The sequence below is a fragment of the Ruegeria sp. CH5 genome, from assembly GCF_056537025.1.
In genome coordinates this window covers 111,384-169,054 of the sequence record NZ_JBQFQT010000003.1, presented here as the reverse complement: position 1 = coordinate 169,054, position 57,671 = coordinate 111,384, and the positions used below count along the sequence as shown (strand labels likewise).

The 57,671-nt window shown below is 57.8% G+C and carries 49 protein-coding genes and 1 tRNA gene (2 of these 50 cut by a window edge); 26 read left to right on the top strand and 24 right to left on the bottom strand.

The window, feature by feature from the left end:
* From urtA to urtE, 5 genes are all read left to right on the top strand, one after another.
* On the top strand, positions 1-74 hold the end of the coding sequence (urtA, locus tag ACR0JC_RS11120; RefSeq protein ID WP_170342811.1) for an urea ABC transporter substrate-binding protein. Its footprint begins 1,201 nt before the window's first position; 74 of the gene's 1,275 nt are visible here — the last part of the coding sequence; its start codon lies off the left edge, out of view; its stop codon occupies positions 72-74.
* A 67-nt stretch (positions 75-141) separates the two neighbouring features.
* Complete coding sequence (gene urtB, locus ACR0JC_RS11115) at positions 142-2,097, top strand: urea ABC transporter permease subunit UrtB (protein ID WP_170342809.1); 1,956 nt, start codon at positions 142-144, stop codon at positions 2,095-2,097.
* 31 nt (positions 2,098-2,128) lie between these two features.
* A complete protein-coding gene (urtC, locus tag ACR0JC_RS11110; protein ID WP_170342911.1) occupies positions 2,129-3,361 on the top strand; it encodes an urea ABC transporter permease subunit UrtC in 1,233 nt (410 codons plus the stop codon).
* The gene (urtD, locus tag ACR0JC_RS11105) at positions 3,358-4,098 is read left to right on the top strand and encodes an urea ABC transporter ATP-binding protein UrtD (RefSeq protein ID WP_170342806.1); all 741 of its coding nucleotides are present in this window, start codon (positions 3,358-3,360) and stop codon (positions 4,096-4,098) included. The genes urtC and urtD overlap by 4 nt, the downstream gene beginning before the upstream one ends.
* Positions 4,088-4,795 carry an urea ABC transporter ATP-binding subunit UrtE gene (gene urtE, locus ACR0JC_RS11100; protein WP_170342804.1) on the top strand — a complete coding sequence of 236 codons (708 nt, stop codon included), beginning with the start codon at positions 4,088-4,090 and terminating at the stop codon, positions 4,793-4,795. The genes urtD and urtE overlap by 11 nt, the downstream gene beginning before the upstream one ends.
* Before the next feature lie 2 nt (positions 4,796-4,797).
* Here urtE and ACR0JC_RS11095 read toward each other — a convergent pair whose 3' ends face one another.
* Positions 4,798-5,643 carry a LysR family transcriptional regulator gene (locus ACR0JC_RS11095; RefSeq protein WP_170342802.1) on the bottom strand — a complete coding sequence of 282 codons (846 nt, stop codon included), beginning with the start codon at positions 5,641-5,643 and terminating at the stop codon, positions 4,798-4,800.
* A gap of 86 nt (positions 5,644-5,729) precedes the next feature.
* On the opposite strand from ACR0JC_RS11095, the gene ACR0JC_RS11090 reads away from it, so the two are divergent.
* The 3 genes from ACR0JC_RS11090 to ACR0JC_RS11080 all read left to right on the top strand — a co-directional run bounded on the left by ACR0JC_RS11090 (position 5,730) and on the right by ACR0JC_RS11080 (position 8,040).
* Complete coding sequence (locus ACR0JC_RS11090; protein ID WP_170342800.1) at positions 5,730-6,197, top strand: c-type cytochrome; 468 nt, start codon at positions 5,730-5,732, stop codon at positions 6,195-6,197.
* Between the two features lie 13 nt (positions 6,198-6,210).
* Positions 6,211-7,119, top strand: coding sequence for a c-type cytochrome (locus ACR0JC_RS11085; protein ID WP_170342798.1), 909 nt, complete (start codon positions 6,211-6,213; stop codon positions 7,117-7,119).
* A gap of 201 nt (positions 7,120-7,320) precedes the next feature.
* Complete coding sequence (locus ACR0JC_RS11080; protein WP_174822102.1) at positions 7,321-8,040, top strand: hypothetical protein; 720 nt, start codon at positions 7,321-7,323, stop codon at positions 8,038-8,040.
* 54 nt (positions 8,041-8,094) lie between these two features.
* On the opposite strand, the gene ACR0JC_RS11075 is transcribed toward ACR0JC_RS11080, so the two are convergent.
* The gene (locus tag ACR0JC_RS11075; RefSeq protein ID WP_170342795.1) at positions 8,095-8,757 is read right to left on the bottom strand and encodes a response regulator; all 663 of its coding nucleotides are present in this window, start codon (positions 8,755-8,757) and stop codon (positions 8,095-8,097) included.
* The gene (locus tag ACR0JC_RS11070) at positions 8,754-10,079 is read right to left on the bottom strand and encodes a sensor histidine kinase (protein WP_170340815.1); all 1,326 of its coding nucleotides are present in this window, start codon (positions 10,077-10,079) and stop codon (positions 8,754-8,756) included. The genes ACR0JC_RS11075 and ACR0JC_RS11070 overlap by 4 nt, the downstream gene beginning before the upstream one ends.
* A gap of 317 nt (positions 10,080-10,396) precedes the next feature.
* Between ACR0JC_RS11070 and ACR0JC_RS11065 the strand changes: the two genes are divergently transcribed.
* From ACR0JC_RS11065 to ACR0JC_RS11050, 4 genes are all read left to right on the top strand, one after another.
* Positions 10,397-11,686, top strand: coding sequence for a M16 family metallopeptidase (locus ACR0JC_RS11065; protein WP_170342792.1), 1,290 nt, complete (start codon positions 10,397-10,399; stop codon positions 11,684-11,686).
* 1 nt (position 11,687) lies between these two features.
* A complete protein-coding gene (locus tag ACR0JC_RS11060) occupies positions 11,688-13,073 on the top strand; it encodes a peptidase M16 family protein (RefSeq protein ID WP_170342790.1) in 1,386 nt (461 codons plus the stop codon).
* 998 nt (positions 13,074-14,071) lie between these two features.
* Positions 14,072-15,502 carry a S1C family serine protease gene (locus ACR0JC_RS11055; protein ID WP_170342788.1) on the top strand — a complete coding sequence of 477 codons (1,431 nt, stop codon included), beginning with the start codon at positions 14,072-14,074 and terminating at the stop codon, positions 15,500-15,502.
* A 1,053-nt stretch (positions 15,503-16,555) separates the two neighbouring features.
* Positions 16,556-17,941, top strand: coding sequence for a hypothetical protein (locus ACR0JC_RS11050; RefSeq protein WP_170342787.1), 1,386 nt, complete (start codon positions 16,556-16,558; stop codon positions 17,939-17,941).
* Between the two features lie 231 nt (positions 17,942-18,172).
* Here the strand turns inward: ACR0JC_RS11050 and ACR0JC_RS11045 are convergent, their stop codons facing one another.
* Together ACR0JC_RS11045 and ACR0JC_RS11040 are read right to left on the bottom strand one after the other, a co-directional pair.
* Positions 18,173-20,254, bottom strand: coding sequence for a DEAD/DEAH box helicase (locus ACR0JC_RS11045; protein ID WP_170342785.1), 2,082 nt, complete (start codon positions 20,252-20,254; stop codon positions 18,173-18,175).
* Between the two features lie 10 nt (positions 20,255-20,264).
* Positions 20,265-21,119 carry a HamA C-terminal domain-containing protein gene (locus ACR0JC_RS11040; RefSeq protein ID WP_170342783.1) on the bottom strand — a complete coding sequence of 285 codons (855 nt, stop codon included), beginning with the start codon at positions 21,117-21,119 and terminating at the stop codon, positions 20,265-20,267.
* 709 nt (positions 21,120-21,828) lie between these two features.
* Between ACR0JC_RS11040 and ACR0JC_RS11035 the strand changes: the two genes are divergently transcribed.
* A complete protein-coding gene (locus tag ACR0JC_RS11035; RefSeq protein WP_170342780.1) occupies positions 21,829-22,380 on the top strand; it encodes a recombinase family protein in 552 nt (183 codons plus the stop codon).
* Between the two features lie 226 nt (positions 22,381-22,606).
* Here ACR0JC_RS11035 and ACR0JC_RS11030 read toward each other — a convergent pair whose 3' ends face one another.
* Both ACR0JC_RS11030 and ACR0JC_RS11025 read right to left on the bottom strand, forming a co-directional pair.
* A complete protein-coding gene (locus tag ACR0JC_RS11030) occupies positions 22,607-23,977 on the bottom strand; it encodes a tyrosine-type recombinase/integrase (protein ID WP_170342778.1) in 1,371 nt (456 codons plus the stop codon).
* A gap of 113 nt (positions 23,978-24,090) precedes the next feature.
* Positions 24,091-24,167, bottom strand: a tRNA-Arg gene (locus ACR0JC_RS11025).
* A gap of 242 nt (positions 24,168-24,409) precedes the next feature.
* Here ACR0JC_RS11025 and ACR0JC_RS11020 point away from each other — a divergent pair.
* Both ACR0JC_RS11020 and ACR0JC_RS11015 read left to right on the top strand, forming a co-directional pair.
* Positions 24,410-24,571: a ribbon-helix-helix protein, CopG family gene (locus ACR0JC_RS11020; protein WP_480763944.1), complete on the top strand. Its 162-nt coding sequence runs from the start codon at positions 24,410-24,412 to the stop codon at positions 24,569-24,571.
* Between the two features lie 56 nt (positions 24,572-24,627).
* The gene (locus ACR0JC_RS11015; protein WP_480763943.1) at positions 24,628-25,290 is read left to right on the top strand and encodes a hypothetical protein; all 663 of its coding nucleotides are present in this window, start codon (positions 24,628-24,630) and stop codon (positions 25,288-25,290) included.
* Here ACR0JC_RS11015 and ACR0JC_RS11010 read toward each other — a convergent pair.
* From ACR0JC_RS11010 to ACR0JC_RS10965, 10 genes are all read right to left on the bottom strand, one after another.
* Positions 25,279-26,229 (bottom strand): DNA-methyltransferase, encoded by a 951-nt coding sequence (locus ACR0JC_RS11010; protein ID WP_480763942.1) that lies wholly within the window; start codon positions 26,227-26,229, stop codon positions 25,279-25,281. The genes ACR0JC_RS11015 and ACR0JC_RS11010 overlap by 12 nt on opposite strands.
* A gap of 955 nt (positions 26,230-27,184) precedes the next feature.
* A complete protein-coding gene (locus ACR0JC_RS11005; RefSeq protein ID WP_480763941.1) occupies positions 27,185-28,777 on the bottom strand; it encodes a terminase TerL endonuclease subunit in 1,593 nt (530 codons plus the stop codon).
* Between the two features lie 86 nt (positions 28,778-28,863).
* Positions 28,864-29,271, bottom strand: coding sequence for a hypothetical protein (locus ACR0JC_RS11000; RefSeq protein WP_480763940.1), 408 nt, complete (start codon positions 29,269-29,271; stop codon positions 28,864-28,866).
* Between the two features lie 594 nt (positions 29,272-29,865).
* Positions 29,866-30,159 carry a hypothetical protein gene (locus ACR0JC_RS10995; protein WP_480763939.1) on the bottom strand — a complete coding sequence of 98 codons (294 nt, stop codon included), beginning with the start codon at positions 30,157-30,159 and terminating at the stop codon, positions 29,866-29,868.
* 255 nt (positions 30,160-30,414) lie between these two features.
* Positions 30,415-33,576 carry a hypothetical protein gene (locus tag ACR0JC_RS10990; protein WP_480763938.1) on the bottom strand — a complete coding sequence of 1,054 codons (3,162 nt, stop codon included), beginning with the start codon at positions 33,574-33,576 and terminating at the stop codon, positions 30,415-30,417.
* Between the two features lie 59 nt (positions 33,577-33,635).
* Positions 33,636-34,145, bottom strand: coding sequence for a hypothetical protein (locus ACR0JC_RS10985; RefSeq protein WP_480763937.1), 510 nt, complete (start codon positions 34,143-34,145; stop codon positions 33,636-33,638).
* A complete protein-coding gene (locus tag ACR0JC_RS10980) occupies positions 34,142-34,741 on the bottom strand; it encodes a hypothetical protein (protein ID WP_480763936.1) in 600 nt (199 codons plus the stop codon). Before ACR0JC_RS10980 ends, ACR0JC_RS10985 begins: the two co-directional genes overlap by 4 nt.
* A 130-nt stretch (positions 34,742-34,871) precedes the next feature.
* Positions 34,872-35,165, bottom strand: a complete 294-nt coding sequence (locus tag ACR0JC_RS10975; RefSeq protein ID WP_480763935.1) for a hypothetical protein — start codon at positions 35,163-35,165, stop codon at positions 34,872-34,874.
* 73 nt (positions 35,166-35,238) lie between these two features.
* Positions 35,239-35,682 carry a hypothetical protein gene (locus ACR0JC_RS10970; RefSeq protein WP_480763934.1) on the bottom strand — a complete coding sequence of 148 codons (444 nt, stop codon included), beginning with the start codon at positions 35,680-35,682 and terminating at the stop codon, positions 35,239-35,241.
* Complete coding sequence (locus tag ACR0JC_RS10965; RefSeq protein ID WP_480763933.1) at positions 35,675-36,826, bottom strand: tyrosine-type recombinase/integrase; 1,152 nt, start codon at positions 36,824-36,826, stop codon at positions 35,675-35,677. The genes ACR0JC_RS10970 and ACR0JC_RS10965 overlap by 8 nt, the downstream gene beginning before the upstream one ends.
* A 311-nt stretch (positions 36,827-37,137) precedes the next feature.
* Between ACR0JC_RS10965 and ACR0JC_RS10960 the strand changes: the two genes are divergently transcribed.
* Positions 37,138-38,163, top strand: coding sequence for a LacI family DNA-binding transcriptional regulator (locus ACR0JC_RS10960; RefSeq protein ID WP_170342776.1), 1,026 nt, complete (start codon positions 37,138-37,140; stop codon positions 38,161-38,163).
* Positions 38,138-39,382, top strand: a complete 1,245-nt coding sequence (locus ACR0JC_RS10955; protein ID WP_170342775.1) for a winged helix-turn-helix domain-containing protein — start codon at positions 38,138-38,140, stop codon at positions 39,380-39,382. Before ACR0JC_RS10960 ends, ACR0JC_RS10955 begins: the two co-directional genes overlap by 26 nt.
* Positions 39,383-39,407: 25 nt before the next feature.
* On the opposite strand, the gene ACR0JC_RS10950 is transcribed toward ACR0JC_RS10955, so the two are convergent.
* Positions 39,408-40,106, bottom strand: coding sequence for a fumarylacetoacetate hydrolase family protein (locus tag ACR0JC_RS10950; RefSeq protein WP_170342772.1), 699 nt, complete (start codon positions 40,104-40,106; stop codon positions 39,408-39,410).
* A 776-nt stretch (positions 40,107-40,882) separates the two neighbouring features.
* Here ACR0JC_RS10950 and ACR0JC_RS10945 point away from each other — a divergent pair.
* Both ACR0JC_RS10945 and ACR0JC_RS10940 read left to right on the top strand, forming a co-directional pair.
* Positions 40,883-42,316 carry a pyridoxal phosphate-dependent decarboxylase family protein gene (locus ACR0JC_RS10945; RefSeq protein WP_170342770.1) on the top strand — a complete coding sequence of 478 codons (1,434 nt, stop codon included), beginning with the start codon at positions 40,883-40,885 and terminating at the stop codon, positions 42,314-42,316.
* Positions 42,316-43,083 carry an HpcH/HpaI aldolase family protein gene (locus tag ACR0JC_RS10940; RefSeq protein ID WP_170342768.1) on the top strand — a complete coding sequence of 256 codons (768 nt, stop codon included), beginning with the start codon at positions 42,316-42,318 and terminating at the stop codon, positions 43,081-43,083. The genes ACR0JC_RS10945 and ACR0JC_RS10940 overlap by 1 nt, the downstream gene beginning before the upstream one ends.
* Positions 43,084-43,090: 7 nt before the next feature.
* On the opposite strand, the gene ACR0JC_RS10935 is transcribed toward ACR0JC_RS10940, so the two are convergent.
* Complete coding sequence (locus tag ACR0JC_RS10935; RefSeq protein WP_170342765.1) at positions 43,091-44,233, bottom strand: DUF3095 domain-containing protein; 1,143 nt, start codon at positions 44,231-44,233, stop codon at positions 43,091-43,093.
* Between the two features lie 136 nt (positions 44,234-44,369).
* Here ACR0JC_RS10935 and ACR0JC_RS10930 point away from each other — a divergent pair, with 136 nt between their 5' ends.
* The 4 genes from ACR0JC_RS10930 (at position 44,370) to ACR0JC_RS10915 (ending at position 48,631) form a co-directional block, all read left to right on the top strand.
* Positions 44,370-45,542, top strand: coding sequence for an MFS transporter (locus tag ACR0JC_RS10930; protein ID WP_170342907.1), 1,173 nt, complete (start codon positions 44,370-44,372; stop codon positions 45,540-45,542).
* A gap of 20 nt (positions 45,543-45,562) precedes the next feature.
* Positions 45,563-46,594, top strand: coding sequence for a glycosyltransferase family 4 protein (locus ACR0JC_RS10925; RefSeq protein WP_170342763.1), 1,032 nt, complete (start codon positions 45,563-45,565; stop codon positions 46,592-46,594).
* A gap of 103 nt (positions 46,595-46,697) precedes the next feature.
* Positions 46,698-47,720: an aspartate-semialdehyde dehydrogenase gene (locus ACR0JC_RS10920; protein ID WP_170340798.1), complete on the top strand. Its 1,023-nt coding sequence runs from the start codon at positions 46,698-46,700 to the stop codon at positions 47,718-47,720.
* A gap of 488 nt (positions 47,721-48,208) precedes the next feature.
* Positions 48,209-48,631 carry a hypothetical protein gene (locus tag ACR0JC_RS10915; RefSeq protein ID WP_170342760.1) on the top strand — a complete coding sequence of 141 codons (423 nt, stop codon included), beginning with the start codon at positions 48,209-48,211 and terminating at the stop codon, positions 48,629-48,631.
* Positions 48,632-48,683: 52 nt separating this feature from the next.
* Here ACR0JC_RS10915 and ACR0JC_RS10910 read toward each other — a convergent pair whose 3' ends face one another.
* The 5 genes from ACR0JC_RS10910 to ACR0JC_RS10890 form a co-directional block, all read right to left on the bottom strand.
* Positions 48,684-50,603 carry a DUF3604 domain-containing protein gene (locus ACR0JC_RS10910; protein ID WP_170342758.1) on the bottom strand — a complete coding sequence of 640 codons (1,920 nt, stop codon included), beginning with the start codon at positions 50,601-50,603 and terminating at the stop codon, positions 48,684-48,686.
* A gap of 164 nt (positions 50,604-50,767) precedes the next feature.
* Positions 50,768-52,807 (bottom strand): acyltransferase family protein, encoded by a 2,040-nt coding sequence (locus ACR0JC_RS10905; protein WP_217361085.1) that lies wholly within the window; start codon positions 52,805-52,807, stop codon positions 50,768-50,770.
* Between the two features lie 198 nt (positions 52,808-53,005).
* Complete coding sequence (locus tag ACR0JC_RS10900) at positions 53,006-53,317, bottom strand: P-II family nitrogen regulator (protein WP_093963956.1); 312 nt, start codon at positions 53,315-53,317, stop codon at positions 53,006-53,008.
* A 4-nt stretch (positions 53,318-53,321) separates the two neighbouring features.
* Entirely contained in the window at positions 53,322-54,299 is a 978-nt protein-coding gene (locus ACR0JC_RS10895; protein WP_170342751.1) for a sodium-dependent bicarbonate transport family permease, read from the bottom strand.
* A 61-nt stretch (positions 54,300-54,360) separates the two neighbouring features.
* Positions 54,361-55,011 carry a carbonic anhydrase gene (locus tag ACR0JC_RS10890; RefSeq protein WP_093963954.1) on the bottom strand — a complete coding sequence of 217 codons (651 nt, stop codon included), beginning with the start codon at positions 55,009-55,011 and terminating at the stop codon, positions 54,361-54,363.
* A 142-nt stretch (positions 55,012-55,153) separates the two neighbouring features.
* Here ACR0JC_RS10890 and ACR0JC_RS10885 point away from each other — a divergent pair, with 142 nt between their 5' ends.
* The 3 genes from ACR0JC_RS10885 to ACR0JC_RS10875 all read left to right on the top strand — a co-directional run.
* On the top strand, positions 55,154-55,543 hold the full coding sequence (locus ACR0JC_RS10885) for a hypothetical protein (RefSeq protein WP_170340773.1): 390 nt from the start codon (positions 55,154-55,156) through the stop codon (positions 55,541-55,543).
* Positions 55,544-55,604: 61 nt separating this feature from the next.
* Positions 55,605-56,987, top strand: coding sequence for a leucyl aminopeptidase family protein (locus ACR0JC_RS10880; protein WP_170342748.1), 1,383 nt, complete (start codon positions 55,605-55,607; stop codon positions 56,985-56,987).
* A protein-coding gene (locus tag ACR0JC_RS10875) for a C40 family peptidase (RefSeq protein WP_170342746.1) crosses the window boundary here: on the top strand, positions 56,984-57,671 show its 5' portion. It continues 50 nt past the right edge of the window; the window shows 688 of its 738 coding nt (coding positions 1-688); its start codon is at positions 56,984-56,986; the stop codon falls past the right edge of the window. Before ACR0JC_RS10880 ends, ACR0JC_RS10875 begins: the two co-directional genes overlap by 4 nt.

Here is a 57,671-nt window from a genome sequence, read left to right as displayed (position 1 = left end):
ATTGGAAAGAGCTGGGTTGCGGTATGTACAACACCGAAACGAAAAGCTGCGTACAGATCAAATCGAACTACTAAGATCTGAACCGGAATACCTCGGGGCGCATCACATGTGCCCCGGGGCCCAATGCCGAGGTCTCCCCAAATGACGCTTTCGATTTGCCGGGCTTTGCTTGCCCTGCTGCTGTTCGTGGCCCCTGGTCTGTTGCAAGCCCAATCCTCCGACGCGCCGGTCCAGAAGCTTTTGCAGGCCCATGCGGAGGTCATTCAAAAATCCTCTCGCAAGACGATCGGCCCTGCGATTGACGCCCTGGCGCAGAGTGGATTGCCCGAGGCACAAACCGTCCTGGAGCGGTGGCAGGCCAAGGACATGTGGTTCAACCGGGATACGGGCCTTTTCGTTTTTGCGTCCAAAGCCGATGGCGGTTTGCGGGTTTTCGACATCTCGGATGGGGCCGAGATCGGTGTCGTCGACAAGAAAAACTACAAACAACTCAAGCCGAACTCGGGCATTCGCGGGTTGATCGCTTCGGCGCTGGTGCAGTTTCAATTGAACGACCCCGACCCGCTGAACCGAAGCGCAGCGCTGACGGCGATCGAGCGGGACGCGGAACCCTCGCACCTATCCGCCCTGCGCGGCGCCATTGCCGGAGAGCAGGACGCGGATCTGCGGGCCCGCAAGGACCGGCTCGAGCGTCTGTTGACGATCCGGTTTGATGATGACGCGGTCGCAAGGCTGGCTGCAATCGACAGCTTCGCCGGCGATCTGGGCGTTGACGTGCGCGCAACGCTCAATCCCCTTGTTGCATCTGAAATCAAGGTGTCCGACACGGTTCCGGATGGCGCTGTGACCATCGAGGCCGGGTCGGACGAACTGACACAGAAACAGGCCTATGACCTGTTGGTCGAAAACGGGTTGGCACCGGCCCTGGTAGACGACGGCACCATCAAAGAGACCCTGATTTCGAATATCGACGGTGACAGGGTCGCAGGCGTACAGGTGGCAAGTCTGGACGAAGATGCGGCACGACAAGCGGCATACCAGCTGCTGGCCGATCAGGGGCTCGCCGCTCCGCTAGTGACGCAGGACGACATCGCAGAGGCTGTGCAACAGTACAAGTTCTACCGAGTCTACACCTCGGCGCCGTTGCCGGTGGCGCTGGCCGCGCAGGCCGTGCTGGACAATATCGAGATGCAAGTCGCTCTCAACCAGACGGCGGATCTGGTTCTGGATGCGCTGTCTCTCGCCTCGATCTATTTCCTTGCCGCCATCGGCCTTGCCATCACTTTCGGCGTCATGGGCGTCATCAACATGGCGCATGGTGAGTTCATCATGATGGGCGCCTATACCGGATATGTGGTTCAACTGTTCATTCCGGACCTGACCCTGTCGATCATTGTCGCCATTCCCTGCGCATTCCTGGTGACCTTCGCCGCCGGTGTTCTGCTGGAACGTCTGGTCATTCGCTGGCTGTATCACCGTCCGCTGGAGACGCTGCTTGCGACCTTCGGGGTTTCCATCGCGCTGCAGCAACTGGCCAAGAACATCTTTGGAACCCAGGCGCGTCCCCTGACCGCCCCGGCCTGGCTGGACGGTTCGATGGTGCTGAACGATATCGTCTCCATCAGTTACATCCGCATCGCGATCTTTGTTCTGGCGCTGCTGTTCCTCGCGCTTTTCCTCATCGTCATGAACCGGACCCGGCTGGGGCTTGAGGTGCGCGCCGTGACGCAGAACCCGCGCATGGCTTCCTCGATGGGTATCAATCCCGACCGGATCAACATGCTGACCTTCGGCTTTGGCTCGGGCATCGCGGGCATTGCCGGCGTGGCAATCGGGCTTTACGCAAAGGTCACGTCCGAGATGGGTTCCGACTATATCGTGCAAAGCTTCATGACAGTGGTCGTGGGCGGTGTGGGCAACATCTGGGGGACGCTGCTGGGGGCCACGATGGTCGGCACGCTGCAGAAGGGGATCGAATGGTTCAACCCGTCCAATACCCTGGCGGCGCAGACCTACATGATCCTGTTCATCATCCTGTTCATTCAATTCCGGCCGCGCGGCATCATCGCGCTCAAGGGTCGGGCGGCGGAAGCGTGATATGGTTGACATGACATCCACAGCCAGCCCGATGCGAAAGCCATTTGTGCTGCGCTATCCCTCGGTCGCGATCTTTCTGATCGTCCTGGCGCTGTTCACGGCGACCATAACAGTGCTGGGCGAAGGGTTCGGGATCGGCCTGATATCCACCAGCTTCGTCAAGACATTGGGCAAGACCCTCTGCCTGTGCCTTGCGGCCCTGGCGATGGACCTGGTGTGGGGCTACACGGGCATCCTGTCCCTGGGGCATATGGCCTTCTTCGGTATCGGCGGATACGCCATCGGCATGTGGCTGATGTATGCGCGGACCGAGATCATCGTGATCGAAAGCCTCGCGTCCTCGGCCCTGCCACCAACGGCCCAGGAAGTCTCCGACGGCATCGCCACCCAGATCTTCGGAGTCGTCGGCGCATCCGAGTTCCCACCGATCTGGGCTGTTGCGCATTCGCTGCCCTTGCAACTGGCTGCGGTCGTACTGGTGCCCGGCTTGCTGGCCCTTGTGTTCGGGTGGCTGGCCTTCCGCAGCCGCGTGACCGGGGTCTACCTGTCGATCCTGACACAGGCGATGACGCTGGCGCTGTCTCTGTACCTGTTTCAGAACGACAGCGGGCTGCGCGGGAACAACGGCCTGTCGGGTCTGCAGAATCTGCCGGGTCTGGATTCGGTGCCGCAATCGACGGTTTCGATCCTGTTCTTCTGGGCGTCGGCCCTGGCGCTGGGGCTGGGCTATCTGGTCTGCGCCTGGATGGTGTCCGGCAAGTTCGGATCGGTCATTCGCGCCATCCGGGACGACGAAAGCCGGGTTCGGTTCCTTGGGTATTCGGTCGAAGCCTACAAGCTGTTCATCTTCACCTTCACCGCCGTGATCTGCGGCATCGCGGGTGCCCTGTACTACCCGCAAGCCGGCATCATCAATCCAGCCGAGATCGCGCCCATTGCATCAATCTACCTGGCCGTCTGGGTGGCGATCGGAGGACGGGGCCGTCTGTACGGAGCAGTGATCGGCGCGGCATTCGTTTCTCTGCTGTCCACCTGGTTCACGGGCGGTCAGGCCCCCGATATCTCGCTGGGGTTCTACACGATTCAATGGGTCGACTGGTGGACCATCCTGCTTGGGCTGTCATTTGTCGCGGTCACGCTGTTTGCGCCTCGGGGCATCGGCGGCCTGATCGACAGGTTTGCCGAGCGGCGCGCCCCGGACCGCCACGGCGCCGATCTGGGGCCGGACCTTGGGTCGCTGCGCGAAAAGGAGGCCGACGAATGAGCACGTTGCTTGAAGTCTCCGGCGTGTCCGTAACCTTCGACGGATTCAAAGCCATCAACAACCTGACATTCCAGATTGGCCCAGCCGAAATGCGCGCGGTCATCGGCCCGAACGGGGCGGGCAAGACGACGTTCATGGACATCATTACCGGCAAGACCAAACCGGATGACGGCCATGTCCTGTGGGGTGACAAATCCGTGTCGCTCCTGTCGATGAGCGAAAGCCAGATTGCTCAGGCCGGGATCGGCCGAAAGTTCCAGCGCCCCACCGTTTTTGAGGACCAGAGCGTTCGCGAGAACCTGATGCTGGCCCTCAGGAACAAACGCGGCCCGCTGGCGGTCCTGCGGTTTCGGGCCGGACAGGCGGATCATCAAAAGGTCGCCGACCTGGCCGAGGAAATCGGACTGCAGAATGCCTTGAACCGCAAGGCCGGTGAGCTGAGCCACGGGCAGAAGCAGTGGCTTGAGATCGGCATGCTGCTGGCGCAGGATCCGCAGTTGCTGCTGGTCGATGAGCCGGCCGCCGGAATGACCCCCGCCGAGCGCGAGCACACAACCGACATTCTTGTCGCCGCCGCCAAAACCCGCGCCGTGGTGGTGGTTGAACATGACATGGAGTTCGTCCGCCGCCTGAACTGCAAGGTCACGGTGCTGCACGAGGGGTCAGTTCTGGCCGAAGGGTCGCTGGACCACGTCACCAATAATGACAAAGTGATTGAGGTGTATCTTGGCCGCTGAGCTTCTGGAAATCTCGGACCTGTCCCTGCACTACGGCGGCAGCCAGATCCTGAACGGGATCGACATCACCGCACGTCAGGGTCAAGTCACCTGCGTGATGGGCACCAACGGCGTCGGCAAGACCAGCCTGTTGAAAGCCATCTCCGGAACGCACCCCCGCAGCGGCGGTGCATACCGGCTTGGCGACGAGGAGATCGGCAAGGCCACATCCTATGAGCTGGCTCGAAAAGGTGTGGCTTATGTTCCGCAAGGACGAGAAATCTTTCCGTTTCTGACGGTCCGCGAGAACCTGGAAACCGGTTTTGCCTGCCTGCCCCGCAGCGAACACAGGATACCTGATTACATCTTCGAACTGTTCCCGATTCTCAAAGAGTTCCTGTCGCGGCGCGGTGGTGATCTGTCAGGCGGTCAGCAGCAGCAGCTCGCAATTGCGCGGGCCTTGATCACGAAACCCAGGCTGCTTTTGCTGGATGAACCAACCGAGGGCATCCAGCCCAACATCATCAAGCAGATCGGCGAAGTCATCCGCCTGCTGCGCGATCAAGGTGAGATGGCGATCGTCTTGGTCGAACAGTATTTTGATTTCGCGTATTCTCTGGGCGACAGTTTTCTGGTGCTGGAACGCGGGTCGCCATTCCTGAAAGGATCAAAATCCGAACTTGGTCAGCAGCAGCTCAGGGCGGCCGTTTCGGTTTGACCTTACCGGCCCAGTGCTTGGGGCAAGTGTTCCACCAAGGCCCGCTGCACGACGGCAAACCGCGGCGTGCGCGCAATCTCTTCAAGTGTGGCCACCCACAGAGGAACCTCGATCTCCGGATTCATGTCCGGCGCCCGCCGCAACTGCGGGTCCGCATCACCGATGAACGTCGGCAAATACGCCTTGCCGACACCTGTCGCAGCCATCTGCTGGAGCACAAGGAAACTGTCCGCGCCGATGGTGGTGTCTTCATCCCGCACATGTTCGGCCATCCATCTGGCCGGGACCGAACCGCTCAGCGCCCCGTCCAAACGCATCCATTTTCGGTTGGGGGACCCATCGTCGTAGACCCCGAAGGCCAACGCGCCAGCCCGCTCGCCCACCAAGTCTTCGCCCAGGCGTATTGATGGACGCACGGCAATGTCCGCGGTCAGCCGCGACAAGTCATGGTGATTGTTCCCGCTCAGCAGACTCAGCTCCAGACCCGGATAAAGCGCAGAAATGCGGTTCAGTATCCCGGGCAGCACAAGCTGGCAAAGGCTGTCAGTCGAGGCAATCCGCACCCGCCCGGTCGGCGAACGGTCCGCGCCCACGATTGCCCGTTCAACCGAAAGCACCGCGTCCTCGACATTTTCCATGGCCGTAAGAATGGCCCGGGCCTCGGGCAGCGCGCTGTAGCCCGTCGGGTTCTTTTGAAAGATCACGCACCCATGGCGTCGTTCAAACGCGGCCACCCTGCGCAGCACCGTTGCATGGGTCACGCCCAGCGCTGTGGCCGCTGCGTTCAACGAACCGTGCCGGCTTACGGCGAGGACGTATCGGATGTCGTCCCAGTTTTGATTGTTCATAAGTTAACAATAAACGCAGAGAAATAAACAATTACAAGAAATTTCGATCAAGCTACCATTCGGCACATTCATGTGGGAGAGATACCATGATCAAGAAATTCTCAATCCTTGCGGCGAGTTTGATTTCAGTGGCCGTAATTGGCACGGCCGTAGCCCAGGAAAGCGAAAACCCGGCCGTCAAGGCGCGCAAGGCCGTCATGCAGCTGTATGCGTTCAATCTGGGCACGCTTGGCGGCATGGCCAAGGGCGAGTTGGAATACAACGCAGAGGCCGCGACGCGCGCGGCCAACAACCTGGTTGCCGTGACGCAGATCGATCAGTCGGCCATGTGGCCAGCCGGGTCCGACAATGTCTCCGACCCATCTTCCCGGGCGCTTCCGGCGATCTGGGAGAACTTCCCGGATGTCAGCGCCAAGGGCCAGGCAATGGCTGAAGCCGCGGTTGCGATGCAGGCCGCCGCCGGGCAAGATGTCGAAGCGCTGAAAGCAGCGATGGGACCATTGGGTGGAGCCTGTTCGGCATGTCACAAGGCATACAGAGCCCCAAAGAACTGACAAGGCCCTGACGGTGCGGCGGCTTCTGACGATTGCCGCGGGCGTCGCGGTCGTGGCCGGGCTGACCGGTCTGGTTCTGACCCGACCGCAACACGTCGATCCGGCCGAGTTGGACGGTATTGCCCCTGATCTTGTAAGGGGCGAGACCGTGTTCTTTGCGGCCGGATGCGCCTCGTGCCATTCAGCGCCGAACTCCGAGGGTGAAGATAAGCTGGTACTGGCGGGCGGACGCCGGTTCGAGACGGATTTCGGTACGTTCATAGCCCCGAACATATCCAGCGACCCAGAGGCCGGGATTGGGTCATGGTCAGCGCTGGAACTGGCGGATGCCCTGATCTACGGGACCGGGCCGGACGGGCAGCACTACTATCCGGCCTTCCCTTACACGACCTATACGAACATGACGCCGGAGGATGTCGTGTCGCTGCACGCATTCCTTGGCACCCTGCCGGCCGCCTCGCAGGAAAGCAGCGCGCATGAGGTCGGTTTCCCCTTCAACATCCGGCGAAGCTTGGGCGGCTGGAAGCTTCTCTACCTTGAACCAGGGTGGGTGGTGGACGGTGATCTCGATGCGCAGCAGCAGCGCGGGCGCTACCTGGTCGAAGCCTTGGGCCATTGCGCCGAGTGCCACACGCCCAGAGATGGCCTTGGCGGCTTGAACCGGGATCAATGGCTGGCGGGTGCGCCAAATCCCAGCGGAAAAGGGCGCATTCCCGGCCTGACCACCAACCACCTGGATTGGTCCGAAGCCGACATCGCCGAATACCTGAAGTCCGGTTTCACTCCGGACTATGACAGCGCCGGCGGAGAGATGGCCGAGGTCATCGAGAACACTTCCCGTCTGTCCGATGAGGACCGGTTGGCGATTGCCGCATATCTCAAGGTTGTTCCGGTACCGGCCAACGACGCCACAACAGACTGAGCCGACGCCTGCATTTCCCGGCTACCGATGAGCCATGGCGGTTCGCCGGGCGGCGGGATCTTGGCACCTTGGGCCTTTTTGCTTCCCCTTTCGGACGTTTGGTTGGAAATTCGTCGGACCTAAGCCCGATGTGGACTGATCCAACCCAGCTTAGCCTCCCTAAGACAAACAGATATTTGCCGAACAGCAAAGGAGGCTGAAATGATAGCAAACCGGAAACTGGGACAACTTCTCAGCACTGTGGCACTGGCGACGTTGATTTCGGCGGCGCCATACACTCCCAAGTTCAGCACCGAGGGCGGCTTGCAGCTTGAGCCCGCTTACGCGTTTGCCAAGAGCGGCAAAGGCAAGGGTGGCAACGGTCGGGACGACGATGATGACGATGACGATCGGGACGATGATGACGACGATCGGGATGACGACGACGATGATGATGACGACGACGATGACGACGATCGGTCAAGTCGCAGCGGCAGCAAAAAAGGATCGTCGCAATCCGGAAGCGCCCCGAGCGGGTCGGCCGGCATAACCAAGGTCGAGACAACTGCAAACGGGATCGAAGTTCGCTATGCCGACGGAACGAAGGAAGAAATCGAAAACGGCAGATACGAGAGAAAGAATGCTCAGAATCGGACCGTGGAGGAACGGCCAGCCACAGGTGCCGATATCTCGAGGCTTCGTTCTCTGGCGAACGGTATTTCGATCAAGAATGTAAGCGCATCAGGGCAAGGTGGCACGGCCGGAAGCCGCCCCACAAAGATCGAACGTCAGGGCAACAACATCGAAGTCAACTACGCCAACGGCTGGAAAGAAGAGATCGAGTTCGGGCGCTACGAGCTGAAAGACCCCTTCAACCGGACCGTTGTGGAAAGAACAGCCACGGCCGCGGACATCCGGAGGCTGCAATCGGTCGCGAACTGACGAACAGCGCGAATTTCCCGGACGGTCTCTCGGTCAGAGAGGCCGTTTCGGCGTTCACAGGCTATGCGGCTTGTTTTTCTTGCCCCACGCGTCGTGCGCGATAAGTGCGGCCTCGACCCGGTTCCGCGCGTGCAGCTTGGACAGGATCGCCGTCATATAGTGTTTCACCGTCTTTTCCTGAAGATCCAGTTCCACGGCGATCTCGCGATTGCTCAAACCCTTGGCCACGCGCCTGAGTATCTCCTCTTCGCGATGCGTGAGATCATCCAGAACATCGCTGCTGTTCGCGGGGCTCGCGTCGTTGTTGATCTGAAGCAGTACCCGCGAAGCCAGCCCCGGCGAAACGAACCCCTCCCCCGCGGCGATGCTGCGCAGGGAGGCGGTCAGTTCACTCGCGGTTTCGCCTTTGACAATATACCCAATCGCTCCGGCCTCGAGTGCATCGGCAACATCGCTGCTGTTCTCCGAAACCGTCAGAATCGCGATGCAGGGCGGTTTTTCCATTGCGGCGATCCGGCGTGTCGCGTTGATCCCACCTCCGGGCATCGAGAGATCGAGAATTGCGATGTCGGGCTGGTGCTGAGCGACAAGCGCAACCGCTTCGTCGGCGCTGGATCCGGCCGCGAGAACTTCGAACCCTTCTGCCTCATCCAAGGTCCGCCGCAGCCCATCCCGGAAAATCGGATGATCATCTGCTATGACAAGTGTCTTGGTCATGGTGAGCTCGTTTTGTTGGGAAACAGGGTCATTTCGACGGTGGTGCCCTGGCCGGGACTGGACGAGACCTGAAACCTGCCGCCGATGCTCTCGACGCGATCGCGCAGCCCCAGCAGCCCCTGGCCGCCATCATCGCGCAGAACAGTACCATCCAAAGGATCAAAGCCGGGTCCATCGTCCTTGACCTGAATGACAATGCAATCGTCACGAACATGGCAGGTGACGCTGCAGCGGGACTGCGGGGCATATCGCGCGGTATTCGAGAGTGTTTCCTGAAGAAAGCGGAAAACGCACAGTTTGTCAGACACCGACAAATTCGGCATGTCACTGCCATGAAACGAGATTTCAGGCCGCAACGGGCTGTGCTCCGCGTGGTCCTCGACCGCTCTTTTCACGACATCAATCAAGGTCAGGTTGTCGATATCGGGTGCGGACAGCCCCCGGGACAGCGCGCGGATTTCGGTCAAGGACTTCTGCAGCGACTGCTGGATTTCCTCGGCCTCCTTCGGTTTTGGGGATTTGTCCGAAAACGCGGCCTCCAACCGAAGGGCGGCAAGTGAAAGGTACTGCGCCGGGCCGTCATGAAGTTCGGCGCCGAGTTTCTTCAGAAACCGGTCCGTCTGCGCGGCATACCGCCCCGAGGCCTCGACCACCCGCGACCGCAGCATCGCATTCTGCGCCGCCATCCTTTCGCTTTCCGCCAGCCGTTTCTTCAATAGCCTCGCCTGCCGCCGGATGGTGTTGTCCCCGATCGCAACGATGCAAAAAAGGACAACCGTGCTTGCCAGAAAGGCGGAACCGACCACCAACCAGCTTGTGCGCCTGGCTTTTGCCAGATCCATCTCCAATTGATCGGCCCTTTCATAGAACTCGGCCACGGCAATGATTTCACCGGACCACAGTTCACGAATGGGGCTGTAGACCTCGAGCAGCGGTATCCCCAAGGCCGCTTCGGCAGCGCTTTCATCGTGATCCAGTTCCTCGAACGAGCCCGAGATTTCGCCGATCCAGGCGCGCTGAAGGTCACCCGTCGGCTCGAAACGGTTACCGATGATGCTTGTGTCCGAGGCGTGTACGACCACACCACCCTGCTTCCAGAACTTGTATGATACGATACGATCGCGCATCGGCTGGGTCATGAAAATCTCGTCCAGCGCCCGCCTCGCCTGCTCGGACAGGCGGTCACCCAACGCCAGTTCCTGGCTGAGAGGTGAGACGATGCTTTCCATATACAGCGCCGCCGAATTGGCCGAGTTCTGCACGACCGCATTCTGGATTCGATTTGAAACCCACACACCGACGATCGCGGTTGCAGATCCCATCACAAGGATGCTTGCCGCAAGAAAAACTCGCGACAACGACCAATTCCCAATCGTCAGCTCAGCAACTTTCGTCCTCATTGTGGTCCCGACTATGACCCACAATCGAAAACCGCACCACAGACCTTGGTCTGACGTGATCCAGTTGTTCGCCCCAGCAAGCCCCGCCCGCAGCCCCAGAAGCACACCCCGACTTGCGATGCCTATTACGACTTGAAAAACACTCCGCGCCCCGCAAGCATTGACGCAACCGTTACCCCTTTGGTTGAGCGTCGGTTGACCGGCGTTTCTGCGAAAATCTAATAGTTCAAAGGATTTTGATGCGCGCCGCCGTATTTTTCTTGTCGATCGTCTTTTTGGTTTTTTCCGGATCCGCTCAGGCACAGAGCGTCATTCCGCTTGCCCAGAAGGGCGGGCTGCACGCAGCATATGTGGTTCCGGTGGACACCTTCGACCGCGTGGATGTTCAGTTAATTGTTCTTTCGGGGTCTTATGACGACCCGGACCCGTCCGGCACAGCCCATCTGACCGAGCATCTCGCCGCGTTCTCGGCCGACGCCACCATTCTCAGAAAACCGCGCGAACGCGACATCTACGCCACCACGCACAATGTCGCGACCGTGTACACGAATTCCGGGCTGCCATCCGAGGCGGAGATGTTATTGCGGCTTTCCCGGGCCGTTCTGGACACGCCATCCGTATCCAGGCAATTTGCGGAGAGCGAAGTCGCTATCGTCCAGCGGGAAACCTTGCTGCGTGAACGGCAATATCCGTTTCGCTGGCTCAGCCGAATGGCACTTCAAAACCTCTACGGCACCTTGCGCGGCCGGGCAGACAACACCGTCGAGGATCTGCCCAAGCTGAGCCTTGAGAAGGCCTATCAGTTTCACAAGGAACACTATGTGCCGTCCAACGTGACGTTGATTGTCTCCGGAAACATTGAACCAGCCCGGGCCGAAGAACTGGTGGCGCGGGTGTTTGGCGATACCGAACCATCTGACGCTCCGAAAAAACCGTGGTTGGATCAAAAGCCGGATCCCGAGAAACAGTCCGTCGTGCGCCTGCAGTCGGATCGGTTGCAACGTGACACCGTGCTGTTCGCAAAATTCGTGGAATTCGAAGACCGCTCCACGAGCATCGACATGCAAGGCGCGTTCTTCATCGCAAGCGGGATCCTGAACGAACGGATCGCCAAGGTTCTACGCCACGAGGACACGCGGATACTCAACCATGGCGTCAACTGGTATTTTGCGAAGAATGCCGATGTTGAACTGGTGATCGACCTGCAACTCATGCCCGGCTTCAGCGTGGATGAAGCCAAGGATCTGCTGACCGAAACCTTGGCTGGCTTGCTGCACGAGCCGATCAGCAAATACGAAATTCATCAGCTCCGTCAAAAGGAAGTGGTCTGGTCCCAGAACATGGCCCGCCGTCCTTCGGCCTTTCTGTGGTTTCTGCAGAACGTCGCCGCCGACGGATTCCCGCCCATCAGCCCGTCGGTCTTTGCCGAAACGCTGAGCAACACCACAGATCAGGAAGTTATCGATTTTGCGGAAAAAATCTTGCAGCCCTCGGCGACATCTTTCGTTCTTGCAGAGAAAGCCGACTGACATGCGCGTTTTCAAGGGCCGGCTTCTCGCAGTTCTCTTTGCGGCGCTTACCTTGCTGCCGGGTGAGCGGGCACAGGCGGAACTGATTGCGACTGCAGGCGAAACGAAACTGGTCGAGCTCTCTCCGCTTGAGAACGGCACGTCCGCACTGACCATGGTGTGGACGATTGACCACCCGACGCTGGACCGCACTGCCGCCATGTCCGCCGCCATTGCGAGCGTGGTGACAGGTGGGACCTCGACCCGCTCATCCTACGAAGTCAGTTCGTTCCTGAAGCTGAAAGGTGTCGAACAGAAAATCGGCAGAAGCGGCAAGAACCTGACGCTCACCGTCTCGGCGCCAAGCGACGTCTTCCCGGAAGTCCTGGTACACCTCGAGAACGTATTGCTCGAACCCCGATACACACCAGACTGGTACGCACGAGAGCTTGAGGCGTTTCGCCCAGTTATCTCGACCAGAACCAGACAGCCGTCGGATGTGTTGAACGAGATTACCAATTATCTGGAATTCGACCCTGCCGCCACGGACGAAGAAGCACTTGAGCCCGACTTTCAGTTCGGGCGACCAGATCAGGTCGTCCTCAGATCAGAGGACGAAGAGGTAGCGCGCCGAACCGTCCGATTGATCAATTCGCTGCCGGGCGCGCGGTTCCGGCTGGGGCGCGCCCTGAGCAAATGGGCCGAAGGGTGGAGGGGCGCGAACGGGGCGCCCTTTGCCCTGCCCAAAGGTATCGTGCATCTCGCCGACCCCGACGCATCCGAAATGTTGGTCCTGCTTGCCAATGCAAAGGCGTTTTCGAACGCACGGGACCAGCTTGGCTCGAACCTTCTTGTTGACTATATCGGCGCCAATCAAGGCTCGGAGATGTTTCGGGTCATCCGCCAGTCCATGCGTGCATCCTACGATCCACGTTCGGACTTTGTGGTCGTGGGCAAGAACAAGGCCGTGATCGCGCTGAGCGCGACCGTCGAAGCCAGCGCATGGCCCGAGGTCCACGGCAAGATCATGGAAATCTATCAAGGCGTCCGCAACGGAGGCGTTGTCCCGGAAAGTCTGGAAATCCAGAAAGATCGGTTGGACCGCACCTACTATCACAGATTCTTCACAGACCCTGACTGGGGCGCGCGCCAGTTTCTGGACGAACATCCTGACGGCGTAGAAGGCGAAATCACCCTTCCACTGTTTGAGGCATTCCGGACAGTCTCGACCGAAGAGACGATTGAGAACGCCGATACGCTGTTGCCCCCGGTTGAGGAGTTCCTGGTGATCTTGATCGGAGGAGGTGTTTCCCCGTCGGCCGACATGCGGTCGGACGGGTATTGTGCCCTGCCCAAAGGCGCACCGATCAGGGATTGCCTTAACAAGCTGTCAAACGCGGAATACTGACTGTCCGCGGGCCAATGCTGCGGTGCTTCAAAGACCAGATGATCCCCGCGATACATCGTCTCGAAGGTACCGCGGGATTGACCCTTTGGGATTGTCTGTCGGTCACGTAAGCTTGGACTTGCCTGTCGCGCAGCAAGGAGAACGCAATGCGTGTTCTTGAAATACTACCTTTCGTTGGTCTGTGTTTGGTGTTGGTATCGCCACTTCCCGGAAGTGCGGCCCCAACGGCAGCAGAGTGCAATAGTGCGGGAGGAAAAACCGTCACGATCAAGGGAAAGACCGCTTGCGCGTTCGCGGGCGGAGCATGCCCAGAGGGGTGGCGCTCATACGATTCCTACCGAAAATGGCAGCCGAAAACCTGCGGTGGAGCGCAATGCACTGGGAATACCAAATGCACGACGAGCCGAGGCTGGTCCAAAACCGCACCAGAATGCAGATTTGAGAGAGGCAGAAACTCTCAGGGCGACTGCACCAAAAGAAGTGTATGCACGGCAAACAGGATCGCCAGAACTGCTTGTACGAAGTAAGCGCGCTATCGCGGTTGAGCGGTGAAACCGAACCCGAAACCCGACCAGCGCTGAGTTGCTGGCGACCCCGGCAGGATTGTTTACCGCGCATAGTACGGGCACTATTATTTATTTACAGCAACTTAGGTCAACGGGAAAAGTGTGGGCGTCACTCTTTGTGTCACCATTCTTTTTTGGGGCTTTGAAGTCTACTGCTGACACCTTCGGTAAAATTGACGCCTTCTTCAGACTACTCCTGGCCTCAAACACTAGCGCAAATTGTGAGTGATGATTGGGTATTTGCCCTGCAAGATGACACTATCCGTGACGCTTAAAATGCTCTGATGCGGGCACTGTTGGAATTTGGTCATAGCCTAGTGTAATAGCAAAAAGTCTTGCCAATAGGGGTGGTCAAGGAAGTATCTGTATCAGACTTTAGGGTTAACAAAACGCTAACATTCGTTCGAGGCTCCTACGTTGGCACGGCCCAGATTGAAGAACATAATTTACCTGATTTTGCCTTTGTTTCTCTGGCTGGAAACAGCGAATGAGGCGCTATCCCAAGATTTCGAGGTTCTCTTCAGGGATTTTGATGCGAGTAACCTAACTTACGAAGACAAGCGTTTTCTTCAGACGGCCTTAGCGTTTGAAGGGCACTATCACGGATTGTTAGACGGGGCATGGGGGCGAATTAGCGATCGAGCGCTAAACAGGTACTCACAAAGCGAATTTGAAACTGCACCCGCAGACTGGCACATGGCGATGCTTGCTTGGTCGCTATTCGAGCGACTGTCTAACGACGGTTGGGAGTTCAACTATTTTCCTGGTCTAGGTTTGTCGCTTCTGTGGCCCGAGAAAACCATAGTTCGCGATGCCGACACGGACTACTTTTTGAATTACAGCCATAAAAGTAGCACTCTTGCGATTTCCATGGGCGTACACAATCGAGAAACGACCCAAAAGCTACACGATTTCACATTGAGTACTCACGAGGGAGCGACGCAGCCATACTCTGTAAGAAAACAGAACTTGGCGGTTTCCTCCGCCACAGATCGAGACGGTTCAATTCTCTACACTCGTTCTGATTTCGTAAACGGATCATGGTCGACGGTAATGCTATCGTCCAGTGAACAAGATGCGGCTATCCTTGGGGCGGTATCGTCAAGCATTTCTGCAAAACGAGTACAGAAGCTTTCCTTCACCATTGGCGGTAAGCTTGATTATGTAGTCAAAACAACAATTGACGCATTAGAACAATCAGACGAAAGCCAAGCGAAAACAGCCGAAGTCCCACCTTCCAATAGGAAAAACGTATCAGGAAGCGCAGGTAGTGGATTCGTCGTGTCTGCGGCCGGGCACGTTTTGACGAATGCGCACGTGGTTGAAGGGTGTACAACCATTACTGTAGACGGGCGAAATGCTAAATTAGTCGCCTTTTCTCAAGAGTTTGATCTGGCGCTTCTAGTGTCTGAAGCGTTCGAAAACAAGGAAGTCGCAGTTTTCTCGGCTAGTTCCGCAAAACTGAACTCGGATGTTACCGCTGCTGGGTACCCGTATGCCGGTATGTTAGGTGGCCTAAATATTACAAGAGGTTCTGTATCATCCCTAAAAGGCTTGGGAGGAGACCCAGTTACGATGCAGATTACGAGTCCGATTCAAAGCGGAAACTCAGGTGGTCCACTCCTCGCGTCTGACGGTGAAGTCGTTGGAGTTGTGGTTTCAAAGTTGAATGAGCTCAAAGTAGCAGACGCGTTGGGTGACGTTCCCCAGAATGTCAATTTTGCCATTAGGGGTGAGGTAGCACTCCTTTTCCTCGCTCAAAATGGCGTTGAGGCTAAACTAAGCTTGGATGATAGGCGGTTAGAGCCAGAGGAGCTCGCTGAGTTGGCAACTAGCTTTACAACTTTCATTGAGTGTCGATGATTGCACTGCACATGCAGCAAGATACGCGCACTTAAACAACCAATTTCATGAGTTGCTTTTCCACGGGCAATAGATAGGTGTGCATTTCGGCAACATCTAAACAGTTGTTCAATTCACATATTTATACTGCCCTTAGCGACAAGTACCAATATGGCACTACTAGCAACTAAAAGACCAACGAGAAAAAAATGCGCCAAAACACAGTGAAGGGCATCGGGGTGCTGTGCCTTTTAGTACTGACTGCGTGTGAAGCTCCTACCGACCTCTACATCTATCAAGAAGGTGTTTCTGTATCTCGAGCGGATAACGACTACTTCGATTGCAGAGTGGCTGCGGCACAAGCTGTCCCTACAGATACAAGGGTTGGAACTACGCCAACGTACACGACTCCCGTCCAAACAAATTGCTACAATCTTGGTTATACCGTTCAGTGCAACACAACTGGCGGGCAGACTTACGGTGGGCAAACGTACACATATGACGCGAATTCAAAGCTGCGGGTTGGCTATTTGGCAAGGTGCTTAGCTTCCAGGGGATATTCAGCAGTCGAACTTCCAAAGTGTAACACTGAGAAACTGCCTCAGGGAGTTCTCACCAAGCTTAGAGGTGCTCAAAGACGACCTACTGAGGGGGCTTGCTACGTACCCGTAACCGAAAACGTTGGCAACGTGGTTTATGCTTCTGAAATAGGAGGATAACTAAGTTGATAGCGCAACAACTGAGATTCAGTATGCTTCCTATCTGTTGAGTTGTTGCGCATCGTCGGCGCCGCCTAAGCTTCACAAGTCTCCGATATGGATTTTCCCTACAAGATGCAGTAGCTTAGACGGCTCTTACTCTATTTAAAACAACGGGTTAGGTCTGCCCTAACTAGGGACTCCATTTAACTCAACTACATCTGGTACACACACTTTCCCACACATATTGATCGGAATAATCGTACTCCGGCGTTTGCCGTTTGTGGGTTGATCATCTCGACGAGATGCCGAAATTCCACACATCGGATTTGGAAAACAGAAAACGCAAATCGGCCAACCAGACACGAAAAAGCGAATGGAAAGCAACGATCAGGCTAAAGTCGTCGCTCAGCACCGAGACACACTGAATCAAGCGAAGTTTTCTACCTTAGACCGATCTGCGGCAACTGAAGCGGCTAAGAACTTCGTTTCTGAACTCACAGACCTGACCTTGGCACATGAGGCAAACTTTCATCCACGCAAACGCGCCAGAAGGCAGAAGGATGCAGAAAGCTTCACCTTGGCAATAGGTGCCTTGGCCGCCGACCTCATCAAGCACAGCGGAAATGCGGCTTCACAGGGCTTCATGTATCGGCCAGCCGACAAAGACGAACTGGCCAAGACTTTGGTCAGCGCCGACAACTTCGCCAAGCTTCGGAGCTACTGGATCGAAATGGAACTGATGGAGGAAACAGGGTTTGCTGATTTCCGGGCTTCCATGGACCCAGACGATCCTCAAAAGACGTACAGAAAGACCAGGCGGTTCAGAGCCAAGCCCAGGCTTCTGGAGTTAGCCCAGCGCTTTCAAATCACATCCAACAACATCACTGAACACTTCGAACGCAGCCATAGACACGCCAAGGTCATTCAAGTGAGAGCGACCAAAGACGGTTCATACTTGTATCCGCAATGCGCAAAACTGTTGAAACCCAAAGGCCCCAGGTTCGAAGAACGCAGAAGAGAAGTGGAGGCTTTGAACGTATTCCTGACCCAACACCAGTTCAGCCTTTCCGACAAACCCATGCTTAGGCGCATCTTTAGCTGCGGAGACCGAAAGGGCTTTGACTACAATCTGGGTGGCCGTTTCTACTGTGCCTCGGATGACGATTGGACCCAGAAGCCCAAATCGAAGCGCAGAAGCATTCTGATTGATGGGGAGCCGACCTGTGAGGTGGATGTTTCCGCCAGTCAGCTTGCAATTCTTTATGCCCTCCAAGGGGAGGTTCTGAACTACGACGCAGACCCGTATCAAGTCTCAGACTTGCCTAGAGAGGTTGTGAAGGGGATCGTGGTTGCAGCCATTGGCAGGGGTGAACTTCCCAAACGATGGCCTCGGTCTTTCGACAACAAGTTCATAGACCAACACGGGTATCACCCAAGGGACCGCTACAAGCTTAAACAGGTTGTAGGCAACATTGCCCAAAAGCATCCGATCTTGAACTGTCTGGAACCGGGCAATCTTGATTGGGCTGTCTTGCAGTATGAGGAAGCAGAGTGTTTTCTGCTGGCTATGCAGAGGCTGTCACAACGGTTTGGTGTTCCGTTCCTTCCGGTTCATGACAGTCTGATTGTGAAGCAACGACACCAGAACATTGCCACTTCCATCCTTGAGGAAGTCTACAATGAGCGTCTTGGATTCGTCCCTCGGGTTAAGTCCAGTTCGGACATCAACGACCAAGTAACGGCTATAGGTCTTCCATAGGCATCCTATAGCTGTGCTATGGGATTTCTATAGGTGTCTCCTCATCATTGGGGGGATATCCCCCATGAAGAATAGTACTTCCATGGAGAGGTCTTCAGGCATTCTCATGGGATACCTAGGGAAGCATCAGAGGCATTACTTGGAAGCGTAAGCGGGGAGGCAGGTGGCGGTTGTTCGCTGCAAAAATGAGGACGGTTTCAACAACTGCCTCTGCTCTCAGTCAACCCACATTCACAGTGCTTGCTTTAACCACTCACGCTCAAAATCCGACAGCGCAGTTTTTGGGTTGTGAATTGCTTCATAAAGCCGGTTTCTCAAGGTCGTCTTGGAGTCACCGTCAACGTAGAAAGCCTGCGAAATCTGGATTGGCACTCCTTCCTCATCCAATTCCTTGAGAATTTCCGGCTGAAACCAACTTCCGATACTGCCCAGGAAGAGGCTGTAGTCAGCTTGCGGAGCGAGTTGGCGTACAAAAAGCTCTACAAGGGCAAAGTTTTGCGGCAACCCGTACTCGCAAGCCCGGAGAAACTTGAAAATGTTATCTCGATTCTCCGGTTGCCCCTTGTAGCTTTCATCTTGGCTCAGCAAGAAACTTTTTAGGTTGGTTGCCCTCCTAAGCCGATGGATAAGTGTAGCCAGTTGTCTGGTATTGAACGCCCCAAAAGAGCTGACCTTTTGTTGAGAACAGAATACATCGCAGACTTCGAGAATCTCAGGCCATCTTGGCCAGTTTGACCAAATCAATCTGTCGCTTCTTTCAAGGGAGACGATTGCTTTCTCTTTTATGGCTATTGATGTTTCCAAGCCAATTGAAGAGGCCAATTTCAGTTCGTCACCCTCAAGACCCAATCGATCCCGGTAGTAACGAAAACGATCATCTGACCGTTTTGATCTATCCGGTTTGTCGATATGGACGATGTACTCGTCGGGCAATTCGTCATCCTCTGAAAACAGTGTTGGGCGGACTTCCAGTTCAGTGTGCTCGGGGATATCGTTGAAGACCATTACTTGGCCTACGTGATGTTGTCCGAGCCGGCCAGCGCGGCCTTTGATGTTTGAAAAGGTAAAGAAGTCATACGAGTCCCGGTTTATCTTTTTGTCATAGATCATGACAGTTTTTGCCGCAGTGTTGACGCCTTCGATGAGCGTTGAAGTACACAGCAGCACCGGAAGACTCCCTTGATTGAAAAGGCGAACCATTTGCGCGGCAATCGCTCGTGGAATGCGGCCATGGTGGACACCAAACCCATAGTAGACTGCCAAAGACAGAAAGTTGTTTCTGCCAATATTGTTTTTTAACCAAGCGGCGAAGTCGCTGGTGTCTTCGGCTACTGCCATCTTCTTAGATAGCTCGATAGCAAGCTTGTTGGCCCGGCCTGGTGAAGAAATGAAGACAAGCGCAGGCCAATTCCTATCCTCGCCAATTTCTTCAATCAGACGTTCGCGCTTGTCCGGTACCTTTTGGAGGTCAAGGGTCTCAACTGCGACGGTGGAGAATCTCGTTCTCAAAAACTCAAAATTCCACCGGGAATCTGGTGCAACAGATATCTTGTCGATATTTGGGCCAAGAAAGAAGAACTGCTTGGATTGCTTGAGCAAACGGTAGACCGCAGCATTGAGTGTGATGCTTCGCTCGTCACGCCTATCCGGATCGAGCTTGTAAAACTCGTCAACAACTGTGAGGTCCAAATCCCCCAAATCTTCGCGAAATATCAATCGTTCTTGGGTGCCTAAGAAAATTGTCGGTTCATCCGTCGATGTTTCACTCTGATGCATCACCAGCTTGAATTTTTTCGAAAACCGGTCCCGAATGCGCCTTCTGAATTCATCGAGTAGCGCAATTGTTGGAAGTACAACCGCCACACGGCGATAACGTTCTGTCGAGAGTAGAGCGTCGATCAGCAGACTCTTCCCAAAACTGGTTGGTGCGCTAAGGATAAGATTTCGGCCCTCAAGGAGCGCATCTAGAGCTTTGATCTGTTCACGATGAAACGTTACTCCGTCCAATTCAGGAGCAGTTACAGCCTCAGCGACAAGCGCGTCCGCCTTGTCTGCAAATTCAGTTTCGATATAGTTCCAAAGGCCCGTTGACCGGGCCAAGGAGCTCACTAGCGGCCGATAGCCTAGAAGTTCGTCGTGGTGCCTGTCCAAAAGATCGGCAAGTCTGGGAACAACCTCAAGCAAGCTTGGGTCATCGGCCTCCGTTGACTGAATGGCGAACGATGCTTTTTGCAGCACTCGGAAGGTTTCGCGCTTCAAATCGGACCCAGTTAGCGCATTCAGATCATTCCAGTTAATATCCAGGACGGGCATTTCTTACACCTTATCCAATTTGAAGCCCTTTAAGGCGGTCATCGAAGGCCTTGTTGAGCGCATCTTTGTCGCCCAACGGAACGTAAATGAGTTTGAGTTTTATTCTTTCAGTCAGCCCTGACGCCTTCAATTTCTCCCACAAGGCGTTCATCTCGTCGGTCACCTCGACGCTATAGACATCGTTGGCCGATACGTGGTTCGAAGTTGCATCGCTGTTTGCAGCGATCAGAACAGGGAAAATTGCTCGTGCAATTAGTTCGTCTAGAGAAGCTTCTGCAGACAGGAGTTTTTTTATCTCTGCGCTGTGCGGAATGTCATTGGATACCTGCGGTCCAAGCAGCAGCTTTTCGTTCTTTAGGAATCCCGCAGTTATGTGTCCCTTGATGGATGCGATTGCATCCTTGATCGCATCGTTTCGATCTTTAAAGAACTTGGCTTCCCCCAACCACAGCTCTATTCCGTTGCCGTCGAGATACCGCACATGCACCAAGTCAAAAGCCTTTACCGGATCATTTGACGCGGTGAGGTAGTTAACTCTAGCCGCGACTGGTATCGTATTAAAATAAGTTCGGCAAATTGCATGTGCAGCGATTTCCCCTACCTCGCCACGGCGATCATACTTTTTACTGGTGTAAATTCTGGAAGCGGCCTGTTTGAGGCGAACAAAAGTGTTGGTATGGTTCGTGTCACGGAGTTCGTCAGACTTTAGGGCGTAGTCGATAATCCATTCTATCAGATTGTCAGCCAGTCCAGAGCACCGCCACTCCGATAATTCGAAGCCTGCGCAAAAGCTTTCCAAATATTCACTCGCTTCTGTAAGTCGAGTTAGAATGCAGTTGGGGGCAATATTGTAAGGATTAGTCATTTAACGCGCTGCTCTTGGTCTTCAAACCAAATTCTGCCCTAAATCCTTCGACTCGGCAACACGCAAAGGTTGTGCACTTGGTCGTACCGCACTCCGCGCTCATGAAACTGACGGTTCGGATCGGGCCGCTCAAAAGCACGGAATAGGCCCCAGTCTCGCTATGCCCGCCCATTGCTTTCGTGCTTCAATACGAAAACGGAAATCTCGCTAATGTTGCAGTGCAGAATTCAAATAGAACTTGGATATCGTTCTCGGATCGATTCTGCAGGTTTGTCACATTGGACCGTGTTGAATTACTGAGTGTGTATGTCAGGTTTGCACAAACCCCAAACACCGCTGAGCCTATTGATCAAATGCCGTTTACAGGACATAGAGGCAGCTAAGCTTGGTCGGAGTGGTGTCCAGATAGAGCTGTCGCAATTTGGCGCGCGCGCAAGGCACCCAATCAATCCAACAATAGTAGCAACCTAATAAACCCCCTGTTTTTTGAAGTCGATTTTCTGAACCCCGGCCCCCTCTGAAACCCAAAATACCCTGCCACATCCAATACGCCCAGCGCCCAAAGACTTCTGAACCCTGCCAATAGACCTTGCCCATGTGTCAGCCTCAGAGCGTGGCGCAAATGTCTGTCTATGAAGTCGGTTTCGGCTTTTGGCAGACACCCTGCCGCAACTTCTTAAACATCATTGGCAGACAAGAGGATCGTCACATGCTGATCGGATATGCACGTACATCTACGCTGGAACAGAAAGCATCGCTGGAGGCTCAGAGAGAGTCACTGAGAGCAGTTGGTTGTGAGCGAGTCTATGAGGAGCAGGTAAGCTCAGTGGCCCCCAGAGAGGCGCTCAGGGCCGCTATGGTGTTCTGCAGGGAAGGGGATACCCTCGTCGTCACAAAGCTGGATCGCCTAGCCCGATCCGTAAAGCATCTGGGAGAAATCGTTGAAGACCTGGAGAGCAGAAGGGTTGACCTTCGTGTTCTGAATCTTGGCCTAGATACCTCCAACGCCACCGGAAAGCTGATGCTGAACGTTCTGGGTTCTGTGGCTCAGTTCGAACGGGAAATGATGCTGGAGCGGCAGAGGGAAGGCATCGCCAAGGCCAAGGCGCTAGGCAAGTACAAGGGCAGGAAACCCACAGCAAAGGCTAAGGCTCGAGAGGTAAAGCGGTTACTGGCTGAGGGCAAAGGCAAACGCGAAATCTCCCGGTGCTTGGGAATTTCAGAACGGTCTGTCTATCGGATCGTGGCTGGGGTGGGCTGAGACTTAATATCGCCCCCCAATAGATGGAAACCGAAGAATCCGCTTAAGTGCTCCAGCTAACGAACTTGCGCTGCTTGGAGTCAATGCAACCTCTTCTTTCCGCCTTCAGCACTGACTGCCATTTACTCTAAAGCACCGAAAAGACTGAGCAGGCGACCTAGTCAGAGTTTCTTTGGCTTCGGTTGCCTGCTCTTATTGGATTCAGTCCTCACATGGGATCAATGGGCTAGACTTCGGACAAGAGGTGGCACTTTTTCCCCCACACAGCTTCTGCTTTCAGCATCTGCCCCAGGTACCCGTTGAGAACAGACAGATCATGCCCCAGTCCATAGCCTTCGCCCACACCATCGCGCTTCCAACCTCCAATTCGGTCAATTACGTCGGGTGGGCAATTGGTGTTTCTAAGGCGGTCACGAAGGGAATGCCTGAGGCTGTGAAGGGACTGTTTGTGCTCTCTTAAGCCTTGTTCTTTCAGCCATTTATTCAAAGTGGCCGATACCGAATTCTTGTTGAAATCTCCATTCTTGATTAGCCCGGGAAACAGGCAATCGCTTTCGGTGGCATTTACCGCCCTTCGGACCGCCCAAAGTGACACGCCGACAAGTGGAATCGTACGCAAAGAGGCTTTCGTTTTTAGGCTTCTGATCTGATTTGGGGATATCTTGATGTGTGAGATCGGTGCTTCAAGACAAACATCTTTGCGCAACAGCCCAACGACTTCGGACATTCGCGCTCCTGTGTCACTGAGCGTCGCAATCACCCACCGACGCTCGTCGTCCACTTCAATGCAACGCTGCTGAATCGCCCAAACCTGCTCCAAGGAAAAAGGTAGTCTGCTTGGCTCCCATTCAGTATCTTGCGAAGGAATAATCAAGCCTGAGAGCGGGTTTTCCATTCGGACATTCAGCTCTCGGATCGCAGTATTGAAGATTGGCCTGATTTGATTGAGATATCGCTTCACCGTCGCTGGCTTGACGGTCTTGAGCAGCTCCCGAACAAAATCATTTCCGTGCTGCCTATGGTAGCGGTTGATCGGCAAGTCGCCATTAATCTCAACAAACCTTTCTACCGAACGGTCAAATTGGCTGTCCGCAGCTCGTTTCGGGTGAAAGTACAGATGCTGGTCTTTGACCTCCGAGAAGTATGGAGCAATCAAGGTATCGACTTTTTCGGGGGCAGCGTAAAACAGTTCAGCAGCTGTTCTTAGGTCGGCGGGCAGTCTTTCCTTGACGAATCCAGGAGCATAGCCGTCCTCGTCGCGAGATTCGTGAATAAGTGTATTCACAAAGGCGTCTGGCTCTAGGCCATTTGCCTCATAAACAGCGCCTTGCCCCGGCTCTAAACCGTATTTTCTAAGGATGGCTCTGCCTTGCTCAAGAAGTGCGAGATCGCCTCCTTCATTGGAACGCAATAGCCTCCACTCGCGGTCCAATTGGGCTGTAACCTGTTGAGATTTTTTTGCCGCCTCAGCCGGGTCCTTGGTACCCAACGAAACAAAATAGTAGCGGCTGCCGTTGTAGTGGTGCTGCAACTCTTCTGGAATTCTGCGTCGGTAGTTCGCTCTACCTCCACGCCACTCCACGTGTTTGATTTTCATCGTTATTGGGCCGTATCTGTACCAATTCTTCGACATGTGTCACCTAATGTGTCACCAGTCGGAGCGCAAGATTCCGTTAAAGCTTTGATATTTTTTGTGCTTTTCACGATTTCTGGCGACCCCGGCAGGATTCGAACCTGCAACCTGCCCCTTAGGAGGGGGCTGCTCTATCCAGTTGAGCCACGGGGTCATCCTTGAAAAACAACGGGTTATACGAACTCTCGCTGCTCACGATTAGTATCCTATTAGGAAAGCATCGGTAACAGCGTTTTAGCTGAGCACATCTAGCATTCCAACCGTGATTTTGTGTGAAGATCATGCAGCTTGCCTCAACCACGCACGCTCACATACTTGAATAGAAACCTTTTTTGTTGAGCAAGTCTAGATCGGTGTTAAGGTTTGGCTCATGCAATTGGTTCGTGGGTATCCGAAGTGAAAGAAACAAAGAAAACAAAGGTCGTGTCAATCCGACTGACACCAGAACTAATCGAAGAGTTCAAGCGAGAAGCTCTGCAGCGCGATATGAATTTGAATGCGTTGTTTAAGGAGATGTTTGAAGAGTACCGGTTTCAAAAGAGAAAAAGACCCAAGTAGCTCCCGCAAAATCCGACAGTCTGGACAATAAGGTTTCTTTCACTGATACCTTCACCATGACTGAAGACTACAATCGCCCCGAACTCGAGCTGGATGCCTGTAATCCATTACCTGTCCGAATCGAAGACTTTAACCCTAATGCATCTATTCCATATGGGCTTACCATAAATCACTTGTGTGATGCGATGAATGAATTCATTGATTTCATTGGATTTATTAATCAACAGCTTAATGGAAGAAGTATTCCGCGGTTGGAAACTATGCTTATGCCCGCGAACTTTTCTTCAATCGTAGGAGAGTTCATGACATCGACCATCCCAAAGCACTGCCCGTCAATAGCCAAAAACGGATACCACAACGGGCACCCAGACATGGTTCCAAAGGGAATGTTTCCCAACGATACGGTCCAACACGCGAATGACGGGATTGAGGTCAAAGGCTCGAGATATCTCCGAGGTTGGCAAGGCCACAACGCTGAGGACGCATGGCTAATGGTGTTTTGTTTTGAATCCGGTCGGCCAAGTGATGACGCAAAAGGTGTTCTACCGATGCCTTTTAGATATCTCGCTGTATTCGGCGCCCAGCTTCAAAAATCCGACTGGAATTTTTCCGGGCGCTCCGGAAATAGCAGGCGAACCATTACGGCAGGAGTCAACAAGAGCGGCTACAACAAGATGGTAGGCAACTGGATTTATAAGTCACCATCACTAGGTTTGTAGTTCAACTTGGCTACCAAATTTTGAATTTAGCTGGTGTTTGAGGTTACTGTGCTGGTGCAATTTCGGCACTGCTTCGACCGCCAGTTTAAAATAGTCGTCATATCTCTCGACCCCGACACATTTATATCCAACCACTTCAGCCGCAGCTACGGTCGACCCAGCGCCCATGAAGGGATCAACCACAACTCCCTCGCCGGTTGGAAGTGAAGCCCAGACAAGTTGACGCATCAAAGATTGGGGTTTCAAGCTGGGGTGTTCTGCTATGTTGCGTTCACTTCTTGGCGTCCTCTCACTATGTATTACGTCCACAAACGGCTTCCCGTCCGGGTTGCGGCGTAAACCGCCGGTTCCGTATTCCTTCAAGCACTGTCGAACTGTCATTTTCTTGGGCATCGGTTTGCGAAACAAACCCCAAGGCTCATAACCACCGCGCGGTAATGAGCAAACGTTGGGAAAGTCCTTTTCGCCCAACTTAGGTCGATCACCGCCACGCAATGTTTGTACTAACCGTATTATTTCCGTTCGAAATTCAAGACCACCCTCAATGAGGCTAGAAAATACGAGTTGAGACATGAACGAATTGCTTGCGATTATGACGTGCGCGCCCGGTTTCAGTTTGGGCAATAGCAACCGCGCCCATTCACGAAAAAACTCTTGTAATTTGTCTCGCTCTTTGGGCTCAAGCGCTGTGAAGCGGGGCACAGGTGCTCTCACGTTTCCGTCAAACGAGGGCGGGATTCTCCAAATCCCTGTGCCACCGTTGTGCATGCGCTCAATCTGAGACACTTCGTATTCTTTCACGCCATAAGGTGGATCAGTTACAACTGCGTCGATAGACGCATCAGGGATTCTCTGTAGCCAGTCAAAGCAATCAGCATGAATCATGACAGACCGACCAAAAACACTTTTCCGGTAGTCTTGTGTAAATGCTGAGTACATCAGTTGTCGCCCTCGATGATCTTGTTACAAATTTGGCCCCAGAACACATACTATATGCTGTTGTTACGGGAAAGCTACCACACAAGATTTCCTTAGCGCCCATCCGTTGAATGGTACGCAAGAATCTAGTCTCTCGAGAAATGCTGGATGGATCCTCTAAGCCGTTTTCGGCTGCCTGGATGGTTTGATCCCAGTTTCGTAGGCATTGGCACCTCAGTCGCCGCTCCAAGATTGAACAATCACCATCGGCTCACTGTCATTTGGCATGGGGAAACTGGCGTTAAACGCTGTGTCAGGCTTCAATACGAAGTCGCGCCAAACGCTCCGTGGATCAGTGTGCCGGGATGCCGAGGGACGGGCAGTGTTATCTTCAGCAGTCATCTTCATTCTTTGCTCCTGTAAATTTCGCGGGATGGGGCAGCGACCCTCAGAAGTAAAGTCTGCGCCGGAGGCCGGGCCAGGTAAAGCCTTTTTACGTTGGCTTTTCTTTTGATTCCAAGAGCTTAAACCAATGCTCCTGCATCCAGTCTAGGAGCTTCCCGTTTTGCTCTAGGACGGTTTTCGAGGAGTGGCATGGGCCGCACAGCGTCAGAAAGGGGCCAGTCAGGAACCTACCCTGCCATGTAGGGGCTGCTGAGATGCCAAGGCAGAACGCGGCCTCGGCTGCTATGGCATCGTCATGGCCCAACAGGTGGTCTACATGCGTAACGCGATTCACGCCGCAGATCAGGCAGGTCTTCGAACTCCGGCTCATGATCTTGTACCGAAGATCACGCCACTCCTTCGTCTGATACATCGGATCACGAATGGCCCGGTTCACATCCGAAATCACCGATGGCGGGCGAGTAGAAATACGCGCACCCATTGGGTCCAACCGAGACCGCATGTTGCTCAGTCTACCCTTCGGCATCCTCGTCGTCCTGCTTTCTCTCATGCTGAGGTGGGCGTCTGCGCGTCATCCGATCATCGCTCCAAGGTCGAAGTGCTCAGGGCGGCGCATCACCAAAGCACCAGCGGCGTCAATCAGCGCAGCCACCGGGTCAATCTTGCCAGCGGCCTCCTCCCTCTCAAGTTTCACCGAAGCCCCAGCCGGGAGCACCACGGCGTTGCTCATGGCCCATGCCAAGGCCGGACCATTGTCCGCAATCAGCTTTCCTTCTAACACCTGCCGTTCAAGCCGGGTGATCGGGTCATTCAGAGCTTGTACCGACTGCCGCACACCCATCACTTCGGGACGGTCACCATCTATCGTAAAACCAGCCCTCTCGGCGGCGTCTACGAGCGCAGAGGAGCCGTAGGGGTCAACGCCCACCCCATGTAGCTTTCCGGAGCTTTTCACTACCTCCAGAAGCTCCAGAATTTGCCGAATGTCTTCGCCCGGCGCGACCAACTTCAAGTCACCATGCGCCAGGAACTTGTCCAAGTTGGTGCGCTCGCGTTTGTACAGGTCATAGGCCGATTGAAAACACCAAGATTGCTGCCAACACCTCCACTGTCCGTCAGGCATCACGCCGATCACCCCGAGGGACGACCAGTCGCTTGCGCCGCCGAGGTCAATGCCGACCGCGACATGCTCAGCCGCCTCAAGGATGGCCTGTAACGGGAGTGGCCGACTGGCGATCTTTTCCCACTGTTCGTTCACGGCCCAACCCCGCGCCCGAAGATGGGCTGTGGGCTGCACATTGAAGAACTGCGACCGGGCGATCTGTACTGCGGCGGGACCCGCCTCCAACGCCTCACGCACAGCACCCCGATAGAATTGTAGATCGGCGATGTGCGGGAAGCTCGGTAGGAGCATCGGCCACACACTCTCATCCTTCATAGGGTCGGGACAACCGGGCCACGGTTCATAGAAGCAGGGCAGGAAGCTGTCGTCCACGATCTTTCCGTCCCTCACGTTCCGACCGTACTCAAGCAGGTTCAGGAACATGCCGCGCGGAATGGTGTCGCTCACTGTCGAGATGTACAGCAGCTTGGCGGTCGGGTCAGCGGCCAGCGCACCCCGAATTTGCGCGCGGAGACGGTCAGACGCAGCCGCCTCACCTGCGATCCAAAGTTCGTCCAGAAGCACAGAACCCCGGAGGCCTGCGATAGAACTGGCGTCCAGCGCCTTCACCGTCAGTTTGCTGCCGTTCCGGTAATCCTCAATTTCACGCGCGGCATCACGGATGTGAAAGACCTGCTTCAGTGTGTCGTCGGCGCGGATGGCACCCGAGATGATCTCAAAAGTCAGGCGCGACACTTGTATGGTCGGTGACAGAATGGTGAACGATGCCTGGGGACGCTTGTTCAGGATCATGGCCGCGAGAAACAGCAACGCACCCCCAGCAGACTTGGCGTTCTTCTTGCCAACGCAGATGAATGCCTCGCGTATGGTGTCACCGCCCCAGATGGCCATGCCGACAGAACGCAGCCACCCGGACGAAGCCAGATCACCAAAGGCGGGCTGGCCCGGTAGGTCAGGCACCCGCAACAGGTCCACGATCTTACCGAACTTCACCGCACGGGCAGATCGGATGGGTAGACGGTTCAGGGAGATGGGGATCAATCCACGCTGTAGGCGGGATGCCCAGTCGACACATGCTGTCGGTGGCAGTGTCTTCGGGTCTGGGGTCAACTCGCCTTCGGGATGGGTCATATCATGTCACGCCATGTTTCGGACTGTGCCCCGGCGATCTTTCCACCCTCTTGCTTTGCCGTTCTACCGGAACGAATTTGCGGCGTTGCCTTCAACTGACTCAAGCCAGATCGGGCCGAACTGGCCGCAGCATTCGCCAGCTTTGATTGCTTGCCGAACTCATCAAGGTCTTTGGCCTGTAGAGCCTCAAGCGCAAGCTGCTCATGCACTGCGGCGCGTCTTTGAGACCTCACAACGGTGGCGATCATGTTAGAATCAGCGGGCCATAGACCGGACTGCACGGAAACAATGTCAGCAAGCTGTTGAAACGCCTCGGCCCACTGCCCGGTCAAATCAGGTGGGCAAATTGTCGGCTCGTCGCTTGGCGATTCAATATCAGCGATGTTCACAACGTTTCGGGACATGGCAGCAAGTATAGCGCCATCTAAGCATCGGGAAAGTCTACAAAATTTGGGGCAGAAATACGCTACAAACGTCTTTTTTACGTTTAGCGGGGGGCGTGCTTTAGGCGACAAACAATCTAGCTTCGGGTATGCCCCGCCCTAGCGCGCTCGGGTAACTTAATACTGTTCAATGGCGGTTTTGAATGATCTCGCACCATCCAAGAGAGTTTCAACCAAATAAAAACCCCACAATGTATATTCGTAGAATACCAGCGCAATTACAGCCAAACACACATAGACAATGACCAAGCTCGCATCAGGCCCGATTAAATAATCGAGCTTTGTTAACACCGGACTGAGAACCCGGATGGCAAGAAAAGTCAAAGCAAAGACAACGAACACGAACAAACAACCAGTCCATACCATTTGCCATAGGCTGTTTGCTAATAGTCCAACCAATGCTCGTATTTCGGTCGTAAGCGGTATCAACATTTTTTGACCATACCCCAATCGAAGGCGATAGTACCGCGCCCGTCGAGAATTTCATTATTCTGAAACGCGGTCGCTGGATGCTTGGCTCCTAACCCGCGCTTACCACGCTAAAGTAGAAAATTCCTAACCAAACAATTCGTTAAACGCTTTTAAGAATGTTTCGCCTAAGTAAAACCCCCAAGGCGTTAAATAATAAAACACAGCCCCAATGCCAGAGGTTGTCCCAATGAACAGAATCGGTCCCCAGCCATAAAACTCTATCTCCCCGTAAATGAAAGTCTCGAGGATTTTGCGAAGGATCAACAGTAGAACAATAAGACCGACGAGTACAACGAGAGCAAATAAACCTCCGCTCCAAAGCATTTGCCAAAGATTATATGCCCAAATCCCTACTTCTGCCCGTATCTCAGCCGTCATTGGTAGCAACATCTAAACTCGTCCCCAATCTACCCGTTTGAAACCGTCGTTTCGACCCATCTGCTTAGAAACTACCATCTTCACAGCATTTCGCTGTCCCGAAATTAGGTTATTTTGATTTTCGGTCGCGGCAGCTAACCACTATAAGCACCCAAACCACCTTTTTTTTCAAGTTTTCAAGGAATTAGGGTGGTTTGGGTGGTATAAGTGGTCTTCGAGCTCGGCGCAAAATCGAAAAACCCTTTTTCTCGGAACTCAGCTTATTGCGTCCTCTCGGCTTTCTACCCGGTAGAAGTTGCCTCGGTTGGGCGTTTTACGGACACGCAGAACCAGATCAATGTCTTCAGCAACTTGTGTAAAAGCACCAACGATCTGTTCTAAGCGATGACCCATCGCCTTCGCCGAAGGCATAGAAGACAGGAACCTCGCACCTGTATCAACGGACCCGTCCAAGGCTTCCAGAAGTTCGCGTCCTTTGCCGCCCAACCTCAGGTCAACATCCGGCGTTCCGACAGTCCCGTTATTGGCGCGTCGGTCGCTCATCTCCCGCTGATCTTCTTCTAGCGCAGCAATCACCTCACGGGCAGAAAACTCGGCTTTGTTCTGCCAAGCATCACCTAGAATGGTCAGGGCGGTGGCTCGGGACAGTTCAGCCGGGTTCTGGGTTTCATTGTCCAAGAACAACTGTGCGAACCGAACCTCAGTTGCTTGCTTGTTGGCTTTCACCGCCATCTTAGACAACTCTTCCAATGGCGAACCGATCATGTGGTACCACATACGGAACCGGGTCTCGGTGTCATCGAGCAGATGCTTGCCTGTGTATTTGCCCAATCGCGGGTTCCAAAGCAGCAATGTGTACAGGCATTCAAGGATCTTCCCTCTTTTGCGGAACGAGAACCGGATCGGGTCTTTGTGGGTGAAGTCGCGGTTCTCGGGGTCGGCCCGGTCAGACCTCAGCGACATGACCAAGGCACGAGAAGCAAAGTCACCGGAAGGACGAATGTTGTTACCGTTCACGACAATCACCGTTCGTGGCTGTACGTATTTTACCGAACTCGCACCCAACACTCGGTCGGAGTATTCAGCACTGGTCAGCGCAGCATTCAATGCGTCGCTATCAATGTCTTGCCCGCGATGGGTGTTGTCGAATACCAGCAACGGAATGTCCGCGGAGATGTACGGCAGCATAGACTTCCGCATCTCCTCTTGGTCCGTAGACCATCGGGCCGCAGTCGCGTATTTCCCCAACACGCCAGCACTCACCATGTTGCCGAAGGTAGTCTTTCCTGCCCCCCTCTGGGCCGCACTCACAACGTAGGCAGGCCGCTCACCGGGCAACACCATGCGCTGTATCATGCTCAGCATCATAGACACCCCGACGATGAACCCGGTCCAATCGGTTTCTACATCGCACAGCCACACGTCCCGCAACCACATCAGCGCATCCAATGCCTCGTCGTTAGATGGTGTGTGTTGGGGCATAGAACGCAGCACGTCAGGCTCCAGGCGGTAGATCAGCCCGGTTTCGCGGTCCAATCCTTCGCCGTGCATCACCCGTCCGTCAGCCAGCAAGAATGGCAGGGTACAAACCCCCTTCGCAACCGGAAGCATAGACCTCTCGGGGTGTAGCTTCTTCAATCGGTTGGCGTGGGCATTGGGCAACCGCACATCTATAATGTCGTTGCGAGTGATCTTGTAGAACTCCACGTGCTGCTCAACAAGTGACAGTACATCGTTCATCTCCAGCGGAACCAATGTCGGAGCAGGCGGAGCGGGTTTCTCTTCCCCTTCACCATCACCAGTACCGAGTTGGTGTAGACCAGCCGGAACCCGGTTCTGTACCTCTACCAACTTGCCCTCTACATCCCGCATGGGTGGTTCTGGGCTGTCGTCTTCAGAAAGAACACTCTCAACCAGATTCAGCGTCGGGCCGAATGGTGCGTCCCATTCCGGTACAACGAACCGGGGCAATCCAGTGGCTCGTTCTTCGGCTCGGCGTTCAGCTTCCGCTCGTCGTTGCCGACTGCGCTCGTTGTTCACTGCCTGCGTCAGTACACGCGAACCGATGCTTGTTTGCGCAATGGCGTATTCGCGCAGAACAGCGAGATGGTCGTCCGACAGTTCAGCACTGATTACAGCCGCAGCAAAGTCCGCCAAGAACCGAATTTGTACATCCGTGTTCGCTACATCGTCCGCGCCATCCTCCACCGCTTTGTCAATCAAGTTGCGAATAGTGTCGGGTGTGTGGGCCAGCTTGTAGGTCGTCCCGAGGCCATGGGCCATCGAGTGTATGAAGATGCCGTGCTGCTCAACATACAGCTTCGCCTTGCCGCGCCCATAGTCAATTCCCTCCAGCGGGTCGGCAAGGGTCAGGCGGTCAAACGCATCAGGGTCAGCCAACACGTCAGCAACCGGAACGATACCAATGGTGCGGCGGTCAAAGTGTAGCTCGGCCTCAGCCGACAGCACTCCCCCCCTCTTGCGTTCCTGCATCCGCTTGGCTTCGGTTTCGGAACATCCATGCTTTGCGGCCAGCTTGCGCACCTGTACCCGATCATAGGTCGCGGCCACTCGGTCCGCTTCCTCCTTGGTCGCCAGCATCAGGGTATCAACCTTGTTGCGGTATTCCTTCCGTTCAGCAGGCGACAGGTCAGGCAACGCTTGGCGGGTATCAATCGGCACACCGTCATGGGCTTGCGGAGCGCGGTCCTCGGGGTTCTGGGCGACCGGATGTACACAAACCGGAGGGGCTTCAAACACGAGCCTCTCGGGACTGCCAACGGTTGCGTCTACCAAGGTGCGGGTCAGTTGTTGCCCGGCGCGAGAGATGAAGATCCACCCGAGATCAGCCATGATACAGCGATCAAAGAACGCACGGGTCGCACGGGGAATGTCGGTGGCGTCAATGACCCGCACATAGAGGTGAACCCCCTTGCTGCCAACGATTTCCTCGCCAGTGTCGGCGTTGTGTAGCTTGGCCGAAGTAGATGGGCGCAGCACATAGTCAGCATGTTCCAAGCCGGGAAATACATCCCGCAAAACAGCCACAGCGCCTTCTTTGTCTACGCGCCGCTGAATGTTCGGGGGAGCCTCACCCATGTCTAGGTCAATCAGCATCCAGCCTTCGGACTCAGGGAACGAAAAGTGTTCCAGCGACCGAGAGATGGCGTGGGCAGGAGCGACATCGCCACCCGCCGACATCGCATCGTTCGTTACAACGTCAACGGTTTCTGTTGCGTGGGTCTTGGCGAAGCAGCCCAACGAAATTGCTTCGTTCTCGCCGAGTGTGGTCAGCACTTCCGCAAAGGCCATGGCGTCGGGAACAGGAACCTTTCGGGCCTGCCCCTGTACCATCAGACATTGCGATGCGTCCTTCCTCAAGGTGCCGCCATCCAGCGACAGTTCTTTGGTCAGCATTCCTGCCGACTTGGTGAACACGGTAACATGTGCGGGGGATAGGAAGTTGTCTCGTGGGCTCATGCTGCCACCCAATGACCAATGTGAAAGGTGTCGCGGATCGGTTCACCCACGAATGTGATGACCCGGACAGAAGTCTCAGGGTCCAGCGCCTCTGGTGCTTCCTTCGTCAGCCACCAGAAAAGGAAGCTGTACACCCGAGCCAAGACGTCCTTGTGGGTCTCGTCGCTCACGTCAGTCAGGTCAGTCTTGTAGTGGTGCCCGCTCGTCACATAGGCCGACAGGTCACACAGCACCTCATACAGCGGTCGGTCGGGGTCAGTGCTTCCGACTTTCCACTCGGGTTCGGAGTACATGTCCAAGTATGTGCTCGGGTCATCAAACCTGTTCTCAGCCGGGTCGTGCGGCAGGTACGGCATGGTCACGGAAAACACGCAGCCATTCACAGCGGCAACCAAGACCGTGCTTCCGGGCGTCATGCCCCCCGCCTGTTTGGCGACTTCGATCTGGTCGAGAACTCTCTGGCCTTCGCGCCGCATCATGTCGTCTATCTGTTCTTGTTCACTCATTGTTTCGTCTCCTCTTCGAGTGGCACCACCATCAGCGGAAAGCTGGCGTGGTGTAGATCGCTCCCCGCTCGTAACGAGACGAGCGCGACAGCAATTTCTGGGTTTCGGTTGTCGGGGATCAGCAGGTCAGAACTGGCGAGGTCATGGGCCGCGACCGCCCAAAGGTCGGCGGTGCGTTCTCGGGCAACGTCCCACATCTCTTGTGTCACGCCATTGGGGTGGTTGTTCAGTACGTCGAGGTACACTCGACCCTCGTTCTCAAGTGCCTGGGTGCTGGTCATCCACGGTGGTTGCTTGCGGCGCAGTCGTTCACCACGCACCACGGCAGCATCGAGGTCTGTCGGTGCCGGGAACGGGATCGTCGCGCCGACCTGTTCGTTGGCAAAGATCGCAACACGGCAGTGCGGGCCACGATACGAGTGGCAGTCACGGGTCACGGCAGCAGCAGCCTGCCTCAGTGCCCGCTTGAACATCTGATGGCGGTTCGGCGACATGGTGCGGAGCAGCTTCTTCTTGGTGCTCAGCGCCAACCACTCGGCTTGGTCCGCAACACCGAGGTGCGAATACCTGCGTCGTTCGGGTTCAATAGTGGGCATAGGTGCCTCCGGGTCGGGACACCCCCAAATTTGGCCTAGTCGGGGAAACAGAGACGCGGTATTATGCTACCGTTCATATCAATATCGTCTCCTTAGTGCTCCCGCCTATGGCTCAGGTGGGGGCACTTTTCTATGCGGCGTCAGACTCAACCTCGGCTTCTTCCGCAAGTTCAGCCAGCCATGCCTGCGCATCCTTCACATGTACATAGATGCGACGACCGATCTTAAAGGTCTTGGGGCCGTTGCCCTCTTTCCGCAACTGCTGCATGGTCGAGACCGGAAGTCCGATCTGGCAGGCGAAGTCATCAATCGGGATAGCACCATAGTTTTGCGACACGAATGATTTGATGACTTCACCGTTTACACGGATGATGTCCTGTAGGACCTCCTCAACGGTCCACATGCGTTCTTTTTCTCGAGGCATTTCACAAGCTCCTGCGTGGGTATCACCCCTGCATAGCCCGTCCCGTTCAGTACCTAGTATACCAGAAGTACCGCTAAATTTTCCCCCTCATCAGAAGGAGTTGGCGGATGTAAGACGTCTTGTATTCCTTGCCAAGCTCGGCGCTTACCAAGGGTGCGATCTTCTCGGCGGCTTGGGCCTTGCTCATGGGCTTGGTTGTACGGGTAGAGTTCAGTTTGTCCTCTATTTGCCAGCACAGTGCAGCGACCTGCTCCTTGCTCATGGTAGAAGCGTTACGAATGGCCGCACCACGCGCACCATGCTTTCGGCGCACCTCAGCCTTCATCTCGTCCGTCGCGGTCGCAGCCAGACCTTGGGCGACAGCCTTCAGCGCAGATGGCGATAGATGCTTCAATAGAGCCACATCAGTCGCTAGAAACGTCGGATGGTCGGTCCAGAATTCCAGACCCCAATTCTCGGCCTCCCAATACTCCTCAGCGTCAGCGAAGATGTCTATGTCTGCCCAAGGATCAGTCATTGAACCACACCTCCAAGTCCTGCTTCACAAAGTTCGCATAGGTCGCCTCAATCATCTCCAGCGATGTGCCGCAGTTCTGGGCGATGGCCATGACCGGAACCGACCGAGATAGATGCCGAGTGATGTACGAATGCCGAGCAGCATAGAACGTCGTGCCTTCCGGCAGATCAGCCTTGGCAATGCTGCGGTCTATCGGCCCTCGGGAACGGTCATGGTGCCAGCGGTCTCCATTCTCGTCTACCAACAGCGCCCGGTCGGGGTCGTTCACCCCCTTCACCAACGACCGAAAGAACGCATCGGCCTTTGGCGACAAAACAATGGTCCGGCGTCCGGTCTTGCCGTCAACGGTCAGCCGACGCGGAGCAAGGTCTCCTACATTCGCAGCCACCAATTCACCGTACCGAGCGCCTGTGTAGAACGCCGCCAGCCACAGGTTACGCACCTCGGTCGATTCACAAGCGCCGTAGAGCCTGTTTTCCTCGGGTTCAGTCAGCACAACGACCCGTTTCCCGAAGGCATCGGCCTTGGCAAAATTCTTCACCTTGGCCCACGGCCGAGGAGCCTCTGGCAAGTGTCTGTCAGCCGCGAAGTTCAGCGCGGCCCGCAGGGTGTTCATGTCCCGGTTGGCAGTAGCTCTGCGAGCGCGCAGACGGTCCTCCGCATGGCCCTCAAGGAAGGAGTCACGGTAGCGTTCAATGTCGGCCACGGTCAGGTCTACAACCAGCTTGTCACCGAACCAGCGTTTGGTGCGCAGCACGTAGTTCATGGTGCTGTGTTCGGCCCGAGGTTTCATGCCACGCGCCAGCTTGTCAGCAAACCAGTCGTCCAGTGCGCGGGCCACGGTGATCGCGGCAGGGGCCGGAGCAAAGATGTTGCGAGCAGCTTCACAGGCTTGGTCAAAGCTCAGTACGTCAGCGCCGTTCGCAGGCTCAAGATCGTCCGCCACACCGGGGATGCGCTTCTGCTTCGACACCCCATCAGCGCCCAGCATTCGCACCGTCCACAAGCCCGGCAGCTTGGCTCCTTTTCTGTAGCCGACATGTAGCTTGTCCGTCAGCCGCCGGAAGTGGGCATTCGGCGACGGATTCAGCTTCGCGCGGGCAGCACGAGTGGTGATCGGTTTATCCTGTACGGTCCTAGCCATGGCTATTCCTAAGCATCCAGGCCCTCTCGGGGCTTAGGAATTACTTAGTATAATAACCGGGTGTATACTACCCCTAACCGCGCCTAACCATGGCTAACAGCCTAATTTACTTGTGTTTCTTGGGAAACGCGGCCTCCTTTCTAAGGCTCAGTAACCCCTTAGGAGGGGGCTGCTCTATCCAGTTGAGCCACGGGGCCGCGCGGCGCCTTCTGTAGCCGGGTTTTTTCGGCTTGTCATGACCTTTGCACAACAGTTGAACAGATTGCCCTGTTCGCGCTAGCATCGGGGAAACAACAATGCAGGTATCCCCGGTGACAACAGAAACGAAACGCCCGCTTACCCTCCGTGATGTCTCAGAAGCGTCCGGTGTGTCGGAAATGACGGTCAGCCGGGTCCTGCGCAATCGGGGCGATGTGTCGGACGCGACCCGCACCCGGGTTCTGGCCGCCGCGAAAGAGCTGGGATACGTGCCCAACAAGATCGCCGGGGCACTGGCTTCGAGCCGGGTGAACCTGGTGGCTGTGATCATCCCGTCGCTGTCGAACATGGTCTTCCCCGAGGTGCTGACCGGCATCAACCAGGTGCTTGAGGATACCGAGCTGCAGCCCGTGGTCGGCGTCACCGACTATCTGCCGGAAAAAGAGGAAAAGGTCCTGTACGAGATGCTCTCGTGGCGTCCGTCGGGCGTTATCATCGCCGGGCTGGAACACACCGAGGCCGCGCGGGCCATGCTGGATTCGGCGGGCATTCCGGTGGTCGAGATAATGGATACGGACGGCAAGCCTGTGGACGCGATGGTGGGCATTTCGCACCGCCGGGCCGGGCGCGAGATGGCGCAAGCAATCCTGAAGGCCGGGTATCAGCATATCGGCTTCATGGGCACCAAGATGCCGCTGGACCACCGCGCGCGCAAACGGTTCGAGGGCTTCACCGAAGTTTTAGGCAAGCACGGGATCGAGATCGAGGACCGAGAGTTCTATTCCGGCGGTTCGGCCCTGGCCAAGGGGCGCGAGATGACCAAAGCCATGCTAGAACGCTCCCCAGAGTTGGATTTCCTGTATTATTCCAACGACATGATCGGCGCGGGCGGGCTGCTGTACCTGCTTGAGCAGGGTATCGACGTGCCCGGACAGATCGGCCTTGCGGGATTCAACAACGTCGAACTGCTGCAGGGTCTGCCGCGCAAGCTGGCCACCATGGACGCCTGCCGGCTTGAAATCGGTCGCAAGGCGGCGGAAATCATCGCCGCCCAACTGGCCGACCCGAATACCGAGATCGAAACACGCATAACCTTGACCCCCAAGATCAGCTATGGCGACACGCTCAAGCGGCGCTGAACGGGGCAAGCTGCAACAACTCGACAACCGAACCGCCCGTGCGTTGTTCATGGATCGTCATGCGCTGGCGGAACAGCCCGCAGGTCCGGCCAAAGGGCCCGATCTGCTGCATCTGATCCACCGGCTGGGTTTCGTGCAGCTCGACAGCATCAACACCGTGGCGCGCGCCCATGACATGATCCTGTTCTCGCGCCGCCCGTCTTATCGGCCGAACGACCTAAAGCGCCTGTACGAGCGCGACCGCGGCCTGTTCGAACACTGGACCCACGACGCCGCCGTGATCCCGATGGCGTTCTACCCGCATTGGCACCTGCGCTTCCAGCGCGACGCCGAGATGCTGCGGACCCGCTGGCGCAACTGGCGGCGCGACGGGTTCGAACAGCAGTTCGAGCCCGTTCTGCGACACATTCGCGACCATGGCCCGGTGTGCTCGGCCGATCTGGGACAGGATGAGAAAAAGGGCTCGGGCGGCTGGTGGGATTGGCACCCCTCGAAAACGGCGTTGGAATACCTGTGGCGCTCGGGCGCGCTGACGGTGGTGGGGCGCCGAGGGTTTCAAAAACAATACGACCTGACCGAGCGTGTGATCGACACCCATCTCTGCCCCGGCATGATGGAGTGCGACCATCAGGCGACGGTGGACTGGCTGTGCCACGCGGCGCTCGACCGGCTGGGCTTTGCCACCTCGGGCGAACTGGCCGCGTTTTGGGACACGGTCACCGCTGCCGAGGCGAAAGAGTGGTGCAAACAGGCTCTGACACGGGGGGATTTGCAGGAAATCGAAGTGGAATGCGCTGATGGTCGAATGCGCCGCGTGTTTGCGCGACCCGGCTTGGCGGACCAGGCTGCCGACCCTGCCCCCGCGCCGGGGCGTATCCGTGTGCTCAGCCCGTTCGACCCCATGCTGCGCGACCGAAACCGCGCCCAGCGCCTGTTCGGCTTCCACTATCGGATCGAGGTCTTCGTGCCCGAGGCCAAGCGCACCTATGGCTATTACGTCTTTCCGCTTCTCGAGAAAGACCTCCTGATCGGGCGGATCGACATGAAGGCCCATCGCGACGAAGGCACCTTGCGGGTCCGCGCCCTTTGGCCCGAGCGTGGGGTCAGATGGTCGGACGCCCGAACCCGGCGGCTCGTGGCCGAGTTGGACCGGGTGCGCCGTTTTGCCGGGCTGGATCGGGTTACCTTTAACGCAGACTGGCTGCGCGCGCCTGTTTGAGCGGCCGACAATCCCTTTTTAGGGTCTATTCCGCCGGCCCGAGGGTCAGGCGGATGGGCTCCAACCCGTCGATGCCGCCGGTCAGCACGTCTCCGGCCTCGACCGGGCCGACGCCGGCGGGCGTTCCGGTCAGGATCAGGTCGCCGGGCCGCAGGTGATAGAACCGGGACAGGTGCATGACGATCTCGTCGATCTTCCAGATCAGTTCGGACAGGGTGGCGTCCTGCCGGACCTCACCGTTCACGCTCAGATGGATGCGGATGTCATCGGTCGGACCCCAATCGGCGGCGCGGGTCAGCGGCGCGAACACCGCGCCATTTTCCACATCCTTGCCCAGATCCCAGGGGCGCTGCTTGTTGCGCTCGCGGATCTGCAGGTCGCGCCGGGTCATGTCCAGCGCGCAGCAATATCCGAACACGGCATCCCAAGCCTGCTGCGACGTCGCCTGAAACACCGGGCGACCAATGGCCAGAGCCAGTTCCATTTCGTGATGATAATTCTCGGTGCCCGGCGGGTAAGGCACGGTTTGCCCGGTCAGAATGGCATTCTGCGGGGACTTGGTGAAATAGAACGGCGCCTCGCGGTCAACCTCGTTTCCCATCTCGGCCGCATGGGCGGCATAGTTCCGTCCCACGCAGAAGATGCGCCCCACCGGATAGGTGTTGGCCTCTCCAACTACTGGTATCTGCACCACATCCGGCAGGGAAAACAGAGATTTGGCCATATTGCATCCTTTCCTTCATATTGCCGCGCAGACTAAAGGAGACACTCCGCTGTTCAACCCGGCAAACACGCCGATTATTGCCGGCCCGCCTGTACGTTTCGGCGCGAAGTTGCCAAGGCCGCGGACCTGGGCGCAAACCAGTTTCATCCGCGCAGACTATCCGTCTTTATTCTAGGGAAACTTGGGACCGCCCTGTTTAATAAACCGCACAGGCCGCGCATCATGAACGGAAATATCGGGCAGATATTCGAAGGCAGCGCAACAGGCCCACTGGCCGCGTCACTTTATTGCGACTTGGTTTCGCGGTCAGGTGCGCTAGGTTTTCTTTCAGGCGGTCGGCGCGCCCAGCCAATCAAGCTTTGCTCATCAGCGTGCCACCGTCACGAATACCAAGGAAAAATTACGGTTTCGGAGAACCGCCGCTCTGGCCTCATCCCCCTGGGTGCTTGGGCTGCGCTGTCGGGGTGCAATTTGGGCACCTCACATTCTCCGATTCAGGGCCGGAGCCCTTCAACACAGGGATTCTTCGGCCCCGGGCCAGGCAAATAACTTCAGACACCGTCTGGCCACCCCGCCGGAGTCGACCCCTAGTTTCTCCGGCGGGGTTCTCCGATCCGCACAGCCGGTGCGATTTTCTTTATTAGAGCCTGAGTTTGGATCGAACGGCCGCCACGGTCCCACCTCACAGCGCCATCGTCGTCCGGAATTTGATTGACCTGCCCGCCTGCATCGCCATCACTTGCCCGCGAAAGATGCGAAGGCGGAAGGCAAGGCAGATGAGATGGGATGAATTCTCGGAATGGGGCAAACGCATTTCCGAGTGGACGCAGCATTATCACCAAACCGTCGGCCAGCACCCGGTGCGCGCCCGGACCGAGCCCGGCGAGGTGCTGAACGCGCTTCCCGCGAAGGCGCCGGAGCATGGCGAACCGATAGAAGGGATTTTTCAAGACTTCGAGCGGATCGTGATGCCGGGCATCACCCACTGGCAGCATCCGCGCTTCTTCGCCTATTTCAACTCGAACGCCTCGGCGCCGTCGGTGCTGGCCGAGTTTCTGGCCAGCGCGATCGCGCCGCAATGCATGCTGTGGCAGACCTCGCCCGCGGCGACCGAGATGGAAACCCGGATGATGGACTGGCTGCGGCAGGCGCTGGACCTGCCCGAAGGCTTTGCAGGGGTGATCCAGGATTCAGCCTCGTCGGCCACGCTGGCCGCCGTTCTGACCATGCGGGAAAAGGCGCTGAACTGGCAGGGCAACCGTCAGGGCCTGTTTGGGCAGACACCCTTGCGCGTCTATTGCTCGTCCGAGGTGCACACATCAATCGACCGCGCTATCTGGGTGGCCGGGATCGGGCAGGACAATCTGGTGCGCGTCCCGATCAAGGGTGACTGGCGCGGGATGGATCCCGCAGCGCTCGAGGCCGCGATCCAAGCCGATCTGGACGCCGGCCTTCACCCCGCGGGGGTGATCCTGTGCGTCGGCGGCACCGGGACCGGCGCGACCGATCCGGTGGATGAGTGTCTGAAAGTCGCGCAGAAATATGGGCTGTACACGCATGTGGATGCGGCCTGGGCCGGGTCGGCGATGATCTGCCCCGAATACCGCCACTATTGGCCGGGGATCGACCAGGCCGACAGCATCGTGTTCAACCCGCACAAATGGTTGGGGGTTCAGTTCGACTGCTGCGCGCATTTCCTGAAAAACCCCGACGATCTGGTGCAGACGTTGGCGATCAGCCCCGAATACCTCAAAACGCATGGCAAGGACGGGATCATCAACTACTCGGAATGGTCGGTGCCGCTGGGCCGCCGGTTCCGGGCGCTGAAACTGTGGTTCGTGATCCGCGCCTACGGGCTGGAAGGCTTGCGCGCGCGGCTGCGCAACCACGTCAACTGGTCCCACGACCTGCATGACCGGTTGGCGGCCGAGCCGGATTTCCGGATCGTCACCCCGCCCATGTGGTCCCTGTGGACCTTCCGATATGAGCCACCCGGCGCCGCGGATCTGGACGACCTGAACCTGCGGCTGGTCAACGCCATCAACGATGACGGGCGCATCTATCTGACCCAGACCCGAGTCGATGGCAACATCGTCATCCGCTTTCAGGCCGGCCAGTTCGAAACCACCGAGGAGGACGTCCGGGTGGCCTTTGACGTGATCACCGAAATCGCCCGCACTATGCCCATAACCCCGCAGGAGGACCGCTGATGCCCGCCCCCAAAAACCGCTTCAAACAGGCTCTGACAAAGGGCGAAATGCAGATCGGCTGCTGGATGAGCTTTGCCGAAGCCATCACCGCGGAAATCATGGGAACCGCCGGTTTCGACTGGCTGGTGATCGATGGCGAACATGCGCCGAATGACATCCGTTCGATCCGCGATCAGCTGATTGCGCTGGCCAACAGCCCTTCGCACGCGGTGGTGCGGCTGCCGGTCGGCGAGACCTGGATGATCAAGACCGTGCTGGACGCCGGCGCCCAGACCATTCTGGTACCGATGGTCGAAAGCGCGGATCAGGCACGCGAACTGGTTCGGGCCTGCCAGTACCCGCCCAGAGGTGTGCGGGGTGTTGGGGCCGCCGCAACACGGGCGACAATGTACGGCACGATCCCCGATTACGTGGCCACGGCCGACCCCGAGATCTGTTTGCTGGTTCAGGTGGAAAACCTTGCGGGCATGGCCGCGCTGGACGACATCCTTCAGGTCGAGGGCGTGGACGGCGTTTTCATCGGCCCGGCCGATCTGTCCACCGACATGGGTTACAAAGGCGACAGCACGGTGCCAGAGGTCCGCACCACCATCGCGGATGCTTTGAAACGGATCCGGGCAGCAGGCAAGGCGCCGGGTATTCTGGGCACCAATGATGAAGCGGTTCAAGCGTATCGGGACATGGGCGCGCAGTTCCTGGCGGTCGGTATCGACGTCATGCTGCTGGCTCAGGCCGCCCGCGGGCTGGCCGCGAAATGGCGTCCCTGAGAGCGGCTCATCCCTGCATTGCGGCGGCGGCCTGCGCATAGCCGCCCGATGCACCATCGACGAAATGTACGTGATCGTCGCGCGTGGCGGCGGGCACGAAGCAGGTCATCATCGCCTCTTGCTGGGAATGGATGCCGTATCTGATTTTGCCGCGTCCGCGCGCATCTTCCAGGGTCCGGGCGATGCGCGACAGGGTCTCGTCGTCACAATCCAGCGTCATCTTCAACCCGTCATCAAACTTGCGGAAATCCGCATTTCGGCTGACCATGTTCTTGTAGTGGCCCGGCTCAAACTCGCCCAGTCGCTTGCCTGATTTGAACAGCAGCCAAATCAGCAGGTTCTGCACAAGCAGCGCGGCCTTGCGCACGGCCAGATTGCGCCCAGCGCGCGAGACATGGGCATCCAGCGCAAGACCCGGAGGTGGCCACTTGATCGGAGGGCCGCCGGCCGGCACGGGATGGCCCGCGCGCTCCAGAGCCTCGGAGGCGGACAGAACTGATTGCGCCAGATCAGCAAAATCGCGTTCTGTCGCCTGCGCAGTGGGCTGGATGACAAGTGACACGATCTGCCCATGCCGCGCAGGGCTGTTGGACCAGCGGCAGGACAGACCGGTCAGGTCGGGCTGCGCGTCTGACCCGGCGGGCGGAACCTCGTACCGGCCAGCCTTCATCTGCGCCTCGGCCCAGGCAAGTCCGCCACCGGTGAACATGGCATAATCCACCCCCGAGGACGGCGCATAGCGCGCTACCCGCAAGTCGTGCCCCTTCGAACGCACGTCGGACACAGGAACCAAAGCCGCACGTAGCGCGATGCCGAACTCGGTTTCCGCCCAACTGCGCAGCGCGGCCAAGGTGTCGCGCGCCATGTCGGCATCGTCCTTCGGGATGGCAAATCCGGCACCGTCGCCACCAAAAACATAGGGAAAAACCCGCCCGCCCAGCGCGTTGATCATGCCTGAGATCACCGCCGCACCAACCATGTTCACCGTCTTGTAGCGACCACGCGCGATTTCGCCGGTCGAGTCCACGATATCGGCGACGCCCACGATCCAGTCATCCGGGACCGGAGTGAATTGTTCCGGATCCGACAGGGCGAGAAAATCGCGCGTAATGGGTACGCGGTCGTAGAATCCGATATCGGCGGTTTTCATTGTCCCTCCCGTTTGCTGGCCGCAATGATAGCGTAGTGCGGGGGCATTTCCCGATACTGCAACATATCACACGCGCTTGTGCATGGCATCGGGACGTGCCAAGCATCCCGGTGAGGCGGAAGGCAGGGAGACCGACATGCAGGCAGGTTTGGTGATCTTGTGTCTGGCCTATGTCCTCAGCCAGTTCTTCCGCGCGTTCCTTGCGGTTCTGACCGCCGATCTGGCGCGAGACATCGGCGCCACGCCCGAAGATCTGGCCTGGGCCTCGGGTCTGTGGTTTCTGGTCTTTGCGGCGATGCAGATCCCGGTGGGCTGGGCGCTGGACCGGGTTGGCCCCCGGCAGACGGCGGCGGTTCTGCTACTGATCGGCGGCGCGGGTGGGGCCGCGGTGTTCGCGCTGGCCGCGACGCCCCTGCATGTGGCGGTGGCGATGGCGTTGATCGGGGTCGGATGTTCGCCGGTTCTGATGGCCTCGTATTTCATCTTTGCCCGCGAATACCGGCCCGCGAAGTTCGCTACCCTGGCCGCTGTTATGCTGGGCGTGGGGTCGGTCGGCAACCTCGTGGCCTCGTACCCCACGGCGCTGGCGGTCGAGTTGATGGGCTGGCGCGCGACTCTGGCGGGGCTGGCCGCGATCTCAGGCGCCGTGGCAGTGGGCATCTGGGTCACGGTCAAAGACCCCTCGCGGGTTGTGTCCGAGCAGAAAGGGTCGGTTTTGGACCTGCTGCGCGAACCTGCGCTTTGGGCGATTTTGCCGTTGATGCTGGTGGCCTATGCACCCTCGGCCGCGTTGCGGGGACTGTGGGCCGGGCCGTACCTGCTGGACGTGTTCGGGCTGAGCGCCACCCAGATCGGGCAGGCCACGCTGGTCATGGGCGCCGCGATGATCGCGGGCACTTTTGCCTATGGCCCGCTGGACCGGCTGCTGAACACCCGAAAATGGGTGATCTTCGGCGGCAACGCGCTGGCGGTGCTGGCGCTGGGGCTGCTGGGGCTGTGGGTCGCCGAGGCCGTCTGGCTGTCGGTTCTACTGATGGCGCTGATCGGGTTTCTGGGGGCATCCTTCCCGGTGATCATGGCGCATGGGCGCGCCTTCATCCCGGCGCATCTGGTGGGGCGCGGCGTAACCCTGCTGAACCTGTTCGGGATCGGCGGCGTGGGGCTGGCGCAATTCGCCACCGGCCGCATCCATGCGGCGACGGTGGACATGGGGCCAACCGCACCCTACACAGCGATATTCGCCTTCTTTGCCGTCACGCTGACGATCGGCTGCGTGATCTACCTGTTCAGCCGTGACAGCATGGAGTGAGACCCGCAGGAGCGCGCGCCGTGAACGACCCCGTTGTTATTGCCCCAAACCTCAAACGCCGCCTGTCCGGCGTGACCGCCACGATCGCGCGGCTGGTGCCGTTGCAGGCACAGTGGATCGACATCGCAGCCACCGGCCCGGGCCTGCCTTCGGACATCCCGCACATCCCGCTGGGCCGCCTGCCCTTTCTGTCGCGCAAGACGCTGCGGGTCTGGCACGCCCGCCGCAACACCGAGATGCTGCTGGGCCTGATCCTGCGCGAACTGCTGCGGCTGCGGCTGAAACTGCTGTTCACCAGCGCCTCCCAGCGGGCGCACACGGGCTATACCAAGTGGCTGATCGGCAAGATGGACGCGGTGGTGGCCACCTCGCGAAAGACGGCCGAATACCTCGAGCGCGACGCGCAGGTGATCATGCACGGCATCAACCTGCAGGATTTCACGCCACCCGCCGACAAGGCGGGGCTGAGGACACAAATGGGCCTGCCCGACGGGCTGTTGCTGGGCTGCTATGGCCGCATCCGCCACCAGAAGGGCACCGACGCCTTCGTCGATGCGATGATCGACCTGTGCGGGCAAGTCCCCGACGTGCATGGCATCGTCATGGGCCGCGCGACCGAGAAACACAGCGCTTTCCTGACCGAACTGAAGGACAAGGTGGCCCGGGCCGGCCTGTCCGACCGCATACTGTTCAAGCCCGAGGTCACCGTGGACAAGATCGCCCAATGGTACCAGGTGCTGGATCTGTTTATCGCCCCCCAACGCTGGGAGGGGTTCGGACTGACCCCCCTCGAAGCGATGGCCTGCGGTGTGCCGGTGGTGGCCACCGATGTGGGCGCATTCTCCGAGATCGTGACCGACCCGACGCTGGGTCGGGTGGTGCCTCCGGGCGACATTCCGGCGCTGGCCGCGGCCGCGGCCGAGATGCTGGCGGACCGTGATTCCCTGGCCCGCGCAGGCCGGGCCGCCCGCGCCCATGTGGAACGGAATTTCGACATCAACGGCGAGGCGCAGGCCCTTGTTGCGCTCTATCAGCAGCTGCTGAAGGCCTGAGTCGCCGCAAAACTGCGTCATTCGGTCAATTCCGCCGCGAAGGCCCTTTTTTATTTTCTGCAACGCGGCTATGAACGCGCGTCCTTAATTCAGGAGACTAGACATGGGCTATCGCGTCGTTGTCGTCGGCGCCACGGGTAACGTGGGCCGCGAAATGCTGAACATCCTGGCTGAACGCCAGTTCCCCGTGGACGAAATTGCCGTTCTGGCAAGCCGTCGTTCCCTGGGCACCGAAGTCAGCTTTGGCGACAAGACACTCAAGACCCAGGATCTGGACACTTTCGATTTCACCGGCTGGGACATGGCGCTGTTCGCCGTGGGGTCCGCCGCGACCAAGGATTACGCCCCCAAAGCGGCAGCGGCCGGCTGCGTGGTGATCGACAACTCGTCGCTCTATCGCTACGACCCCGAGATCCCGCTGATCGTGCCCGAGTGCAACCCGCAGGCGATCCACGACTACAAGAACAAAAACATCATCGCCAACCCCAACTGCTCGACCGCGCAGATGGTGGTGGCGCTGAAGCCGCTGCATGACCGCGCCAAGATCAAGCGCGTCGTGGTCTCGACCTATCAGTCGGTCTCGGGCGCCGGCAAAGAGGGTATGGATGAGCTTTGGGATCAGACCAAGGCCGTCTACAACCCGATCAACGAGGTCGCCCCGAAGAAGTTCCAGAAGCAGATCGCCTTCAACGTCATTCCGCATATCGACGTCTTCATGGAAGACGGATCGACCAAGGAAGAGTGGAAGATGGTCGTCGAGACCAAGAAGATCGTCGACCCGTCGATCAAGGTCACCGCGACCTGTGTGCGGGTGCCGGTTTTTGTCGGGCATTCGGAATCGGTAAACATCGAGTTCGAGGAATTCCTGGACGAGGACGAGGCCCGCGACATCCTGCGCGAAGCTCCGGGCGTGATGGTGATCGACAAGCGCGAGGCCGGTGGCTATGTCACGCCGGTTGAATGCGTCGGCGATTTCGCCACCTTCATCAGCCGGATCCGTCAGGACTCAACCGTGGAAAACGGCCTAAACCTGTGGTGTGTCTCGGACAACCTGCGCAAAGGCGCGGCCCTGAATGCAGTGCAAATCGCAGAGCTGCTGGGCCGCGAGGTCCTGAAGAAGGGCTGATAGCCGGACCAGGCTGAAGCCTTAAAATCCCCGCGGCATGGGCTGCGGGGTTTTTTCATTTTTGGCAATGCGAGAAGGAAGGCGCGCCGGGTATCACCGCAGGTTCTGCCCAAGCAGAAGTAAATTCGCCAGGTGAATAGCTATTATTCACATAATCAATTTTTCATATTTCACAGCTGCTGGTATTTTTCCGCCCATTGAAGGCGCCTTCGTTTCAATCTCAGCCGAGGGGAAACGAGCCATGATTGACCAAACAGAGCCTGACCTGTCGCAGGAACCGGGGTTCGACACCGCGCGATCCCACCAGCTCTGGAACCGCTGACTAGGCCGATGTTTTTCTGGCCTTCGGTGCTCGACGCCGCACTGCTAGACGGTTCGGGCCGGGTTGGGCAGCGTGGTTTGGATGCCCGCGTCAGAACACACCTTTTTTCGGCAAACCCAGTTTTCAACGCCCCGTGCGGCTCATCGAATATTCAAAGGAGACCGTTATGACCAGATTGCCCATCTTTTTTCTGACCACCGCAGCCATATTTGCCGTTTTGGGCATGTTGTGGGGAATCCAGATGTCGGCCAGCCATGATCACACGCTGTCGCCAGCACATGGCCACCTGAACCTGATCGGGTTCGTTGCGCTGGCAGTGTTCGGATTCTACTACGCTCTGACCCCCGAGGCGGCGCGCAGCGGTCTGGCGAAACTCCACTATGGGCTGTCCGTGGCAACGGTTCTGGTGCTCGTTCCCGGGATCGTGCTGGCAATTACCGAAAGGGGCGAAACCCTTGCCCAGATCGGATCGCTTCTGGCGGTTCTGACCATGGTCCTGTTCGTGTTCATCCTGCTGCGTCACGGTTTCGGAGCGATAGACGCGGACAACCGCAGGCCGGTGGCCGGCAACCCCACCCCAGCCGAATGAACAAGACCGCCCCGCCTGCGCGAGGCGGGGCTTCGCTTCACGGAACGATTGTTTATCCCGGGGTGTACCAGATCGGCGACGTATAGGCCCGTTCGGTCGTGATCATCGGAACATAGTCCGGCATCTCGATCCCGAACCGTTTGGCCTCGTAGGCGGTCCAGCGGGGGGTCGGGATCTCGATCACACGGGCATAGTAGAACGCAGACAGGTTGGGGTCGAAATCCGGATCCTGCCACGTGGTGATCAACTCACTTGCCCCGATGGTGTTGGTCCACGTGGCGTTTTCGACATCGACGGTGTTGCCGACTTCGGGCAGCTTGCCGTTCTCGTCCAGCTGGCGATCGCCGGCCCAGACGACGTTGTAGACTTTCTCCTGCAAGGCCCCGTCAGCATCGACCCAGCCCTTGACGATCTGGATGCGATCCAGGTTGCCGGAAATCGGGTCCTTCAATGCAAAAACAAGGAAATTCGGAGCCCGTCCATCGGGAGACGCCTGCAGGTTGCCCCCCATCGGTACGCCTTTTTTGTAGCCGGCATCCGCAGGAACACGGCTTGCGGCATCCTCATCGGTGAAGTCATAGCCGCCGAAAAACCGAACCCCCATACGCGACCCCGTGGTCGCGTAGGTCTCCCTGCGCTGCATCGCGTCAAAGATCGCCTCGCGGGTGTTTTCCGTCGCCCAGACCGCACCCAGTCCACCAGCGGCCTGTTTCCAGCCATAGATCGACAGCTCTGGATCGGGTGCTTCGATTACCAGGTGTTCCCAGCGGTTCGGGCCGGGCTCGACCCCGGAATGTTTGCCGAAAAAGTTGTCTTCCTGGGCCGTTGCCATACCGGTATGCGAATCCGTCGCGCCGACCATCCCGAACTTGAACGGGTTCACACCCAGCTCCTGTTCTATCTTGAGCCCGCGCTTCAACGCCTCGCGTGCATACTCACCGGCCAGCATCTCTGGTTGCTTCAACTCGGTTCCGTTCAGATTGGCCGCGTCCCATGTGTCGAAATCTGCGAACTCATCATCGGGGCTGAGGAACGGATGCGCCTCACCATCGCCCTTGATCTGCGTCGGTTCGTACAGCGGCTCGAACCGGGCGCGCAGGCTTGCGATCTCTTGGGTCAGTGCGGATCCATCATAGGCGTTCAGAGAGAACATCCGCCCGTTCGACAGGTTGCCGTTGTGCGCGATGGCCAGGACCTCGCCGCCTGTCCGTTCCTCGTATTCGGCCAGAAAGGCCCACAGGTCCTCGGGGTTCTTGCTGTCATATTGCGAGAACGGGCGGGTCTGGTTGGCCCGGTCGCGCCCATCGCGGAACAGCACGTTCCGGTGCAGGTTGTTGGCGCCCTCGGTGGTGTATTCATAGCCGATGATGGCTGAAAAGACCCCCGGCTCGTTGAAGCTGTCCGCGAGGGCCGTGTACGCCTCCCACGCATGCTTGATGGCCTTCGGGTTGTCGATGGGCGGGACGTCATCCGACAACGAGGCGACGATCTCCATTGCCGTGTCAAACGCAAGCTGGCTGTCACCCGCCGTCAGCGCCTCGTGCCAGGCCTTGCCCTGGGGTGTCGCCAGAACCTCGGCGTCTCCGGCCAGCAGCTGCGGCATCAGCCCATACATCTCGGCATGGTCCGAGACGACCAGCCAATCGAGCGGACGGGACAGCTTGGCCCGAAGGCCGTGGGTTGTCGTGACCTCTTCGCCGCGGGCAAAGCGAAACGCCTGTTCCTGGGTCAGCCGGGTCATCGTGCCGGCATCAACCGAAACCGAAGTATGCAGATGCGAGTCTCCCCACAGCGGCCGCTGGGGAAAGTTCCGCCCCGCATAGGGAGAGAAATCATCAGGCGCCAATACGACGTCCGTGCTGTCCTGCTCGGTCTGGAACTCCTGCGCGGACACGGATGTGGCGGTCAGCGCGGCCAGACAGGCCAACGTCCACAAAGGACGTTGTGAAACGATTGCGAAAGACTTGGTCATGAAATCCCTCCCAGGTGTGTCATTTCCATTCGGTTGGTTCCGGAAATTACGGCAGCCTATCACGGATTTGGTTATTGGAATAAAATTTACTATCGACACAACCCGGACCTCGCGCTGCAGTAGTTCAGCGCGCGCTGGCGGCAGACCAATGCAGGGCTGAGGAATCACTCCCCGCTTTGGGCTAGGTCGGCGTTCTGTTGAAACTGGCTGCAGGGACGGTCATTCGCTGGGACCACCACTGCACCAGAGTCGGCTGGCCCATTAGGTTCATCCCCGAACAGGAACCATCCACCGGTGCGGCACCCAAGTTCGCGCGAACCTTCTTTCGAGAGATGGCGACCATCCCGATAGTATGCCGTCGTGCCGTCGCTGGCGCGGCACATGCCGTCAGCATCGCAGAGAATCCGATCCAGCCAGACGACTTTGTGGCGGCCCTCGAGCTGGTGCAGCATCTCTCCAACCTCAAGAAGCTCCGGCTGTATGTCCGCGAACGGATAGTCGCACAGATGCGGGTCAGCGCCTCGGAGTTCGGCATTCACCACGCAATAGCCCAGGTTTTGGCCATTCGAGGGGGGCGGAGACACGACGATCGGGGTTTTACCGGCAGACACAAGCCGTTCGAGCGTTTTTTCCAGGTTCCGCAGAACCGTCCTCTGCGGGCCTTCGGGGTCCATTGCGCCGTCAACGGCAGCAAGTCCGCCCGGCTCGAACAGGTAGTAGAACGGCGATGAGACGATGACATAGTCAATGCTGTCGGTCGAAGTGACATAATCCAGCACCTGGTCGCTGAAATCCAGACAGGCTTGCGGGGATTCTCCGGTCCGGCCGCGATCGGCAAAGGCGATACCGGCGATCGGCGCACAGAGCGACTTGGTCAGCTGGACGACCCCAAGCTCGGGATAGGCCGCGGTCAGGCCGACCACCAGATGCATGGCGAAACTGTCCCCCCAAACCGCAACCTTGGGAGACTCGGAAGTCGCACAGCTGTCCGGCACCGGCATCCGACCGTTGCATTCATTGCTCAAACCGCGGTTCGGAGCCAGGCTTTCGGTCAGCCTTGGCAGATCGAGATCGCGCAGCGCCTTGCGATCGGGTGCGCCATCGGTTGCGAAGATCGCCACTCCGACCGAGAACACCAAAGCCGATATCGCGGCGCTTCCGATGAAGATCCCCCGGCGACTGAACAGACCTTCCCTGCGACGGCGAAAGGGTTGCTCAACGAAGCGCCATGTCAAGGCGGACAGCACAAAGGCCAGCACGACAAGGCTGGTGATGGTCAGCGGCGAGGGTGCCGGAACACTCCGGATCTTGGCAAAGACCAACAACGGGTAGTGCCACAGGTAAAGGCTGTAGCTAATCAGGCCGATCCAGACCATGATCCGCGACGACAACAGCGCCCCCACCGGGTCCCGTTGGCTGGCGAAAAGGATGACCAAGACGGTTCCCAGAACGGGCACGACCGTCAGGAATGACGGGTGCGCCGTGTACCGGTCGAACATCACGTAAGACACCAGCAGCCCGGCCATGCCCAGCAGCGGCAGCACCGTCGAGAACCGCCCCTTGTCCTGCCGCGGTACGAAGGCGCATATCGCGCCGGCCAAAAGCTCCCACGCGCGGGTATAGATGAGGTAGAACCCTGCCCTCGGTTCGTTTTCCGATGTCCACTGCGCCAGCAACAGACTAGCCAAAAGCAACACCGTTAGGCCAATGATGCAGGTCCGGGTCCCTCTTCGAAACAGAAACAGCAGCAGTAGCGGAAACAGCAGGTAGAACTGTTCTTCCACCGCAAGGCTCCAGGTGTGGAGGAGCGGATGCATGTCGAATTCATCCGCGAAATAGTCCTTGTTCCGGAAGAAGAAGACGTTCGACAGGAAAACCGCGACGGATGACAGGCTTCGCGAATAGACCCTGAGATCGGCCGGCAGCATCCAGATCCACGCCAGGCAGGTCGTCACGGCCAGAACCACAAAAAGGGCCGGAAGAATCCGCCTGGCTCGCCTTTCGTAGAAATCAACGATGGACAACCGTCCGCGTTGAATATCCCCGATCAGAAGCGACGTGATCAAGTAGCCGCTGATGACGAAGAAGACATCAACACCCAGAAACCCACCGGACAGCCATGACAATCCGGCGTGGTAGAAGACCACTGGCAACACGGCAATTGCCCGAAGGCCGTCAATTTCCCTTCTGTAGGCGATGCTCAATACGGCCAACCTCAAGATGCTGGCTGAAATGCTAGCGCCCGTCCGGGTTGCCATCAACGATGTTTGTCAGTCAGCCCGCTCTGAAGGAAAATGTGTGGTTTTGCGAACAGGGGTTTGCCTGTTCGCTCCGCACATCGTGCATGGGTCCACGCCATGAATCCGGTAGTTAGGCGCGCATCCGATCCCAAGATCTCCGGGTCAGAAACGCTCGGCCCGCAGAACCTGGCAATCGGTGACGCTTACAACCCCGATATGGCGATCAAGTACGGGAAGGATCGCGCTCAGCAGCCCGTCCAAGCGGTCGGGGCGAATGATGCAGATGACCTGAACCATCCCGCTGGCGCGGCTGACCTGGCCAGAACGGCTCCATTCACCCGATCGTCCCGATCCGCCGAGCACCGGCAGGATCGTGAACCCGGTCACACCTTGATCGACCAGAGCATCCGTCAGACGGGATTTCACGATGGCTTCGATGGTGATCTCGACCCGTTTGGCATCATGTGTCTGCATCGTCTTATCCTCCGGTAACGGCCCGGGCGACCGAGACGTAGATCGGCAGGCCCAGCGCCAGGTTGAATGGGAATGTGACGCCCAAAGACAGGGTCAGATAGATGGACGGGTTCGCCTCGGGTACTGCCACGCGCATCGCCGCCGGAACCGCGATGTACGAGGCGGAGGCGCCCAACACCATCAGCAAGACCGCTCCGCCGGTGGACAGACCCAACAGGAGCGCGGCCACCAGACCGGCGCCAGCCCCGATCAGGGGCATCAGCACGCCAAAGCCAAGCAGACCCATCGTGATCAGCCCGCGCCCGGCACGCAATCCGCGCCCGGCAACGATACCCATGTCCAGCAGGAACAGGCACAGAACCCCCTTGAACGGTGCGACCACGAAGCTGCTGATTTCGGCCAGACCGTCCTCGCCCGTTATCCAGCCGATTGCAAACGACCCGACCAGAAGAACGATCGAACCATTGAGGGCAATCTCGCGCCAGAGATCCGAGTCCATCCGGCGGGCTCCGCCGCCGCGGGAGATCAGCCACAGAGCGGACAGGATCGCCGGCGCTTCCATCGCCGCGGCAACAGCCACCATGTAGCCCTCGTACATCAGGCCCTGACTTTCCAGAACCGACGTACCGGCCACGAATGTGACAATCGAGATTGAGCCGTAATGCGCTGCGACCGCGCCGGCGTTGACATGGTCCAGGTTGGTCAGCACGCGCAACAGGCCAAACGCCACCAGCGGCAGCAATGCGGACAGAATGACACCTGCAATGAGGGACAAGCCAAGCGTGGCGTCGATCCCGTGTGCGGCAACACTGACACCACCCTTGAAGCCGATCGCAAACAGCAGATAGATCGACATCGCCTTGGCGATGGCCTCGGGAATGGTCAGGTCCGATCGGGCCAATGCCGCTGACAGACCAAGCACAAAACTGAGAATGATCGGCGAGACCAGATTTTCGGCCGCCAGAGACAACAGGTTTTCCATACAGTCACCGCACCCTAATTGAACTAGCGTTCAATTAGGGTGCGTTTCTCCGATTTAAAGACTAAACCGGCAGGAATTTTTTTCCTGACGGATCATAATACTCCAGACCGCCTTCGCCGATGTCGGTCCACAAGCCGTGCAACGATATCGAGCCGTTCTGTACGGCCTCGGCCACGAACGGGAAGGTCATCAGGTTTTCGAGCGACGCGACAACCGCCTGACGCTCGAACTGGCGCGCCTGTTCGGCGGGGTCCTCGACATCGGAGACCAAATCGAATTTCGGTTTGAGGATGTCCATCCAGCGTCCGACAAAGCTCTCTTTGGCTTCCAGTTGCGGCGCTTCGCCCTTGCACATGTCGATACAGCCCTGCACCCCGCCGCATTGCGAATGTCCCAGTACGATCAGATGCGCCACTTTCAATGCCGTCACCGCATATTCGATGGTTGCACTGGTACCGTGGCGCTCGCCGTCCGGTTCGTAGGGCGGCACCAGGTTGGCAATATTGCGGTGGATAAAAAACTCGCCCTGGTCGGCCCCGAAAATCGAGGTGACATGGACCCGGCTGTCACAGCAGGAAATCACCATCGCACGCGGACGCTGTCCCTCGGTCGCCAGCCGGCGGTACCAGGCCTGGTTTTCGGAATAGGACGTGGCTTTCCAACCATGGTACCGTTTGACCAGATAGCTCGGCAGAGGTTTGGCGTGGTGCATCGCGTTTTCCCAAATTTGCAGTTCGACCGCCGATCTAACGCAAGTTCGAGCAAAATTCGAGACATTATCCCGATTGGCCGAAAGGAATTGCAAAGGTCTTTTGTGACAGGTTCGCAGATGCCGTGGGGGCAGAAAGATTGGGGTGAATGAGGTGGACAAGATCGTCACGCTTGAACAGAAGGAATCCGTGCGGCTGGATCCGGACCGGCTGAACGGGCTGTATCGGCAATTGGGTGACACGAACGCGGTCGACGTTCTGTGCCGAACGGTCGAGGAACTGGCAGTACGCCTGTCGAATTGTGAACGGCTCTGGCGTCAACGTGACTGGGCGGGGCTGCGCAAATGCGCCAAGTCTCTGGTCGCAATATCCGAACAGGTCGGCATGACGGCGCTGGCCCGAGTCGCCGGCGACGTGGCCCGGACGGTAGATGCCGGCGATGCGGTGGCGACCGGAGCCACGCTCAGCCGACTGATCCGGGTGGGAGAGCGGTCGCTGACCGCAGTATGGGATCAACAGGATCTTTCGATATGACGGGTTGCGGGCGAACAACAGGCGGCTAGTGTAGGCGGCACCAGAACAGTCCGAGGCGCCCATGTCCCTGTCCTTTGCACCTTCCGATGCTCCTGCCATTGATCTGCATGTTCTTGCGCAGGACGGGCTCGAGCCATGGTTGAAGTCTCAGCCCGATGAAACACAGGCCTGGGTGGCCGCGAACGGATTCTCCGGCGCAATCGGGCAGGTTCTGCTGGTTCCCGGACCGACGGGCGCGCCGCAATTCGCGCTGGCAGGCTATGGAACCGACACCCGGCGCGCTCGGGTACGCTTTCCGCTTGCCGCCGCCGCCGAGGTTCTGCCCGAAGGCACTTACCGGATTGCGTCCGGTTTGCCGACAGACAGAGCCGAAATCGAAGCCCTGGGCTGGTTGCTGACCGGGTACAGTTTCGACCGATATGCCGAACAGTCCGGCGCAAAAGCCCGATTGGTCGCGCCGGACGGTGTGAATGCTCCGCGGGTTGAGATCATGGCCAATGCCGAAGCTCTCACCCGTGACCTGGTCAACACTCCGACGGCCGACATGGGACCTCAGGCCCTGCAAGACGCCGTTGAAACGCTGGCGCAGGAGTACGGGGCTCGTTGTGCCGTCACCATTGGCGACACCTTGTTGGAACAGAACTTTCCCATGATCCACGCGGTAGGTCGGGCCGCTGAACAGGCTCCGCGCCTGATCGAGATGACCTGGGGCACAAGCGGTCCGAAGCTAACCTTGGTCGGCAAGGGCGTCTGCTTTGACACCGGCGGACTGAACCTGAAGCCGGGTGCCTCGATGGGGTTGATGAAAAAGGACATGGGCGGCGCGGCGAACGTGCTGGGACTGGCGCGCATGATCATGGCGCTGGATCTGCCGCTGCAATTGCGGGTGCTGATCCCGGCTGTGGAAAACGCGGTGGCGGGCAATGCGTTCCGGCCCGGCGACATCCTGACCTCACGCAAGGACCTGACGGTCGAGATCAACAACACCGATGCCGAGGGGCGGCTGGTTCTGGCCGACGCGCTGGCGCTGGCGGATGAGGGCGCGCCGGATCTGGTGGTCTCGATGGCGACGCTGACCGGCGCGGCACGGGTGGCGGTGGGGGCGGATCTGGCCCCGTTCTACACCGACGACGATGCTGCCGCGCAGGCCCTGACGCAGGCCGCCGTTCAGGCGGCTGACCCGGTCTGGCGGATGCCGTTCCACACGCCCTATGAGACGTTGATCGAGCCGGGCATCGCCGATCTCGACAACGCGCCGGCGGGCGGGTTCGCGGGGTCGATCACCGCGGCGTTGTTCCTGCGGCGGTTCGTGGAAAACAGCCGATACATGCATTTCGACATCTACTCTTGGCAAAAGGCCAAAGAGCCCGGCCGCAGCAAGGGCGGGTTGGGGCAAGGGCCGCGCGCCCTGCTGATCGCCCTGCCCGGGATGCTGGGCCTGTGAACCGCGCGCGCGTTATCCGCCCCGTCGTGGACCTGTTGCGCAGTCCGAAGGGCCCGCGTGACCGTCAGCTGCTGTATGGCGACGGCCTGGACGTCACCGAACAATCCGGCGGCTGGTGCCGGGTGGCTTCCGACAAGGATGGGTATCAAGGCTGGCTGCGCGCGGACCAGTTGGGCCCTGACGCCCCGGCCACGCATTGGATCTGGGCCCCGGCGACCCACGCCTATTCCGAACCCGACATCAAAAGCCCCGACCGTGTCAGCCTGGGCTTTGGCAGCCGGATCGTGGTGCTGTCGCAGCAGGACCGCTTTGTCGAGACCGAGCTTGGGTTCATCCCCGCAGTGCATGTCAAACCCGTCGGAACCCTGCTGAACGACCCGGTGGCCGTGGCCGAACTGTTTCTGGGAACCCCCTACCTGTGGGGCGGCAACAGCCGGTGGGGACTGGATTGTTCAGGCCTGATTCAGGCCGGGCTGCTGTCCTGCGGCGTTGCCTGCCCCGGCGACAGCGGCGACCAGGAGCGGGAGCTTGGCACGGCACTGCCCGACGGCACCCTGGCGCAGCGTGGCGATCTGTTGTTCTGGAAAGGCCATGTGGCCTGGGTGTCCGGCGACAACATGCTGCTGCATGCCAATGCACATCACATGGCGGTGGTATTTGAACCGATGGATCAGGCCATTGCCC

Coding starts and splice junctions, on each gene's coding strand:
- ACR0JC_RS10900 (WP_093963956.1), bottom strand. CDS start 53,317: ATGCAGACACATGATGCCAAACGGGTCGAGATCACCATCGAAGCCATC.
- urtC (WP_170342911.1), top strand. CDS start 2,129: ATGCGAAAGCCATTTGTGCTGCGCTATCCCTCGGTCGCGATCTTTCTG.
- ACR0JC_RS11000 (WP_480763940.1), bottom strand. CDS start 29,271: ATGTCCCGAAACGTTGTGAACATCGCTGATATTGAATCGCCAAGCGAC.
- ACR0JC_RS10970 (WP_480763934.1), bottom strand. CDS start 35,682: ATGACTGATCCTTGGGCAGACATAGACATCTTCGCTGACGCTGAGGAG.
- ACR0JC_RS10910 (WP_170342758.1), bottom strand. CDS start 50,603: ATGACCAAGTCTTTCGCAATCGTTTCACAACGTCCTTTGTGGACGTTG.
- ACR0JC_RS11050 (WP_170342787.1), top strand. CDS start 16,556: ATGGAAAGCAACGATCAGGCTAAAGTCGTCGCTCAGCACCGAGACACA.
- ACR0JC_RS10895 (WP_170342751.1), bottom strand. CDS start 54,299: ATGGAAAACCTGTTGTCTCTGGCGGCCGAAAATCTGGTCTCGCCGATC.
- ACR0JC_RS11065 (WP_170342792.1), top strand. CDS start 10,397: ATGCGCGCCGCCGTATTTTTCTTGTCGATCGTCTTTTTGGTTTTTTCC.
- ACR0JC_RS10965 (WP_480763933.1), bottom strand. CDS start 36,826: ATGGCTAGGACCGTACAGGATAAACCGATCACCACTCGTGCTGCCCGC.
- urtB (WP_170342809.1), top strand. CDS start 142: ATGACGCTTTCGATTTGCCGGGCTTTGCTTGCCCTGCTGCTGTTCGTG.
- ACR0JC_RS11035 (WP_170342780.1), top strand. CDS start 21,829: ATGCTGATCGGATATGCACGTACATCTACGCTGGAACAGAAAGCATCG.
- ACR0JC_RS11070 (WP_170340815.1), bottom strand. CDS start 10,079: ATGGGATCTGCAACCGCGATCGTCGGTGTGTGGGTTTCAAATCGAATC.
- ACR0JC_RS11060 (WP_170342790.1), top strand. CDS start 11,688: ATGCGCGTTTTCAAGGGCCGGCTTCTCGCAGTTCTCTTTGCGGCGCTT.
- ACR0JC_RS11095 (WP_170342802.1), bottom strand. CDS start 5,643: ATGAACAATCAAAACTGGGACGACATCCGATACGTCCTCGCCGTAAGC.
- ACR0JC_RS11010 (WP_480763942.1), bottom strand. CDS start 26,229: ATGTACTCAGCATTTACACAAGACTACCGGAAAAGTGTTTTTGGTCGG.
- ACR0JC_RS11045 (WP_170342785.1), bottom strand. CDS start 20,254: ATGCCCGTCCTGGATATTAACTGGAATGATCTGAATGCGCTAACTGGG.
- ACR0JC_RS10985 (WP_480763937.1), bottom strand. CDS start 34,145: ATGAGTGAACAAGAACAGATAGACGACATGATGCGGCGCGAAGGCCAG.
- ACR0JC_RS11040 (WP_170342783.1), bottom strand. CDS start 21,119: ATGACTAATCCTTACAATATTGCCCCCAACTGCATTCTAACTCGACTT.
- ACR0JC_RS11015 (WP_480763943.1), top strand. CDS start 24,628: ATGACTGAAGACTACAATCGCCCCGAACTCGAGCTGGATGCCTGTAAT.
- ACR0JC_RS10990 (WP_480763938.1), bottom strand. CDS start 33,576: ATGCTGACCAAAGAACTGTCGCTGGATGGCGGCACCTTGAGGAAGGAC.
- ACR0JC_RS10945 (WP_170342770.1), top strand. CDS start 40,883: ATGAGATGGGATGAATTCTCGGAATGGGGCAAACGCATTTCCGAGTGG.
- ACR0JC_RS10920 (WP_170340798.1), top strand. CDS start 46,698: ATGGGCTATCGCGTCGTTGTCGTCGGCGCCACGGGTAACGTGGGCCGC.
- ACR0JC_RS10995 (WP_480763939.1), bottom strand. CDS start 30,159: ATGACGGCTGAGATACGGGCAGAAGTAGGGATTTGGGCATATAATCTT.
- ACR0JC_RS10890 (WP_093963954.1), bottom strand. CDS start 55,011: ATGCACCACGCCAAACCTCTGCCGAGCTATCTGGTCAAACGGTACCAT.
- ACR0JC_RS11080 (WP_174822102.1), top strand. CDS start 7,321: ATGATAGCAAACCGGAAACTGGGACAACTTCTCAGCACTGTGGCACTG.
- ACR0JC_RS10980 (WP_480763936.1), bottom strand. CDS start 34,741: ATGCCCACTATTGAACCCGAACGACGCAGGTATTCGCACCTCGGTGTT.
- urtD (WP_170342806.1), top strand. CDS start 3,358: ATGAGCACGTTGCTTGAAGTCTCCGGCGTGTCCGTAACCTTCGACGGA.
- ACR0JC_RS10930 (WP_170342907.1), top strand. CDS start 44,370: ATGCAGGCAGGTTTGGTGATCTTGTGTCTGGCCTATGTCCTCAGCCAG.
- ACR0JC_RS10935 (WP_170342765.1), bottom strand. CDS start 44,233: ATGAAAACCGCCGATATCGGATTCTACGACCGCGTACCCATTACGCGC.
- ACR0JC_RS10940 (WP_170342768.1), top strand. CDS start 42,316: ATGCCCGCCCCCAAAAACCGCTTCAAACAGGCTCTGACAAAGGGCGAA.
- ACR0JC_RS10915 (WP_170342760.1), top strand. CDS start 48,209: ATGACCAGATTGCCCATCTTTTTTCTGACCACCGCAGCCATATTTGCC.
- ACR0JC_RS10950 (WP_170342772.1), bottom strand. CDS start 40,106: ATGGCCAAATCTCTGTTTTCCCTGCCGGATGTGGTGCAGATACCAGTA.
- ACR0JC_RS10975 (WP_480763935.1), bottom strand. CDS start 35,165: ATGCCTCGAGAAAAAGAACGCATGTGGACCGTTGAGGAGGTCCTACAG.
- ACR0JC_RS10880 (WP_170342748.1), top strand. CDS start 55,605: ATGTCCCTGTCCTTTGCACCTTCCGATGCTCCTGCCATTGATCTGCAT.
- ACR0JC_RS11075 (WP_170342795.1), bottom strand. CDS start 8,757: ATGACCAAGACACTTGTCATAGCAGATGATCATCCGATTTTCCGGGAT.
- ACR0JC_RS11030 (WP_170342778.1), bottom strand. CDS start 23,977: ATGAAAATCAAACACGTGGAGTGGCGTGGAGGTAGAGCGAACTACCGA.
- ACR0JC_RS10955 (WP_170342775.1), top strand. CDS start 38,138: ATGGCGACACGCTCAAGCGGCGCTGAACGGGGCAAGCTGCAACAACTC.
- ACR0JC_RS11090 (WP_170342800.1), top strand. CDS start 5,730: ATGATCAAGAAATTCTCAATCCTTGCGGCGAGTTTGATTTCAGTGGCC.